The following is a 57671-nucleotide window of genomic DNA, read 5'->3' as shown; positions in this document are numbered from 1 at the left end:
ATGTGCCTGGACCGCCAGCACGGCCACAGCGAACTGTCGGTGACCCAGGAATGGATCGCCAACATGCTGGGCGTGCGTCGGGAGGGCGTGACGGAGAGCGCTCAGCGCCTCCAGGCCGCCGGTCTGATCCGCTACACGCGCGGCCATATCGCCGCACTGGATCGACCGGGGCTGGAGGCCCGAGCCTGCGAGTGCTATGCCCTGCTCAAGCAGGACTTCCAACGGTTGCTGCCTCATCCCGAGACCGACGACACCGACGCGACCACCTCTGCCTACGCGCCGTTCGCCGTTCAGGCCTGAGCCCGAACCGCCGTCACCCACAGCTCTCCCACGTCTTCACCTCGATCGAGCGCCAAACGCCGCGACGCCAATGCGGCGAGGCGCTTGCGCGTCCATCGCCGATCGATCGTTCATCGTCATTCCAGCCTCATCGATGAGGGTGGCGAGAAGGGTCCGTACCGGCACCCACCGTCGCCTCACCAGATCACTCAACCGCGGCGCTGACGCGCCACGATCGGTCATCCAGCCAGGAACGCTGACGCGTTCCCGTTCACTTCAGTTCACTTCTCGCCGCGGTTGCGACGGCGGGCCACGAAGCCGATGGCGGCCAGACCGCACAGCAGCATCGCGTAGCTGGCCGGTTCCGGCACCGGCGTCGCGAAGTTGATCGAACCACCACCTTGACTGATCGAGAAGCCAGTGCCGTCAGCGAACGGCGTGACTTGCGAGGTCGTGTTGGAGAACGAGGTCAGCGCCACGGTGTACGGCACCGACGGATCGGCGAAGAAGCCCGGAGCCAGCCAGTTGGCGGTCAGGCTGGCATTGGCTGACGGATTGAAGGTGGTGCCGTCGCCGGAAGGCACGGTCGCCACATTGCCGAACTTCAGCGTGCCAGAGGCCAGGGCGATTTCGCCGGTGGCGGTTTCAGTCGGCGTCTTGCCGGTCACGCCGAAGGAGGCGGAACCGTTGTAGCCGTACAGGGTGTAGCTCAGCGTGTCCAGCTTGCCCAGCGTGGCGGTGGTGCCAGGGGCGCCGTTGGTGGTCAGCGTACCGGTACCGGTGAACTGGATGTACAGGCCGTAGGTGCTGTTCAGGCCAGTGGGCAGCACGGCGCCGCCGCCGAGCTGGGCCGCGCTGACGGTCAGGTAGCCGGTTTCGGTGAAGGTGTCGCTGGCGCCGAAGGTGACCGTCGAATAGTTCGAGATCAGCAGGTTGTCCGCAGTGAAGGCCGCGCCGTTCAGGCCGGCGGCGGTGGGATCCCAGGTGAACGCGGGCAGCGCCGAAGCGCTGGCGCTGGCGGCCGCGAGGGCCAAGGCCAGCAGAGTTCGTTGCACGCCAGTCGATTGGCGCGAGAGCATAGGCAGAGTCATGGTGGTTGCTCCGATAAGAGAGAAGTCGTCCGCACGTCGCGGACAACGGAGTTCACCATTGACACCTCTTGACGTCTGTTCGCCCACCCACATTAAAAATGGACATGTACCCAGAACCCGCGACGACAAAGGCTCTGGAAGTGTGATGAACCCCGCATTTAAGGGTGTCAATTTGTTGCAGCGCAACAGCAATCAAAGCGCCCTTTCCCCGCCATTGGGTAACGAGTCGTTGCAATGGTGCGCCGCAAAGGACGGAAAACCAGCCGCCGAGAGAGAGAACCCGGCGCCCGATCCGTCTCCGCGAGCCCTCAATGCATTGCCGACATCGCCCATTCAGTGTCGTACTGCACCATTGCACCGGTTTTCGATCTGCTGCACCTGCACATGGCCTCGGACAATGGCCGCTGTTGTCCGATTTCGCCAGGTTGCCCCATGAACAAGTCGTCTTCCGCCACTGCTTCTCTCTCCTCCACCGCGCTGTCCGGTGTGGCGGGATTGATGCTCGGCCAGGTGGTCCTGGCGCTGGCCCTGCACCATGGCCGCAGCATCGAAGGGCTGGGCTTCGCGGTGGTGTTCCTGCTGGCGGGCGCCGCCTCGGTGGCCTGCTTCCTCACCCATCGGCACCAGGCGCAACGCCCCCGTGACGAACCGGCGCCGGTCTCCGTCTGGCTCATCGCACTCGCGCTGGGCGTGATCGCCTCGCTGTGGATCGCCGGTAGCGTCTGAATTGCTGAGAGGCGCTGAAGGCCGCTGAGGGCCGCTGAAAGGCGCTGAGGGCGCTGGACAGCCCCTGGGGCCGGTCAAAAGATGCCGGGGCCCCCAGGGCCGCCTCGGACGGGTTGCAGGATCTCACCAGGCCCGCTCGCAAGGGAACGCGGTGGCAGTGGGTCACGTCGTACGCGGCACAGGCGCTGCCGGGTGGAGCAGCCCCCTCACCGGGACCTCGCGCATCCTCAGAGCGACGGACGAGAAGCGCCGCACTTCGGCGCACCATGGGCTCACAGGTACGGGAGTTGCCCGTTTCCCCTCCATGACCTCCGCTCGCCCCTCCGGTCACGGCCGCACATCGACGGGACGCACGTCCGAAGACAGAGCCGCTCGCCGCAGCGCGGTGACGCGTACGCCGGAGGACGCCTTGCCCGGTTCACGCCGTGTGCTGTTGCTCGTGGACTTCATCAATCCGCTGCAGTTTCACGGCGCCGAGGACCTCGCGCAGGACGCGCTCGAAGCCGCCCGAGCTGCGGCGGCTTTCAAAAAGCGGTTCTGCGCCGACGGATCACGCGCCATCTATGTCAACGACAACTTTGGACAGTGGCGATCGGACTTCCGCACGCTGCTGCGTGAATGCCGGCGCCAGGGCGGCGCGGCCGCGCAACTCGCCAGACGGCTCGCGCCTGCCCAGCAGGATCTGATGGTGCTCAAGCCGCGGCACTCGGGTTTTCACGCCACGCCGCTGGAACTGCTGCTGAAGACCTTGGGCGCTCGCGAACTCGTCGTGACCGGATTGGCCACCGACTACTGTGTGATGTGCACCGCCATGGATGCCTATGTGCGGGGCTACAAGGTCTGGGTGCCCGAGGACTGCACCGCCGCCGAATCGCCACGGCGCAAGCACGAAGCGCTGAGCTGGATGCAGGAGGCGCTCAAGGCCCGGGTGAGCCCGGCGCATCCCTGAAGCCTGAGGTGGGGGTGGCCCGCTGAGTGCGGGGCTTGTCACCGCGGTCGCGAACGCCCCCGCGCCGGTGCGCCGATGGGCTTCATCCCACCGGCTGTCCAGGACTCAGCGTCGGACGCGAGCGTCGGTGGGCTCCGCCTGACCGGCGTCCTCGTCCACCTCGTCGTCATCAAGCGCTTCGAGCTCATCACCGTCATGCTCGGCATCGGGGCCGGCACTGGGGTCGTCTCCGCTGGCAAGTTCTTCGACGTCGATGTCGCTGTCGAAGTCGAGTTGATCGGATGGACCGGTGCGGATGCTGTCGGGCAGGATGTCGCCGTCCTCGCGATCACGGCGTCCCGGCGTGGCCGAGGCCCGCTCGCCGGTGCCGAAACGATCGGTGTCGCTGCTGATGTCGGACGGCACCGCACCCAGGTTATCGGGATCATCCGGGCCGGTGGCCATGGCGCGTTCACCGGAGACATCGCTGCCGCTGTCGGAACTGTCGCTGGGGCCGAGTGCGTCGGTCCCGGTGCCCTTGTGGCGCTCGGGCACGGTGGTGCCGCCGAGAATGCTGCTGGTTGCCATGAAAAACTCCTGGTCATCGTGTGAATCGATGACCTGTACAGGCAAGCCTCGCGCCCGTTCGCTCCTGGCCAAGGCCCTCAGCGCTCAGCGCTCAGCCATCGGCCTTCTACTTTCAGCCGTCAGCCGTCAGCGCATGGTCCTCTGCGCGGCGCCGATTCAGGTCTTCTTCTGGTAGATGCGCTCCCGCGGCGCCAGCTCGCTGAAGTCGCCCGAATGCGCCGAGAAGCGGATCGTCTCCCGCGCGCCGAGTCCCAGAAAGCCCTGGCGGCACAGGGCATCGCGGAACAGCCCGATCGCCCGGTCCTGCAGGCCGCGGTTGAAGTAGATCAGCACATTGCGGCAGGACACCAGTTGCACTTCGGCAAACACGCTGTCGGTCGACAGGCTGTGATCGCTGAACACAATGTGTTCCTTCAGGCTCTTGTCCAGCAGCACATGGTCGTAGGCGGCGGTGTAGTAGTCCGACAGCGACCCCGTGCCGCCCGCGCGGCGGTAGTTCTCGGTGAAGCCGGGCACCAGCTCCATTCGGTAGACGCCCGCTTGGGCATGCATCAAGGCCTCATGGCTGATGTCGGTGGCGTAGATGAGGGTGCGCTCCAGCAAGCCCTCTTCGCGCATCAGGATGGCCAGCGAATAGGCCTCCTCGCCGCTGCTGCAGCCCGCCACCCAGATCTTCAGCGACGGATAGGTGCGCAGCACCGGCACCACCTGTTCCCGCAAGGCCAGGAAGTACTCCGGGTCGCGGAACATCTCGCTGACCTGCACGGTGAGATCGCCCAGCACCGAGCGGAACACCTCCGGCTCGCGCAGCAGACGCCCTTGCAACTGCGACAGGCTCAGACAGTCGAAGCGCTGCATCGCCGCCTTGAGCCGGCGTCGCAGCGAGCTGTCGGCATAGTCGCGGAAATCGTAGTGGTAGCGCAGGTAGATGGCCTCGAGGATCAAGCGGACCTCGATGTCCAGCTCACTGCCCGCCGCCGCTACCCGATCGCCGCGTGCCGCGCCGGCTGCCGATTCACCGCCCAACTCGCTCATGCCGCTGATGCCTCCTGATGTCCGTTCACTGCCTGGGATGGGCGAAGCGGGCCTGCGCGCCGAAGCCGGCGGGCACTGCGCTCATCGCGGCATCCACACCCGCACCAGCGAGAGCAGTTTCTCGATGTCCAGCGGCTTGGCAATGTAGTCGTTGGCGCCGGCGGCCATGCATTTCTCCTGGTCGTCCTTCATCGCCTTGGCGGTCAACGCAATGATGGGCAGGCGCTTGTGCTCGGGCCGCTCGCGGATGGCGCGCATCGCGGTGTAGCCGTCCATCTCCGGCATCATGATGTCCATCAGCACCAGGTCCACCGGCGGCATCGCGCCATCGCCCTGGGACGGCTTGTTGAGGCGCTCCAGCGCCTCGCGACCATTGCGGGCGATGTCCACCTTCACCCCCTTGGGCTCCAGCACCGCGGACAGCGCGAAGATGTTGCGCACATCGTCCTCCACCACCAGCACCCGACGGCCCTCGAGCATGTTGTCGCGGGCGCGGACTTCCTTGAGCATCTTCTGGCGCTCCGGCGGCAACTGCGACTCGACCTGGTGGAGGAACAGCGTGACCTCATCGAGCAGCCGCTCGGGCGACCGGGCGCCCTTGATGATGATGGAGCGGGAATAGCGCCGCAGCTGCTGTTCCTGCAGCGGCGTCAGGCTGTGGCCGGTATAGACGATCACCGGCGGGAAGGCGACATCGTCCTGCAGGGCCATCTGGTCCAGCAGTTCATAGCCGCTCATGTCCGGTAGGTTCAGGTCCATCACCATGCAATCGAAGGTGGAGGTCCGCAAGGCGGCCAGCGCCTCGGTGGCCGTGGCCACGCCCTGGATATGGACCTCGTCGCCTGCAAGCAGATGGCGGATGCTGTCGAGCTGGCGGACATCGTCTTCCACCACCAGCACACGGCGAAGGCGTTGCGAGAACTTGGCCTCCAGCAGATGCAGCGCCACCTCCAGCTCGTCGCGCTTGACCGGCTTGAGCGCATAACCGACGGCACCGCGCTCCATCGCCTCATGGGTGTAGTCGGCCACGGAGATCACGTGCACCGGAATGTGCCTTGTCAGCGGTTCGCGCTTGAGCCGGTCCAGCACGCCGAGACCGGAATGGTCCGGCAGGTTCATGTCGAGCAGGATCGCGCTGGGTGCGTAGCGCTGCGCCACGCCCAGGCCGTGCTCGGCGGTGTGGGCCATCAGACAGAGGAAGCCACGCTCGCGGATCAGGTCCCGCAGGATGGAGGCGAAGCGTTCATCGTCCTCGATCACCAGGATCGCCCGCGCGCCCGGCACCCAGGCCAGGCGGTCGTCATCGAGCTGCGGCAGTCGCGCGTCCGGCGCCATGGGCGCAGGTTGCGCCAGGGCCGACTCGGTCGCCACACCCTGGCTCAGGCTCAAGGTCTCCGGCGCGGGCTTCATGGCGGGGGGCGGCGTCAGCGGCGGCTGCGCCGGGGACAGCGGCCGCGGCTGTTCCGCTTCGGCGGTGACTTCATGGTGTTGCGGCAGCACCAGGCTGAAGGTGCTGCCATGGCCGGCCGCGCTTTGCAGATGGATGTCGCCACCCAGCAGCCGCGCCAGATCGCGCGAGATGGACAAGCCCAGCCCAGTGCCACCGTACTTGCGGTGGGTGCTGCCGTCGGCCTGGCGGAAGGCTTCGAAAATCAGCGCCTGCTGCTCCGGCGCGATGCCGATGCCGCTGTCCTTGACCGCAAACACCAGGCGGCCGTCCTGCGTGCCGCCGACTTCCATCCGCACCGAGCCCTTCTCGGTGAACTTCAAGGCATTCGACAGCAGGTTCTTGAGGATCTGGCTGAGCTTGGCTTCATCGGTCTCCAGCCAATCCGGAGCGCCCGGATTCAGTTGCAGCGCGAAGGCCAGGTTCCGCTGCGCGGCAATGGGCGCGAAGATCTGCGTGAGTTGCTGGAGCAGCCGCGGCACCGGCACGCGCTCGACCTGCAGGTCCACCTTGCCCGATTCGATCTTGGACAGATCGAGGATGTCATTGATCAGCGCCAGCAGGTCATTGCCCGCAGAGCTGATGGTCTGAGCGAAGCGTACCTGCTCCTCGGTCAGGTTGCCGTCCTTGTTGTCCGCCAGCAGCTTGGCCAGGATCAGGGTGGAATTCAACGGGGTGCGCAGCTCATGGCTCATGTTGGCCAGGAACTCGCTCTTGTATTGGTTGGAGCGCTCCAGCGCCTCGGCGCGCTCGGTCATGATCTGCTGCGCCTCGGTCAGATCGGCGCTTTGCAGTTCGAGCTGTCGCGCCTGCTCTTCGAGCTGGGCATTGCTCTGCTCCAACTCGGTCTGCTGGAACTCCAGGCGGATCTGGGATTCACGCAGCGCATTGCCCTGCTCTTCCAGCTCCTCATTGCTGGCGCGCAGCTCCTCTTGCTGCATCTGCAGCTCTTCGGCTTGGCGACGGCTCTCTTCCAGCAACGCTTCCAGGCGGGTGCGGTCCTTGGCCGCGCGCAGGGCCATCGCCACCGGCTCGGCCACGCGCTTGAGCAGCTCCGCACCGGCTTCACCAACCGGGCGCACAAAGCCCAGTTCGATCACGCATTGCACGCCGCCATCAATGCCGGCCGGGCCGATCAGCAGTTCGGTCGAAGCAGTCTTGCCCAGCGTCGACGACACCATCAGGTAGTCCGCCGGCAGTGACTTCAAATGCACCGGCCGGCGATCCCGGGCCGCCTGACCCAACAGGCTCTCGCCGCTGCGCACCACCGTGGGCGCATTCGCGTCCACCGGCAAGGCATGCCCGGCCACGCGCTCGAAGCTGCCGTCCTTCTGTGTCACATAGAAGGCGCCCACCTGCGCGCCGGTGTAGCGGGCCAGGAAGCCGATCACCACTTCGGCCAGCCGCTCGACCTGCGGATCGCCTTGCATTTCCACGCCCAGCGCAGCTTGGCCGGCCTTGAGCCATTCCTCGATCTTGGCGGCGCGATAGGCGCGTGCGGTCAACGCGGCCGAGATCAACACCAAGGTGAGCAACACCAGCGAGCCGCCCCACATCACATACTGGGTCTGGATGACTGCGGCATCCCAGGTGGCGCGGCGATTGGCCGCACTCTCGCGCTCCTCGCGCTCCATCTCACCCAGCAGGGTGCGGATCCGGTCCATCAGGATCCGGCCGCGATCGCCCTGCACCGTGGCCACCGCACTGGCCGCGTCACCCAGCCGGCGCCGTTCGATGGTCTGGTCCATCTCGGCCAGCTTGGCCTTGAACAGTTGCTCCACCGATGTCAGCCGACCGAGTTGAGGCCGGTTGTTCTGCCAGGCCGCGCGCAGCCGGGTCACAGCCGCGGGCAAAGTGACCTGCGCGGTGTTGAAGGGCAACAGATAGGTGTCGGTGCCGGTCAGCAGATAACCGCGCTGGCCGGTTTCAGCATCCTTGATCGCCGAGCCGAGCGCCTGGATCTGCTCCTGCACTTCCATCGTGCGGGTCATCGCATCGGCGGTGGCCGCCTGGGTCTGCTGGGAGCGCCAGGAGAACCAGGCGGTGATCGCAATGGTGAGCACCGCAAGCGCAAAGCCCAGCAGCGTCGGCAACGGCAACCAGCGCAGCCGTTGCAGCGGACGATCCAGTTCAATACCTGAGTTGGAGAATGGCATGGGAGAAAACGTAGCGGGTCGGCACGAGGTGCGCGCATCCTAGCCGCTCCCTCACAGGCGTTCCCTCAAGGTTGATCGGGGTCAGAGGCGTGGTTCGCCCCGCGCGTTGACGGTGATGGCCGTTGAGCCCCACGTGCTGCCAGCACGCGGCGCACAGGAGGGGTGGCGGCGGGCTCCCGCCGGCGACCACATCGGGCGCGGGGCAGCGGGCGGACCATCAGCGTTCCGCCTGGTGGCGCGGCAGCAGCAGCTCGAACATCGTGCCCTGCCGCTGGCGGGACCCGCCGATGAGCGATCCGCCGTGGGCGCGCGCCACACGCTCGGGATCATGCAGCCCGGGGCCGACATGCGGCGACGCCATGCCGGACACCGGCTCATGCCCGCCGAAGAGATGGGTGGACGCTTCGGCAGACAGCACCGTGTCGAAGCTCACCCGCAGCAGCAGCGAGCGGTGGGCATTGCCATCGACCTGGATGCGGATCGCCGCATCGCCGGCATGGGTGGCCGCCTGCATCAGCAGTTGGTCAAGGGCCTGGGCCATCAGGCCCGGGTCGAAATCGCCCACGGTGTCGCCCAGGCGCTCGAATTCCGGCGGCGACCACAGCACCGCCTGGTTGGCTTCGATGTCCAGCCGCTGCGCCGCCAGGGTCGCGAGATCACCGCGCTTGACCTTGACCTGCAGCAGGTCGCACGGACGCTGCGCCAGACTGCCGAGGTGATCCACCTGACGGCCCAGCAGAGACGCCGCGGCCTTCATCCGGGCGCCGGCCTTCTGCATCGCGGGTTGCTCGGTCTGGCGAATCAGCAGTTCCGCATTGAGCATCATCACGGAGAGCGGACCCCGGATGTCGTGAGAGAGCGCGCTGAGCATCAGCGCATTGACCCGTGCCAGGCGCTCTTGCTCGGCAATGCGTTCGGCCAGCAGCATGCGTTGGCGGTGCAGATCCGCAAACACCGCCACCTTGCTGCGCAGCACATGGGCATCCACCGGCTTGTAGATGAAGTCCACCGCGCCCGCTTCGTAGCCCTTGAAGCTGCGCTGGTTTTCCTTGGCGCCAGCCGTCAGGAAGATGATGGGCACATGGCGGGTGCGTTCGGCGCCGCGCATCAGTTCCGCCAGGGTGAAGCCGTCCATGCCCGGCATCTGGACATCCAGCAGCGCGAGCATCACATCGTGGGTGAGCAGCAGTTCCAGCGCCTCGTGGCCGGACTCGGCAGTCAGCACCTGCAGTTCGGGCTGGGTGTCGGCCAGCAAGGCCTGCATCGCCAGCAGGTTCTGCGGCTTGTCGTCCACCACCAGGATGTTCATGGGAGGCGTCGTCGGCTTGCTGTTCATTGTGCTGTCGCTGTCCGGCGCCCGCTCGCGCGCCATCATCATTGCTGCTTCGACCACGTCGTTCTCCCACTCGTTCCTTCGCCTGATGTGTTCAAGGCGTGTCATGTTTGTCTTTCCGAGACACACTCACCAGCGCAACAAACGCCCGGCAGACGCATCTCCGCGGACTAAAGGGCAATCCGCGTGCCCAACCCACCCCTGGGATAAACCCTCGGTGGCACCTCGCGCGAGGCGACACAGGGCCCCAGTTAATATGCGACCGCTTTTCGACTGGCACGCCGTATGCCGGAGGGGGTCGGACGATCGGGATGTCGTGCGACTTCCGTTCACTCGTTCAGCGTCACCGGGTGGTGCCGGCAGCAGCGATTTCCATGCGGAGACCGCTCGGGCCCCATGCGCCCTCTAAGGAACTTATGACACAACACAGCGCCGCGATTGAAGATCTGCTCTCGACCACCCGCGATCAGGTCCTGGCCGAATGGCAAGGCGAACTGCGTACCGGAAACGGTGGACGCGCGCTCAACACCGAGCTGCGCGAAACGGCCGAACTGGCGGACGCCCTGCTCGGCGGTCTTCGCCAAGCCGGTGACACCCAGAACCTCGATCACCCGGCCTGGGCGACGGTGCGCGACGTGCTGGCCGCCCTGTCCGGCTCGCGCGCGGCGCAGGGCTCGACCGCGGCGGAAACCAGCCGCTTCGTGCTGGCGCTGAAAAAACCGCTGTTCGCCGGTGTGCAGCGCCACTTGAGTGCGCAGCCGGAGGCGCTGGTCGCCGCGACCTGGGAGATCTCCACCCTGGTCGACCAGATGGCCCAGTACACCGTCACCACCTACCAACGCAGCCGCGAAGAGGTGATCGCGCGCCAGCAGCAGGAACTGCTGGAGCTCTCGACCCCGGTGGTGAAGCTGTGGGAGGGCGTTCTGGCGGTGCCGATGATCGGCACGCTCGACAGCGGCCGCACCCAGCTCGTCATGGAGGCGCTGTTGCAACGCATCGTCGAGACCGGCTCCGAACTGGCCATCATCGACATCACCGGCGTGCCGACCGTCGACACGCTGGTGGCGCAGCATCTGCTCAAGACCGTCACCGCCATCCGGCTGATGGGCGCGGACTGCATCATCAGCGGCATCCGCCCGCAGATCGCGCAGACCATCGTGCACCTGGGCATCGACCTGGACGGCATCACCACCAAGGCCTCGCTGGCCGATGCGCTGGCGCTGGCGATCAAGCGCGCCGGCTTCGTGGTGTCGCGCCCGCGTGCCGGCGGCTCGGCCCTGTCCCGGGCCGATTGAGATGCAGCGCATCCCGATCCTCCAGATGGGGCGCACCCTGCTGGTGACCATCCAGGTCGACCTGCAGGACCAGACCGCCCTCGCCCTCCAGGACGACCTGGCCAACAAGATCCAGCACACCGGCGCCTCCGGCGTGCTGATCGACATCTCCGCCCTGGAGATCGTCGATTCCTTCATCGGCCGCATGCTGGCCGGCATCTCGAGCATCGCCCGGGTGCTGGGCGCGACCTCGGTGGTGGTCGGCATGCAGCCGGCCGTGGCGATCACGCTGGTCGAGCTGGGCCTGTCTCTGCACGGCGTGCGCACCGCGCTGAATGTGGAACGCGGCATGCGGCTGCTCCAGCAGGCCGATGACCGTCTGCAGCCCGAGGTGAACGAGGTGTCCGACGAGGAGCAGTCCCTTGATGCCGACCCCCGCTGACGCGCCCGGTGATGGCCGCCTGCCCATCCGCAGCGAGCCCGACATCGTGCTGGCACGCCAGCAGGTGCGCCGGCTGACCCAGGCGCTGAAGTTCTCGCTGGTCGACCAGACCAAGATGATCACCGCCGCCAGCGAGCTGTCGCGCAACACGCTGATCTACGGCGGCGGCGGCGACATGGTGTGGAAACTGGTCCACCAGGGCGTGCGTTCGGGCCTGCGTCTGGACTTCATCGACCAGGGCCCCGGCATTCCGGACCTGGACCTGGCGCTCAAGGACGGCTGGACCTCCGGCAACGGCATGGGCATGGGCCTGTCGGGCAGCAAGCGGCTGGTCAACGACTTCGAGATCGACACCGGCCCCGGCCGCGGCACGCGCGTGAGCATCACGCGATGGAAATAGCATGCGACCGCACGTGCGCTTTGCCATCGAGGACATCAGCCAGGTGGGAGAAGCGCGTCGCGCCGCCCATCGGCTGGCACAGGAACTCGCCTTCGACGAGGCCGCCGCAGGCCGCCTGGCGCTGATCGTCACCGAACTCGGTACCAACCTGGTCCGCCATGTGGGTCCCGGCCGGCAGGCCGCGCTGCTGATCGGCGTGGACGAGGCGTGCGACCTCCCCGCCCCTACAGGCGAGGCGCGCCGGGGCGTCAGCGTGCTCTCGCTCGACCAGGGGCCCGGCATGGACCTCGACCGCTGCCTGCGCGACGGCTACAGCACCGGCGGCACCTCCGGCACCGGGCTGGGCGCGGTGCGCCGCATGGCGCGTCGCTTCGGCGCCTATTCGGCGCCCGGCCGCGGCACGGTGATCGCCGCGCAGGCTGCGGCGGACACCGATCGCTCGAGCCAGGGCGCCTCGCCCACGCTCGCGCAAGGCCCTTTCGACATCGCCGGCCTGAGCCTGGCCGCACCCGGTGAAACCGTCTCCGGCGACGCCTGGACACTGCGGCGACTGGACGACCGCTGGCTGCTGATGCTGGCCGATGGCCTGGGCCACGGCATTGCGGCCGCCGAGGCAGCGGACCGGGTGGTGGAGCTGACCCATCAAAGCAGCTGCCACCAGCCCGCAGCCATGCTGGAGGATGCCCATGACCGCATGCGCAGCACCCGTGGCGCGGCGGTCGCCGCGGTGGCCATGGAGATCGAGCTGCCCCGCCTGCATTTCGCCGGCGCAGGCAACATTGCCGGACGCCTGATTTCGGGTGTGTCCGATCGCACCCTGCTGTCGCAGCATGGCACGCTGGGGGTACAGGTGCGCCGATTGCAGGATGTCGCCTACGACTGGCCCGCGCACGCGGTGCTGGTGCTCCATTCAGACGGCATCATCACCCGATGGCATCTGGAGGACACGCCCGGCCTGCTGCAGTCCGATCCTGCGGTCATTGCCGGCTGGATCCTGCGCGATCATCTTCGAGGCCGCGATGACGCCACCGTCGTCGTCGCGCGCCGCCACCTCTCACCCCCCGCCCGCCCGACCGCCACACCATGACCGACGCCATGCCCATCGCCGACGATCCCGCCGCCCTGCGCGCGGCGCTGTCGCAAGCGCAGGCGCAACTGAGCGCCCTCCAACAGGAGCTGGACGAGACCAACCGCGGCGTGCTGGCGCTGTACTCGGAGCTGGACACCCAGGCCCAGCAACTGCGCCAGGCCACCGAACTCAAGAGCCGTTTCCTGGCCTACATGAGCCACGAGTTCCGCACCCCGATCGCCTCCATCCGCAGCCTCACCCGGCTGCTGCTGGACCGGGTGGACGGTCCGCTGACCGAGGAGCAGGAAAAGCAGATCACCTTCATCCGCAGCACATCGGAAGAATTTGCGGAAATGGTGAACGACTTGCTGGATCTGGCCAAGGTCGAGGCGGGTCGCATCGACATCTCGCCCGCCTGGTTCGAGCTGCTCGACCTGTTCGCCGCCCTGCGCGGCATGTTCAAGCCGGTGCTGGTCAATCCGGATGTCCAGCTGATCTTCGAGGAGCCGCAGACCACCGCGCAGCTGTTCACCGACAACGCCAAGCTCTCGCAGATCCTGCGCAACTTCATCTCCAATGCGCTGAAGTTCACCGCGCATGGCGAGGTGCGCGTGAGCGCCGTCTGCGACGAGGACGGCGCGATGACCTTCTCGGTCAGCGACACCGGCATCGGCATTGCGGAGGAATTCCATCAGGCGATCTTCCAGGACTTCGTGCAGATCGACTCGCCGATCCAGAAGCGGCTGCGCGGCACCGGGCTGGGCCTGTCGCTGAGCAAGCGTCTGGCCGAGCTGCTGGGCGGCAGCGTGGCGCTGCGCAGCGAGGCCGGCAAGGGCTCGGTGTTCTCGGTGACGGTGCCCCAGCGGCTGCCCGACAGCGTCCCGGAAGGCCTGGGCGCATGACCGAGCCGCGCGTCATCGACCGCTCGCAGCACCGGCTGCTGGTCGTCAACGACGATCCGATCGGTCGCTACACCACCGTGCGCCTGCTCAATGCGGCGGGCTTTCCGACGCTGGAAGCCGCCACCGGCACCCAGGCGCTGGAAGAGGCCGGGCTGGGCGTGTCTGCGGTGGTGCTGGACATCCACCTGCCCGACATCGACGGCTTCGAACTCTGCCGACGGCTGCGCGCGCAGGCCAGCACCTTCCGGCTGCCGGTCATCCACCTCACCGCCGCCTTCCTCACCGACGAGGACAAGGTCCGCGGCCTGGATGCCGGTGCGGATGCCTACCTCACCCATCCGGTCGAGCCGGCGGTGCTGGTCTCCACCATCCAGGCCTTGGTGCGCACCCGCGCGGCCGAGGAGGCGATGCGCCGCAGCGAGGCCAAGTTCCGTGCGGTCTATGCCCAGGCGCCCAGCGGCATCTGCCTGCTGTCGGCGCAGGACGGCACCGTGCTGGATGCGAATCCGGCCATGCTCGCGCTGCTGGGGCGGGACAGTCTGGCGGTGGTGGGCCGCCCGCTGCGCGAATTCGTCGCACCGGGCGATCTGGCACGGTCCCAGAGCTTCTTCAACGGCCTGGGCGCGGACGGCGTGCAGGCCGAATTCGCCCTGATCTCGCCGCTCGGCCATGCGGTGCAGGTGGAATGGTCGGCCTCGCCCCACATCGAACCGGGGGTGTGCATGGCGATGGCGGTCGACATCTCGCAGCGGGTGCAACTCGCCGAGCAGCGATTGCAGCTGCTGGACCGCGAACGCAGCGCCCGGGGCGAAGCGGAGCGGCTGAGCCGGTTGAAGGACGATCTGATCGCCGTGCTCTCGCATGAACTGCGCACGCCGCTCAACGCCATCATGGGCTGGACCCATGTGCTGCAGCGGCACAGTCCGCCCGATCTGCTGACCAAGGGGCTCGCGGCCATCGACCGCAATGTCAACATCCAGGCACGGATGATCTCCGACATCCTGGACATGTCCCGGCTCAATGTCGGCAAGTTGCCGCTCAGCCTCGAACAGGTCACGGCCGGCGCGGTGCTGCGCAATGCCGTCGCCGCGATCCAGCATTCCATCGAGGAAAGCGGGCATCAGCTGGTGCTGGACCTCCAGGGCGAGGACCTGGTGCTTCATGCCGACAGCGGCCGGCTGCAACAGGTGCTGTGGAACCTGCTCGGCAATGCCGCGAAGTTCTCCCCGCGGGAGACGGCCATCACCCTCACCCTGAGGCCCCAGGACGGCGGCGCCCTGATCGAGGTGCGCGACCAGGGCCAGGGCATTGCGGCCGAGTTCCTGCCGCATGTGTTCGACCGTTTCACCCAGAGCGATGCCGCCAGCAATCGCCACCACGGCGGACTGGGCCTGGGGCTGGCCATCGTGAAGAGCCTGGTGGAAGCCCACGGCGGCTGGGTACGGGTGGACAGCGACGGCACCGGCCAGGGCACCCGCATCGCCTTCTGGCTGCCCGGCGCCGAGCTGGGATCCGTCGATCCGTCGGCCGATGCCGAGACCGGCAGCGGCGCCTTGAGCGGCTATGGCGAACTCAACGACGCGCCGTCGGTCGCGCTGCCCGGCCTGCGGGTGCTGCTGGTGGACGACGATGCCGATGCGGGCGCCATGCTGCGCCTGATCCTTGGCGAACGCGGCGCGCGGGTCACTTCGGTCCAGAGTGTGGATGAAGCGCTGCGCACCCTGACCGAGCGGTCCTTCGATCTGCTGATCAGCGACATCGGCATGCCGGGCCGGGACGGCTATGAACTGATTCGCGACTGGCGTTCACGCGAAGCGGAAGGCCCCCAGCCGCCGCGTCGCCTGCCGGCCATCGCGCTCACCGCGTTTTCACGCGAAGTGGACCGCCAGCAGGCGCTGCATGCGGGCTTTGATGCCCATCTGTCCAAGCCGCTGAAGCCGCAGTTGCTGTTGCGCGTGGTCGAGGAACTGTCTCAACGTCCGGGCTGAGCACGCGCTCGAGGGCGAACCGAATTGAACGCCTGGTTCAGTTGACACACTGAGCGAGCTTCGCCACTGCTGCGACCGCCCAGGTTGGTTCATCGATGTCTCCTACCTTCCGCCCGGCTGCCATCGAAGCCGGGCCGTTCACCGCCCCCATTCAGGCGCAGCGCGCTGCCGGCGAGGACCGTCCGAACGACCCCACGGCCCGACGCCCGACACCCGACGAGTCCCACCCGCCGCAGCCGTCCGCCACTGCAGCCAGATTGGCCGACGCCATCCCGCCGGATCTCCCAACGCTGTGGCGTCCCATGACCCGGCATTGGCGAACCGCGTTGTCCGAGCTGGCCACCCGCGTGCATGCGCGGTGCGAGGAGCAGCCCGATGCGCAGGACATCGACCGCGCGCTGGCCGCACTCACCGCCCTGCTCTGCCAGCACCTCGACGATCTCGACGCGCAGGTCGCGCAGATGACGCAGGTCGCGACGGAGGGCCCCGCGAGATCAATGCCGGTCGCGTCGCCCGGCCCGCGCACCGACCGGACGGTGTGGCAGGAGCTGCAGGCGCTGCGGCAGTCGCCGACGCTGCGGCTGATCGAGCACAACCCCTTCCTCCGACTCGACCTCACGCCCAACCTGGATCAGCTCCTGCGCCGATGCGAGGCCCATGCGCAGGCGCAGGCGCAGGCGCAGACGCAGACAATTCAGCAGGGAGTCGTGCCATGCCGCTGATCCGTTGGGCCAGTGCCGACGTGGTCCCGAAGCACACGCCATCGGCCCCGGTGGCCGCATCCAGCTCCAGCGGCGCGCTGGTCGAGCGCCGCGGGCTTTCCCCGTCGCAGACCCAGTTCGTGGAAGACGTGCTGAGGCGCGGCGGCGCACTGCTTGAGGAGGCTCGCCAACCGCCGCCAGCCGATCTCGGGCTCAAGAGCGACGAACACGCGCGCCTGGACGCATCGGCCGCCGCCGCGCGCCGCCGACGCCGCCCCGCTGCGGGCGATCGCGTGGATGTGGATGCGCATGCGTTCGGCACATTTTTCTCGGGCGACCGACTGGCGCGGATGATGCAGCCCCACGGTCGCGATGTCGAATTCAGGCGTGCCCAACTGCGCGCGGACTGGAGCGCCCTGCACCAGGCCGCCGACGCACTGAAGGACGAGCCCTTGAGCGGCCACTTTCACCCAGCCGCCCGTCAGGTGGAACGGCTGGCCCAGACTTTCCTTCAACACGCCGCCAGCCATCGGGCGCGAGACGGGCAGGACGCCGACCGCCTGGATGTGGCCACCTCCCAGGTCAAGTCGATGCTGGTCCTGGTGCGTCAGTCCATGCAGCAGCATCTGGACGCCGCGCTGAGGGATCAGGTGGCCGCGCAGCCATCCCTGCGCGCAGAGGCCCGTCAACAGCACGCGCTCATGCTCTCGCAGCGCTTCGGGGCCGTCGCCGCGCCAGGCGGCAGCTCCGACGTCGAGCTGATCCGCAATGCAGACAGGCGCATCGCCTACGCCTTCAAGCCGGTCGCCGGGGAGTCCAATCAGACGCTGATCCCTCCAGGCGGGGGCGCCATGCGCGAAGCGCTGTGCGCTGCCGCCGGGCGCGAGGTGCTTCGGCAGACCGGCCTCGACCTCGGCTTTCCGGAGGTGACGCTGGCCGTGATGTCGGGCCATGTCGGCGCGCTGGTGGACGGACTGCCCGGCGAATGCCTGGATCCCGAGGCCTTGATGGCGCGGGTCGACCGTGAGTCGATCTCGCCGCAAACGCATCTGGAACTCAAGGTCCGCGGTGATGAAGTGGCGACCTGTCTGGCCCCGGTGGAACTTCAGAAGGTGCTGCTGGCCAATCTGCTCACCGGCAACCTGGATGTGAAATGGGGCAACGTGATGGTGGACCCGGCCGGCCGCTGTCGGCCCTTCGACGGCGGCACGGCGTTCCCGACCGCCGCACAGATGGCGATGTCCGTCGCCCTGGGCGTGCAGCCGTCGGCCATGGGCTACCTGCCGTTCTCCGTGTCGCCCGCCGCGGCATCGGTGGAGATGAACCGCGGCTTGGTGGAGGCGGTGCTGCGCATCGATCCGCAGGCCTATGCCGCGGCCCTGCAGGACGCGCGGTCCGATCTGTTGAAGTCGATGGACGGACTGGCGCGACGGGACCGATCGGGGACGTCAATCGACACCCCACGCCTGCTGACCGAGGCGGACGTGCAGCGCGGCGTGGCGTCGCTGCGCCTGGTGCAGGACGTTCTTCGCAGCGCTCCGCGGATGACGATGAACGCCTTCGCCCGGCAGTTCAGTCAGCGCGCCGCCACACTGACCTCGGCCACCGAACTGGAAGCCCTCCAGCGCCTGCAGAAGGCCGATCCCAGGCTCGCTCGGAAGGACCGGGCCGCGTTTGTGGCGCGTTTCGAGCAGGCCTGCGCGGCGACTCAGCCGGTCCGGCTGAGCGAACGCCCGACCGAGATCAGGGGCTGACCGGGCCGCGTCCGCGCGCCGGCTGCGCGCTCGCCGACGCGTTGATCGGTCTGACCGTGAACGCCGGAGCACCTGGATCGGCTTTCGTGGGCCCGGCGGCGAACAAGTTCTTCCCTTCGAATGCAAACCCTTTATCCATGTGACACCACCAAGGGGCTTCCACCGCCCGCAGGAGTTCATGGCCTTGTCCACCCATCCCCACGACCATGCCGCGGCCGCCGCATCGCCGGATGCGCGCCCGCCGCTGCCGCAGCCCGGCGTTGCCGCCCGCTTGGCAGACACCCCCTGGCGCGACCGGCTTGATGACGTCGCCCTCGATGACACCCCACCCGCTGCCTCAGCGCCACGTCCTCCGCACGATGACGTCGGCGCCCGCCGCCGGCCCGCCGCGTCCAGGACGGCGGCGGCGCTCACCACACCGCCGTCGACGCCGCGATGGCTTGAGGCCCTGGCGACCTGGCAGCGCGGCCAACACCAGATCACCCAGGCGCTGGAGGAACTGACCCGAACGGTCATGGCACGCTGCAACGGCGAACCGGATGCCGACGAGATCCAGACGGCGTTGTCATCCCTCACCGACCGCCTTCCCACCCGCGACGCGGTGTTGTTGCGACTGCTCGAAGGGGGCGATCCCGCCGTGCCGCCGCTGTCGCCGCAACGTCGCCTGAGCGAGGCACTCGCCACCATCGCTTGCTATCAGGAAGCCCTGGACGACGAGTTGCTGGATGAGCTGGAACACAACGGCTTTCTGCACTGCAGCCTGCGCCAACCCTTGACCCAGGCGTTGGACGACACCCTCGCCCACCTTGTCCCCTCCACCCACGTCCGCCCATGAGAACTCTTCATCACGCCGCTTCATCGGGTCATTCGGCATCGCCGGATCTGCCGCTCAAGGACCGGGCCGGCGCCGGCGCGCCAACCGGACTTCCCCGCCCCCAGCTCAGCGGCCCTCAAAACCGCTTCATCGCCGACATGCTGGCCAAGCATCGCGCCGGTGTACCTCAGATCGCCACGGACGGCCCGCTGAGCTACGCCGCGCCCGGCGCGTCCAGCTTTGACGAGAACTTCTCACCCGCCAAGCTGGAGAAGATCCAGGCGCTGTTGTCCAAGCGCAAAGGTCTGCCCCTGTTTCGCAAGAATTCCACCGGCAGCTTCCAACCGATCCTGGATGCGGCCAAGGCGCTTCACTCCGCCCCTCAGGAACGGTTCTGGGAACAGGCGAGATCGCTGCAGCATCAATTGGTGCGCTACCTCACGCCCGAGCGACGCAAGCGGCTGGACACGCCGTCCGGCCATCTGCTGAATGCGTCGCAAGAGGTCAGCCGCGCGCGCGCCTCCACGGCGCATCGGATGCTCAACGATCTGCGTCATCTGATTCAGCACGGCATCCATGAAGCCCATCCGCAGCGCTACAGCGCGACACCCTCCTCCAGCCAGGCGCCCATGACGTCGTTTGCGAAGGCGATGGCGCGCGAATTCGGGGAGAGCAAGGCCCAATGCGGCGACGGCATGCGGCTCATCCACCAGGCCGACGGGGGCGTTGCCGCCATCTTCAAGCCATTCCCGACCGGGGCGTCGCACGCCGATGTGCCGCCGGTGAACAAGCTGTTGCGCCAGGCCCTGTGCCACAGCGCCAACGAGACCGTCCGCCAGCAGACCGGGTTGGATTTCGGTTTTCCGGCAGTGGCCTTCTCCCGGATGGACGACCAGCCCGGCGCGCTGATCGAAGGCATCAATGGCCGTTGTTTCGATACGCGCGCGCTGGCCGACCGGCGGCGCGCGGGACTGACGGATCACATCGGCATGGAGCGAACCCTCGCCCGCTGGAACCAGGAACTGGGCACCGTGCCCGCAAGGGAACTGCAGCGGGCCATGCTGGGGCATCTCGCCATGGGAAGCACCCAGTTGTCCTGGGACCAGTTGGAGGTGGACCCGTCTGGGCAATGTCGTGCCAAGGGCGGACAGACCGCCTTCCCTGAACCCGGCACCGGCCCCAACAATCCGAACCCGGCCGCCGCCCTGTGCAGGGACCTGGACGGCAAGGCGCTGCCCGCCGCCAGCAAGCCGATCGACAGCCAACTGCGCAAGGCCTTCCTCAAGATCGATCCCGAAGCCCTGCAAGCCCAGTTGACCCGGCACCGCGACGACTGGCTGAGGACGCTGGCGTCCACGCTCGACCGCTCGGCCGACGCGACAGTGAACCAGCCGCCCTGGCGTGAGCTGATCAGCGACGAGGCCATCGCGCACACCTGCGGCCAGATCCGCGCGCTGCAGACGCACCTGGCCAAGCAGCCACAGGCGACCATGGCCTCGCTGGCCGAGCATGCCCCACCCGCCAAGGATGTGTTGGCCAAGCGGGGCGATGTCAGTCTGCGGGCGAGACAGGTCGCCCCCCCCACCGACTTCGAGGCCGCATCGGGGTCGGACCGACCGGCTGTCGCTGGGCATCGACCCTTCGGCAACCGCCTGCCCGCCGGCATCGTGCAGCGGCTGGCCCACTTCGAGCCGTTGAAACGGTCGGAATCCGACGCGACCCCGCAGCCAGGCGAGCTCCCCCCGCCGTCGTCGGCGCAGGCACGCGCCGCTTCCTCTCGACCGAACGGCTCGGGCATTCCGGAAGTGGATCTTGAGGCCTGGAATGAACTCTTCGGCGAGGACGAAGTCCCCGGCAGCCGGCGCTCGGCCTCATCGTCCAGCTCGGCTCCGCTTTCCAGGCAGGATTCCGGGATCGACAGTCCGCCCTCGTCGCTGCCCACCAGTGACTACGCGGAGATCTCGTCGCCCGTGATGGGGCGCCGCAAGGAGAAGGCGGCCCCCCTCCAGTCCTCGGCACGAGACTCCGATCCGGTGTACGCCCAGGTGTTGCCGAAGGCTCAGCGACCCCGTCCGACCGGTGCGCCACCCCAACCTCCCCGGCCGACCTCTTCATCGGGGCCGTCATCGGAGCCGTCGGATGCACCACCACTGCCGCCGTTCTCGCGTCAGTCACTGCGCCCGTCACAGCGCCCGTCACAGCGACCGTCACAGCGACCGTCACAGCGACCGTCGTCGAAGCCCTCCGTTCGGTTCTCGTTGCCGCCCTCCGAAGGCGCTGCGGGCCGCCCTTCAGCGTCGTCCACCACCGTCCGCACGTCCACACCGCCGCGCGTCGGTCGCTCTGCGCCATCGAGCACTGCGCCGACCATCGACGTCGAGCGCAGCAACAGCGTGCTGGTCAAGGCCGCCGCCACCTATATCCGCGAGATGGGCAGCTGGGCGAACCTGGGCGGGGAACTGGCGCCGCTGGCCATCACCAACCTGCCGGGCTGGCCGGCCAACCGGTCGCTGCAATTCCTGAATGCAGGCGACCGCAGCGAACTGATTCGTTACCCGCAGGGCAGTCAGGCGGAACCGGTGCAACTGTTGCGCGATCCCCAGCGAGAGCACTACACGCCCCTGCTCCGCGGCGAGCCGGTGGAGGTGGCCACCGATGGCGACTGCTTCTATCGCGCCATCCTGAAGGGTCTGGGCGATGACGCCCCGCTGTTCCGCAAGACACTGGGCCTGCCGGAGAACGCCACCGAGCAGCAGGCGGTGCAGCGTCTTCGTGAACGCCTGGCCACCCACATCGAACAGCAGGCCGAACACTACAAGCCGATCGTTGCGCTGTTGGCGGTCGTCGGCACGCCCAACGAGATGACCATCTAGCTCACCCGCTGTCACCTACGGCCCGCCCGTCCCCGATCACGCCGGCAGTCGCCGCGTGTACCGGGGGCCCGGGCGCGGTTCCAACCGGGCGCTTCAGGCGCCCGGTTTCATCTCGAACTTCAAGCCCAGCCAGAACGAGCGTCCCGGCGCGGGTTCGTAGAAGCGGCCATTGCCGTCGTTGACGATCACGCTGCCGACGTAGCGGCGATCCGCCAGATTGTCGATCCGGGCCGTCAGCGACCACTGGCCATGGCCCACTCGCCAAGCCTGGCTCAGCCGGAGATTCACCAGGCCATAGCCGGCCGCCCATTCGCTGTTGATGTCGTTGACTGCGGTGCGTTTCACGCCGCGCCACTCCATGGCGCCTTCGGTGTCGCTCGCCCACGCCGGCTTCCAGGCCAGTTCCGCAAAAGCACTGCCGCCCTGCGTGCCCGCGATCCGGTTGCCCGACGCCACCGGCACATTCGCTGCCGCACAGGGTGTGCCGGTGCAGGTGAGGAAGGCATCGCGGTAACGGGCCTTGAGGGTGGACACCGCCCACTGGGTGCGCCAGGCCGGCGCCGGCTGCCAGGCGGCCGACAGCTCCGCCCCGCTGCGCCGGGTGCGGCCCACGTTCTGAAAGCTGGACCGGCCTCCGCTGTTGGTGAGCACCCCGATCTCGTCGCGGGTGGTGACATGGAAGGCGGTGGCGTCCAGCGCCAGGGTGCCGCGTCGCCATTTGAGGCCCAGCTCCTGCTGAAGGCTCTTCTGGGGCTTGAGCGCGGTGTTGAAGCCCCCCAGCCCGTCGGCGCGGTAGGCCAGCTCATTGAGCGTGGGCGATTCAAAACCGCGGCCGATCGACGTATGCAGCAACAGCGCCGGCGACAGCCGCCAGCCCAGCCCCAAGGCGGGGTTCGCATAGCTGAAGCGCAGTGCGCCCGAGTCGTCGCCGTTGGCCAGGTACCGATCCCGCGCGCTCATGCGCACCTGCCCGGCGCGCACGCCGGCACTGGCGGACACCGCTTCGCTCACCGCCATTTCCAGCTGCGCATAGGCCTCGCGGGTGGTCGCCCGATTGTCCTCATCCCGACGCAGCGCGCCGGTGACGCCAAGCTGCTGAGACGCCCCGATGCCGATGAAGTTCTCGTAGCCCTGCCGGTCGTCGCGTTGCCGCTCCAGATTCAGCCCGGTGGCCAGCGTCGCGTCGCCCAGGCGCCAGCGCAGTCGCGCATCGATCCCGTCCTGCCGCCGATCGAAGTCCACCACCCCGCCGCCACTGCCCGGCGCCGCCTGCGCGCCGGTGGTGATCGACTGCCACTGCGTCACCGACCGGCGACCGACATAGGCGGTCAGGCCACTGTCGACCAAGGGCCCCAGGCCATCGAACTGATGCACCCATCGCCCTCCGAGCTGCGTCTGGCTGGCGTTCTTGCGGGTATTGAACTGCAGGGCCTGCGGCGTCGTCTGGTCTGGATCGGCCGCGAACTGGGCGGCCGTCAGCCCCAGCGGATCCTGGGCACGCTGGTCGATGTCGCTGAACAGCAGCAACACGCGATCGCGCGTGCCCTGCCAGCCCAATCGTCCATTGACCAGCGTGCGCCGGGCCTCGCTCTGCGGTCGAAACCCATCCACCTCCAGACCTGAGACGCTGGCCTGCGCCTCCCATCCCTGTCCGAAGGGCGTGCCGGCCGTCAGCCGCGCTTGTCGCAGGCCGGCGCTGCCGGCGTCCAGATCCAGGCCGAGCTGTGGCGCCTTCACTGGTGCGCTGACCAGCGCGATCACGCCACCCGAGCTGTTGCCATACAGCGCGGAGAACGGTCCCCGCAGCACCTCGATGCGTTGTGCCGACGCCAAATCGAAATGCGTGACCTGACCCTGCCCATCGGGCATGGTCGCCGGAATCCCATCGGTGTAGAGCCGCAATCCGCGCACACCGAAAGCGGCGCGAGCGCCGAAGCCACGCGACGACAGCTGCAGGTCCTGGGCATAGTTCTGGCGGTGGTTGGCGGTAATGCCGGGCACCCGCGTCAGCGCTTCGGACAGGTTGATCATCGGCCCCGCCTCCCGCAGCGTTTGCGACTCCACCACCGACACCGCATACGGTGCATTGGCCAGCGCGCGCTCGGACACACTGCCGGACACCACGACCACCGGGAGCGTGACGCCGGCCTGCGGAGCGGCATCTACCTGCTGCTGTTGCTGTTGCTGTTGCTGTTGCTGGCCATCTTGCGCGCGAGCGGGCACGGCTGCGGCAGCACAAGCCAAGGCCCATGCGGCGGCGGATGCGGTCACCGTGCGCCCGACGCGCAACGACGAAATCGACACCACGGTCCCCGTGGCCCAGGGCGCTCGCATGCGGGCGAAAGCACGCGATCGCTCCGACGTGATACGCGTCGCGCCTGCATCGTGCAGGACCGAGCTCCGGGCCGTGGCCATCTGCCGCGCCCGCTCAGCGCGCGGCCGCTTCGCGCGGGCATGTTCCTCTTCGCGGCCACCAGTCTGGCAGCCTGGGCCCAACGGGCGCTTCGTCATCTGTGTCCTTCCAAATCAATCCGGCATTGCTGGCCCTGGACCGGTCCACCACGGTCCCGAGGCGCGCGAATGGTATCGCCCTGCACCTGAAAGCGATGACCGCATCAGCCCCACGCCATGCCAGGCATCTCGCTTGCCATGGAAGTTGCGAATCACCTTCACCCCTGCTTTTTTCAGGAGACCGGAATGGCCAAGCAGAGCGGTCCGACCGCCCCGTCCGAACCCCGCGCCGATCGTCGCGCACGCCGTGCCCGAGGCGCCCGTCGTCAGCCCAGCCTCACCTTGATCGGTGCGATGACGCTGACCCTGGCCGTGGTGCTGATCGGCGACATCGGCATGAATGTCGCCCGCGCCCTGGAGGCGCAGCCGGCCACGCCGCCGGGCTTCGGACCCAATCCCGCCTTGCCGGAGCCCGCCAAGGCGCTGGTGCCCACGATCAACGTGGCCAAGGCCATCGGCTGGCCCACTGGCGTTCAGCCGCAACCGGCCGCTGGCCTGAGCGTGGTGCGCTTCGCGGAGAAGCTGGATCACCCGCGTTGGATCTATGTGCTGCCCAATGGCGACGTGCTGGTGGCTGAAACCAATGCACCGGTGCGCCCAGACGACGGCAAGGGCCCGAAGGCCTGGGTCGCCAAGCAATTCCAGAAGCGCGCCGGGGCGACGGTGAAGAGCGCCAACCGCATCACGCTGCTGCGCGACACCAACGGCGACGGCGTGGCCGATCAACGCTTCGTCTTTGCCGAGGGCCTGAACTCGCCCTTCGGCATGGCCCTGATCGGCAACCAGTTCTACGTGGCCAACACCGATGCGGTGGTGCGCTTCCCCTACAACGAGGGCCAGACGCGACTGGCGGGCTCGCCCACCAAGCTGGCCGACCTGCCCGGCGGCACCATCAACCACCATTGGACCAAGAGCCTGATCGCCAGCGCGGATGGCAGCAAGCTCTACGCCGGCATCGGCTCCAACAGCAACGTGGCCGAGAACGGCATGGCCGCGGAACAGCGCCGTGCCGCGATCCTGGAGATCGACGTCAAGACCGGCGCGACCCGCGTCTTCGCCAGCGGGCTGCGCAATCCGGTCGGCATGACTTGGGAGCCGACCAGCAAGGCGCTGTGGGTGGCGGTCAATGAACGCGATGAACTCGGCGACGACCTGGTCCCCGACTACATCACCTCGGTGCAGGACGGCGGTTTCTACGGCTGGCCCTACAGCTATTACGGCAAGCATGTCGATGTGCGGGTCAAGCCGCCGCGGCCCGATCTGGTGGACACCGCCCTGGTGCCCGACTATGCCGTCGGTGCGCACACCGCCTCGCTGGGCCTGACCGCCTCGGACGGCAATCGGCTGTCGCAGACCTATGCGCACGGCATGTTCATCGGCCAGCATGGCTCCTGGAACCGTAAGGAACCGTCGGGCTACAAGGTGGTCTTCGTGCCCTTCGTCGGTGCCAAGCCGAGCGGACTGCCGATGGATGTGCTGACCGGCTTCCTCAATGGGAAGGGCGAAGCCATGGGGCGTCCCGTCGGCGTGGCGCTCGACAAGCAAGGCGCCTTGCTGGTGGCCGACGACGTCGGCAATGTGATCTGGCGGGTCACCGGATCGGGCAGCTCAACGGATCCGGCGTCCGGCACCACCGTGCCCGCCACCACACCGCCGCCCGCAGACGCAGCTTCGCGCTGAGCTCGAGGTCACGCGTCGACACCGAGCGCGCCAACACGCGCTGCAAACACAACGAGGCCCCGGCAAACACCGGGGCCTTTTGTATTTGCGGGCGGGATCGCCATCCCTGATCACGCCCTCCACCGAGGGGTCAGATGTCAGGGCAGCGGCGGGTGCGGTGTGGCCGCTGCCGCCGTGCGCCTGGCGCCGGTGTCGCTCCAGTCAACCGCCGACGCTCAGGGCGGCGCCACGCACCAACAGGCTGTTCGACGATTCCCAGTACTCGCTGCGATCCGGCGTCACCTTGAGCGCGGCCAGCCGCTCGGACTCCGGCCCTTCGGGAAAGAACGGACGGGCCTGCTGGGTCCACAGTTCGCGCAGCCGTGCCTTGTCGTGCAGCAGCTCGCCGCGGCCGGCGATGGAGACATACACCGAGCGCACCTCATCACTGAAGCTCAGGTTGACGCGTCGATAGCGCTCATGCGCTGCGTCGTCGTCCGGGTGATGCTCGCAGAAGAACCACAGGGCGCCGTCAGCATCGAGTTCCAGCAGCGTCATCGGCTTGCTGTCGATCGAGCCGTCCGCCAGCACGGTGGCCAGCATCGCGATCCGCTGTCCGGCAACCAACTGGGACAGGCGCGATCCGCCGGAGATCGCTGGCTGCTCGGCCTGGGGATGGGTCGGTGTCAGCGGATCGGTGCCGGTGGCGGAGGGGCGGTTCTGGGCGAGTTCGCTCATGGGCGTTCCTTGGGATTCAGGGGATTCAGGGGAATTCAATGACCGGTGTCGGCGCGCTTCGCCGGCACCTTGGCACCGGCCTCTCGCGCCTTGGACAAGCCGATCGCCACCGCCTGCTTGCGGCTGGTCACCGTCTTGCCGTCCTTCCCGCTCTTGAGCTGGCCACGCTTTTCCTCGTGCAACGCCTGCGCGACGGCCTGCTGCGCCTTCTTGCCGTACTGGCTGGTCATGGTGGTCCTCCTGATTTGAATGGAATGCCGAAGATCGGCAACCCGCATGCCGAGCATCCGGCCTCGATGGCGTGCGATTCCGATGCCCCCGAGGCATGCGGGTTGCCGAACAAGATCGACCCATGCCCGCACAGCCGCGGACGATCTTGCACCGCACACCCCCACACACCGAGGACACGACATGGCCAACCGCAAATCCGATGCTCCCGCCCCGACCGGCACATCGGCCAAGACAGCAGGCGCTGCTGCAGCGCCCAAGACCGCGAAGACAGGAAAGACCGCCCCCGCCACCGAGGCGCCTTCGAATGGCGCGAAGGCCGGCAAGACCGCGCCCAGTGCCAAGGCGGCCAAGGCACCTGGCGCTAGCGTCGCCACCGCCAAGCCCGGCGCGTCGTCCGTGCTGGGCGACGGCATCGGCTCCGCGCTGAGCACCGTCGCCGGCCCGGCCCAGGGCGAGGTGACCGCGCCTGAGGGCGCCACCGAAGCGCAGGTGCGCCTGGTCCGCAAGATGGCCGGCACCGACACCTTGGCGCGCGGCACGCCCTCCAATCCGCTGAAGGCGGCCGAGCATGGTCGCGACAACGCCGTGCATCCGCAGGCCGGCGTGCCGGTCGACGCCCCGGATGAGGAGGTCGGCGCCAGCACGCTGAGCGAGGACTTTGCCTCCGACAAGGTCGGCGACGGCATCCCCGAAGCGGGTGAGAACCCGACCAACGATTCGCTGGATCGGGTGCGGGTGGATTCGACCGGCCGGGTGCTGACGACCAATCAGGGTGTGCCCGTCGGCGACAACCAGAATTCGTTGAAGGCCGGGCTGCGCGGTCCGACGTTGATGGAAGACTTCATCCTGCGGGAGAAGATCACCCACTTCGACCATGAGCGCATTCCCGAACGCGTGGTGCATGCCCGCGGCTCGGCGGCGCATGGCTACTTCGAGTCGTATGGCGCGTTGGATGACCTCACCATCGCCGCACCGTTCGAAGCCGCCGGCAAGCGCACGCCGGTCTTCGTGCGCTTCTCCACCGTGGCCGGCGAGCGCGGTTCGGCCGACACCGCCCGCGATGTGCGCGGCTTTGCGGTGAAGTTCTACACCGAGCAAGGCAACTGGGACCTGGTGGGCAACAACATGCCGGTGTTCTTCATCCAGGATGCGATGAAGTTCCCGGACCTGATCCATGCGGTCAAGCCCGAGCCGCACAACGGCATGCCGCAGGCCGCCAGCGCGCACGACACCTTCTGGGACTTCGTCTCGCTGATGCCGGAATCCACCCACATGCTGATGTGGGTGATGTCCGACCGCGCCATTCCGCGCAGCTACCGGATGATGCAGGGCTTCGGCGTGCACACCTTCCGGCTGGTGAATGCGCAGGGCGAAGCCCATTTCGTGAAGTTCCACTGGACGCCACGCGCCGGCACCCATTCGCTGGTGTGGGACGAAGCGGTGAAGCTGGCCGGCGCGGATCCCGACTTCCATCGCCGCGATCTCTGGGAGGCGATCGAAGCCGGCCAGTATCCGGAATGGGAGCTGGGCCTGCAGGTCTTCACCGAGGAACAATCGGAACAATGGTCCTTCGACATCCTCGATCCGACCAAGATCGTGCCGGAGGAACTGGTGCCGATTCGTCCGGTGGGCCGCATGGTGCTGACCCGCAACCCGGACAACTTCTTCGCCGAGACCGAGCAGGTGGCCTTCTGCACCGCCCACATCATTCCCGGCATCGACTTCAGCAACGATCCGCTGCTGGCGGGCCGCATCCACTCCTACCTGGACACCCAGATCACCCGACTGGGCGGCGCCAACTTCCACGAGATCCCCATCAACGCGCCGATCGCGCAGGTCCACAACAACCAGCGTGACGGCCTGCACCGCCAGGCCATTCCGCGCGGCCGTGTCGCCTATGAGCCGAACTCGCTGGCGGGGGGCTGTCCGTTCCAGGCCGGCAAGTCGGGCTTTGTGTCCTACCCCAAGGCGATCCAGGGTGAGGCCCTGCGAGGCAAGCCGGAGCGCTTTGCCGAGCACTATGCCCAGGCCACGCTGTTCTGGCAGAGCCAGAGCGAGGCGGAGCAGGACCACATCGTGGGCGCCTTCCGTTTCGAGCTGACCCGTGTCCAGACGCCGGCCATCCGCCAACGCGTGCTGGCCATGCTCCGGCATGTGGACGAGACACTGGCCACACGCCTGGCGGACGACCTGGGCATGGACCTGCCCGCCCCGCTGCCGGACCTGTTGGGAGACAGCGGCGTGGGCGCCCCGGTGGCGGGCGCCGTGCAACCGCCGGAGGTGACGCGCTCGGACTCGCTGTCCTTGCTCGACCGTCCCGGCGATGGCGGACTGTGGGGGCGCCGCGTGGCCTTGCTGGTGCATGAGGGCATCGACGGCGCGCGGGTGCGCGAGGTGCATGAGGCGGTGCTGTCGGCCGGCGGCGTGCCGCGTTACATCGGCCACCGACTCGGCGATGTGAGCACGGCCGAGGGCGATGTGATCCCGGTCGAGATCACGCTGGAGACCGCGCCGGGCGCGCTGTGGGATGCGGTGGTGCTGCCCGAGGAAACCGACGATGCGCCGCATCTGTCGCGCTCCGCCCAGGCGGTGGCCTTCGTGCAGGACCAGTATCTGCACTGCAAGCCGCTGCTGGTGCTGGGGCATGACAGCGCCTTGCTGGCGGCAGTGGGTGCGCCAGGGTCAGTGGATGAGGCCGACGGCGATCCGGCCCTGTTCTTCATGGATCCGCCCGCCACGCCGGAAGACGGCACCGATCTGGCCACGGTGACCGCCTTCCTGACCAGCCTGGCCGGTCATCGCCGCTTCGAGCGGGAGATGGATCCGCCGCAGCGCTGAGGCCGACACCCCAGCCATGAAAGACGGCCCGGCCGGGCCACCTCATGCGGCGATGTCCGCATGGGGTGGCCCGGCCGGCCTCATTGGGCGAGCCAATGGCCGGCCGCCACCGCAGCGCCTCCGACCGAACCGCTGGACGATCGGCCGACAGGCAACCGACTCGCGTCAGGCCGTCCCGTGCGCGGCTTCGGTGGCGGCCTCGGCGGGCGCTGGCGGCGACGTTGTGCGGGTGCTGGTCCTGGTGCTGGTCCTGGTGCTGGGCGTCGGCCTCGGTCGCCCGCAGCGCCATGTCCATGCGGTCCAGCCTGGCCAGCGACACACGGGCCGCGCCCATTGCCTCGACCCAGCTCTGCAGCCGTCCCAACGCCTGAACGCCCACCCGCCCCCGGGCCTGCTGCGCGGTCCGTTCGGCGCGGTCGATGAGGGTCCAGACCGCGGGCGACGCGCCTTCGTCCACGTCCGCGTCCGATGCCATGTCCTACGGGGCGTCGGTGCGCTGGAACCGTTGTCCCGCCTGAGCAATCTCCGCTTGCAAGGCGGAGTAGCGACGCCACATGTCGGGATGGCAGTCGGGATCGAAACGCGCCCGCTGAAGCAGCCAACGGGCCGAATGATGCAGCGGCGAGCCTTCCTGCGGCGAGCCGTCCACCAGACCCTGGCGGAGGGTGGCGATGTCCTCACGCAGTTGATCGGCCGCATGACCACGCACCGTGTCCACGCAATGGGCCGCCTGGCTGAGGTAGTACGCCGTCAGGACCGCGAGGGTCTGATGGGCCACCTCGGAAGGGCCCGATGGGTCTGACGCGGCTGATGAGGCCGATGCGGCTGAGGGGCCGTTCGGGCAGCCATGCCTGCATGAAACCTGGGCGTGCCACGCCCGAGGCGCTCGACGTTCGTGAGGTTCCGATCGCTGTTGTGGTTGTTGTTGCGGTCGCGGTCGCCGTTGCGGTCAACCGGTCGTCCGGTCATCCCATCAACGCACTCATCGAGTCTCCGCGCCGCCCGGCGGCACGTTGGACGTCATGGCCTTCAGCTCATCACTCCACTGCTGCTCCAGCTCAGCCCGCCGACGGCGCCAGGCGGTGGACAGCGACGACCAATCCATGCCGGACGAATGCGTGAGTTGCGGCAGCAGTCCCTGCTCCACATCCTTCACATGGTGCTCGACATAACGGCCCAGGACGCCCACCAGCGGCACGAACTGCGGATCCTGCGCGGTCATGCGGCGCAGCTGGGAAAGGAGGATGCGCACCACCAGTTGCTCCACCTCCGCTTCATGAATCAGTCGGTGTTCCGTCGGCCCGGTGGCTGGGCAACGGCGCACCGCCGGATAGAACAGCTCTTCTTCCAGCGTCGCATGAAGCCGGATCAGCGCGCAGGTGCGCCGCACCAGCACCTCGCAGGCCTGGACATCCTGCTGAGCCCACAGCCGGTCGAACTGGTGAAACGCATGCAGCGCCCGCTGGTGGTCGTCGACCAGCAGCGCCACCACTTCGTCGCGCGCGGCCAGGTCGGCCCGAACATCGCCTTGCAGAAATGCATGACTCATGCTGCGGCTCCTTCCCCGATCCCGAGGGCTCGATGCTGCATGCGCGCCGGGGCGGCGTGATCGTCGTGATAGCGCTTGGGGCCGTCCGGATGCACGCCCGGATCGTCGCCATGCTCATGCGGCAAACGGTCCGGTGCCGGTGACGCCGGGCCGGGGGTCGGTGCCGGGCTGGGAGCCGCGGGCCGCTCCTCCTTCGGTCGCGGCGCCGGCGCTGCCGCCCTCAGCGTCGAGACCGGAAGCAGAGGCGAAGTGGCGGTGGGCGTGGGCGTGGGCGTGACGCTCGGTGTGGCCCACAGGTATTCCCAGGACGGCTCGATCTCGGCATCCGCATCAGGTCGGAGTTCGCGCACCGCTTCCACGACACCGAAGCACTGGAAGCGCGCGCTCTCGGCATCCCAGCGGCGGAATCTCCGGTCGCGGACCTGATAGAGATGGAGGTCGGCACCCAGCATGCGGTATTCACGCAGATGCCCGTCGCCATGGGGCAGATCCTCGGAGAAGAAGGGCCGCGGTACTGCGGCGGCATCCGCCGGCAGGACCGCATGATTCCACTGCAGCGGATCGTCCAGCAATGCTTGCGCACGCAGGCCCAGCAGCGCCTCGACCGAGGCACTCACATGCAGCAGACGCTGATTCGCCACATCGGCGCACCAGAACACCTGCCACGGGGTCTCGAAAGCCTTGTCGTTCATGTGATGGATCTCCTTGAACCGATCGAGGCAATCCGGATGCCGCCCGTTCGGCGGCCTCCTCTTCCGACACGTGTTCCGTCTCGTTTTTCGTCTCGTTTTCCGACTCGTTTTCCGACACGTTTCCCAACCCGCTTCCCGACCCATCCCCGCGGCCATGCGGGCCGACCTCCCCGCGATCGAATGCCAAGCGGGCGCGCCAATTGCAGTGACCTTGCCGCAAAGGCGCCATTCATGCAACGCCGCACTGTCGCGGCGACATCGGCGCTGTCGCAGGAATGATGCGTCAATGGCGCGTCATCCGGCGACCTGGCCCATGAGGATTCCCATGATCGAGCACCCTGCCCCCCGCTGTTCGGCGGCCATGAGCGCCGTATCGACGGCCCTGTCGTGGATCGCTCACCTGCCCCCGCCACGATCGGACGCGCGTCCCAGCCGCGCACACAGCATTCCGCCCTCACCTCCGCATCCCGACGAGGTGCCCAGCGTGCCGCCTCCGCCGCACGGCCCGCCCACCGAGCCCGAACCCGGCCCGCCCGAGGTGATTGATCCCCCGTTGCCGGAGAACCCGGTGCCCGTGCGCGAACCGCCGGTCATGCCGACGCCGATGGCGATTCAGTAAGGCAGCCGCGGCCGGCCCCTTCCGTCGGTCGTGTCGCTCGAGACGGGTACATCGGCGGCTGGCGCCCGCCGTGCGGCGCTCGCCTGTGCTGGAGAACTTGAATTTCCGCCTTTTCGCAGGAGCGTGACGGGCCTTGGCCGTTCGCATCACGCGCGCCTGAAGAACAGGTCGGCACGGCAATTGCCAACGGTGGCGGGTAGTTGATTTTCTCTGTCACAGGAGTCGCCATTGAATGCTTTGCTGCTGCCGGCCTTGCGCCGGGTGCTTGCCGACGGTGTGTTGGCCAGTCTGTTCTCCGGACTGGCGGTGTTGCGCAGCAGCCGGACCGACCTCGCCCACCAGGTGGGCATGGCCGAATTGCGCGTGGGCAAGCCCCCGCTGAGTTCCCGCGCCGCCACCTTGGCTATGCACACCGCCACGTCGGTGATGTGGGGCGCGCTGTATGACCGCATGCGCGCCCTCCGCCGTCGGCCCGGCCGACTGGATGCCTGCACCGATGCGCTGCTGCTGGCCGCCGTGGCGGCAGGCATTGATCGGGTGGTGGGGCCGCGTCGGCTCACGCCGGGTGCGGACAAGCCGGCCTCGTCGCCACGGCCGTGGACCCTCTACGGCGGCTTTGCGGCTGGACTGGCGGTCGGCGGCCTGCTCGCCCTGCGGCATTCGCGGCCGGCGTGTGACGACGATGACGATGAAGCCCGCGATCAATGGGTGGACGATGCACCCCGCCGCGTCGGCACCGATCGCGACGCCAATGACGACCGGTACGGTGAATTCGGTGACGCGCTCGATGCGGTCGGCCAGCACCTCGGCGCGCCCCGCCCCGTGGGCGCCTGGGCGTCGGACAGCGGCTTGGCCACGCTGAAGGCTCGCGCTTCGGCGCTGCACGATCGACTGCTGCATCTGCAGCGCGATGCGGCGCAGGACGAGGCCGGGCCAACGCCCCGTCGCTTTGGGGGCCGCGCATGAAATCACTGCATCTGCAGATTCGCTTCCTGGTGCCGCTGCTGGCCACGTTGACCGTGGCCGCCTTGCTGGCGCTGCCGCTGCTGGACCAGATGACGCTGCGCTGGTTCTCGCGCGACCTGAGTGCACGCGGCGCCATGGTGGCCAAGACGCTCTCCTTGGCCATTTCCGACATCGAACCGGGCGCCAAGCGCGAGCGCCTGCGCGCCCTGCTGGAACGCGGGGTACTGGACGAGCGCCTGGTGGGCATTGCCTTCTGCAGCGCCGACGACCGCCAGGTGCTCAGCACCAAAGGTTTCCCGGACACGCTGAGCTGCAAGGAAGCGCGTGACGTGGCGGGTCAGAAGGACCCGCGCCTGGACCTGGCCAGCGGGGCGGTGCACATCGGCGTGTTCCCGGTCAGTCCGCAGCAGGCTGATTCCGATCGCCTGGTGCTGCTGCACGACCTGAGCCTGCCCGACCGGCGCAGCGTGGACACGCGGCGCTACATGATCATCTTCATCACCATCCTGGGACTGGCGATCGCCGGCATCACGATGATCGTGGCGCAGATCAGCTGGCGCGGCTGGGTCTCGGGCATGCGGGCCATCATGCGGGGCGAAGGTCTGGTGCGGCCGCTGCTGCAAAACGGCGGCGGCCCGGCGCCCGACAGTGCCCCGCCCGAACTCCAGCCGCTGGAGGTGGAGATCCGCCGCCATCTGCGGGAGCTGGAGGACAACTTCTACCGCGAGCACGGCCCGCTCACACCATGGGATCCGGAGCGCCTGCGCGGCCTGCTGCGCACCGAGCTGCGGGGCGACCAGGTGATCGTGGTGTCGAACCGCGAGCCCTACATCCACCTGCGCGGGCCCGACGGCATCAGCGTGAGTCGTCCGGCCAGTGGCTTGGTGACGGCCGTGGAGCCGGTGATGCGGGCCTGCTCCGGCACCTGGATCGCCCATGGCAGCGGCAATGCCGACCAGGAGGTGGTGGATGCCAACGACCGGGTGGCCGTGCCGCCGGACACCCAGGACTATGTGCTGCGCCGCATCTGGCTGACCGCCGAAGAAGAGGAAGGCTACTACCAGGGCTTCGCCAACGAAGGCCTGTGGCCGTTGTGTCACGTGGCCCATGTGCGGCCGGTGTTCCGGGAATCGGACTGGGCGCAATACCGTGCCGTGAACCAGCGATTCGCCGATGCGGTGGTCGCCGAAGCCCGCAGCGACGATCCGGTCGTGCTGGTGCAGGACTATCACTTCGCCCTGCTGCCGGCGATGGTGCGGGAGAAGCTGCCCAAGGCCACCATCATCACCTTCTGGCACATCCCATGGCCCAACCCGGAGTCCTTCGGCATCTGCCCTTGGCGGCGCGAATTGCTGCAGGGCATGCTGGGCAGCACCATCCTGGGCTTCCACACCCGGTTCCATTGCAAGAACTTCACCGAAACGGTCGACCGCTACCTGGAGGCCCGCATCGAGCACGAGCACTCCACCATCAGCTATCAGGGCGAACCGACGCTGGTGCAGAGCTATCCGATTTCGATTGCCTGGCCCACCGACGACGAGCGGGCCCAATGGCCGACCCCGGCCGCGGCCCGCGAAGCCGTCTTCGCGCGACTGGGCCTGGCGCCGGACACCATGCTGGCGGTGGGCGTGGACCGGTTCGACTACACCAAGGGCATCCTGGAACGGCTGCATGCGGTGGAACGCCTGCTGGAAAAGCACCCCGAATGGCAAGGCCGCTTCGTGATCGTTCAGGTCGCGGCACCGACCCGCAGCGCGCTGGATGAATACCGTGAATTCCAGGATCGGATCCAGCGGGTGACGGAGCGCATCAACCTGCGCTTCGGCCAGAGCGGCTACAAGCCGGTGCATCTGCTGGCGGAACATCACGACCATGCCGCGTTGATGGCGCTCTACCGCGCCGCCGACATGTGCGTGGTGACCAGCCTGCATGACGGCATGAACCTCGTCTGCAAGGAGTTCATCGCCGCCCGCGACGATGAACAGGGCGTGCTCATCCTCAGCCGTTTCGCCGGCGCCGCCCGCGAGCTGCCGGAAGCGCTGGTGATCAATCCCTACCATGTCGAGGAAACGACCGACGCCCTGCACCGCGCTGCCACCATGCCCCCGCAGGAGCAGCGTGAACGCATGGCCAGCCTGCGCATGACGGTGCGGGAGTTCAACGTCTACCGCTGGGCCGGCCGCATGCTGGCCGACGCGGGCCAATGGCGGCTGCGCGAACGCATCACCCGGCGTGTGCAACGGCGCTCCCGCGAGGGCGCGGAGGCGATGATCCCGTGATGCCGGTCCGACACCTTTTGGGACGCGACGGGACGCAAGCCCTGACCCAACTGATGCAGCAGCAGCCGCTGCTGGCGTTCGACTTCGACGGGACCCTTGCCCCGATCGTGATGCACCCGGACGAGGCCCGGGTGCCGGTGGAGGTGGCCCGGCAGCTGGAGCATCTGGCTCGGCGGGTGCCGGTGGCGGTGATCACCGGTCGGCAGGTGCTGGATGTCCGGCATCGGCTCGGCTTCGCCCCCACCCACATCGTCGGCAACCACGGGGCGGAGGATGAGTTCGACGGACCGGATCCCGGCGTGGTCCTGACCCTCAAGCCGTTTCGCGAGCGCGCCGATCGCTTCGAGCCGCTGCTCAGCCGCGTGGGGGCCAGCATCGAGGACAAGGGCGCCTCCATCGCCATCCACTATCGCCTGGCGGCGAATCCGGTCGAGGCGCGCGCCGCGATCGACGAGCTGCTGAGCGACTTGCCGGCCGGCGTGATCACCGAGCCCGGCAAGCGGGTCGTGAATGTGCTGGTGGCCGGCGCGCCGGACAAGGGCGATGCACTGGCCCGGCTGTGTGCCCGGTACGGCACCTCGGCGGCGTTCTATGCCGGCGACGACACCAACGACGAGCCGGCCTTCCGGCGCGCGGCCCCTGGCTGGGTGACCGCCCGGGTGGGCCCGCGGCTGGACCACAGCCACGCCGGCTTCTTCCTGCAGGAGCAGGCGGAGATGGACGAAGCCTTGCGGGTGATGCGGCAGGCCCTGGGCGACTGAGTCGCCCGGTCCGACACGTCCAGTGGAAGAGGACCGCGCGGCGTGACGCCGGCGCCAGGATCGGCGAGCCCGCATCCGCATCGCGCCGGCGCCAACTCGGGCGCCAACTCGGGCGCCAACTGGGTCGTGAACGCTGCCGTCAACCCGGGCGTCAACTCGGGCGTCAACCCGGACGTCAATGCGGAGTCGGGGGCTGCGGCGCGGCCGGGGCACGCGGCGACGGGCGTCGCGCCTGGCCGTTCCGGGGAAGGTCCGGCGCGTCGGTCGATCGGTTCAGTTGCCTGGCTGTCCGCACCAACTCGTCCATTTCGTAGAGGGCGCAGCGCATCTGGTCGCTGTTGAGGGCGTACTCGAACTCTGCTTCGAATCTGTCGAATCGCTCCGCCAGTCGGCCCAACGCCACCCCACCGGATTGACGCAGCTGCGACATGCCCGCCCGCAGTTCCTGATGCAGCTTGCACTGGTTGACCACCTCTTCCCACGCACGGTCGTTGACCATGAGCTGAAGGGTCGCGGCACACAGTCCACGGACCTGTTCCGTCGTCCGCATCGACGACTCCATCATGCCTTTGCCGAAGCAACGTCTCGCTTCGTCATGGAGGGCATGGGCCTTGTCGGCGCGCGGCTGCAAGGCCTCACGAACCCTGGCATCACAGCTTTCAATGAAACTGTCCAGGCGCCTCAGGTCGGTCCGCTCAGCCTTCTCCAGCGCCAGCAGCACGACACCGGTGCTGGTGGCCAGCTCCTCAGTCAGCCGCTTCGCCTCCGCCATGACCTCGGCGGTCACCATCGGTTCCCGAGCGCAATGTTGCAGCCGTTGGCAGCGTTGCCGCAGTTCCGCGCCATACGGCGTGCCGGTGGGCAACCGGCGCAGACGCGATTCGATCTTCTGCAACTCGTCGCGCAGATAACGGCTGGACACGGGCATCAACCCGGTCGGTGACGACCTTCCCGCGCCGGACCCCGGACCGTTCGGCATGCCGGGCAGCGACCGCCCATCCAGACGGTCTCGCAAGGTCGGGTCGATATCGAACGCCTCGAGGGTCGGGCGACGCTCAGCAAGACGAGACGGTCCGGTCAACGCCGGCCCGGCGCCCTGCACAGCGGGGCCCGCCTGCGCCAGCTTGCAGCCAGGGTTGTGCACCGGCGGGGTGGCCGCAGGCGCTGGGACGTCAGGCTGCGGGTCCTGGACGCGGAGGACGTCCATGGCGCGCCACATGGCCTCGCTGGGCGTGAGGAAGAACACCGTCAGTTCGCGTCGTCGTGGTCAGTTGGCGCGACCCTCGCCCATCGCCCAATCGTAGGGCGGTGGAAGATCTAACTCGCCGAGTTGGACGAGCTCCGGTGAAACGTATGTCGGTGGAAGTATCAAGCGGCGCCGTTGGACGAGCTCCAGTGCATTGCCCATGTCAATCAGCGCACTCTCAGCCTCCGAATGGCTTTCAGCCGTCTCGAAGCGGATCACTGACGCCTCGAATTGTTCGACGCCAAGCCGCCCCTCGCGTGAGGCGAGCAACCCGGTCTCTCGGGTCTTGAAGTCGTGGAAGAGGCCCTTCAGGGTGTGGCTCCTCCGAATCTGCTGCTCCGGATCCGGCCACTGAGTCGATGACCCCTCGAGCATCAGAAGTCCACCCGAGGTGGCCTTCTCGGCCACATCGGCCAACCCGGCGGCATACTCCAGGTGACCGCGGCCAAAGGCATCATGCGCTTGCTTCAACAGGCCACTGGCACTGCCCTCGCGTCGATGGCCCGCGTCGCGGAGTGTGCCCTGGGGAAAGCCCTTCGCGCGAGCCGACAGCTGACACCGCATTTCCTCGGTGCGATTCAACGCGTTCAGCACCATGTGCGCATACGCCACCTGGGACTGCAAGATCTGGACATTGGCGAGCCAGGTTTCGGTCCCGGTGCGACGCGATGGCGGCGAGTCGTTCAGCCGGCGACACTCGTTCGAGAGTGTCGAAGACAGGTGGGAGGGTTGAGGCAGTTTGTCGATCCGGCTCAAGATCGTCGCCAGCTTCTTCTTGACCTCCTGCGTCGAGGGCCGCTCAGCGGTCCCGGCTGCGCCCATCTGCAGATCCGTGGAGGGTTCTTGGGAGTTCAAGCGAGTAAACGGATAGCGAGCCGGCACGCTCGTATCGGGCGGAGCACCCGAAGCCCATTGGCTCCCGCCTGGTGCTTGCCCTGCTCGCCCGTGCGCGGCCTGCGCACCTGATGCCGCCTCGCCGCCGCGGACACTGGGTTGCCGCAGGGGCGTCGGGTCCGGCGTCTCCTGCGCGCTGAGACACCAGGAGCCGAGGGGAAAGCAGGAACTGAGATTGGGCATGAAGACATCCTCTGAACGATGGGGGCGACGGCCGGACAGGCGCCGGCCATCATTGGCGCGTCAGTAGGCGTGTCCTCGCCAATCGGTTCTGTCCAAGCAGGGGCCGGTGCAGCGACGCCGATCTGCCTCATTCACCGACGACCGGCAGTGAGCCGCGACGCGCTCAAGGCGCCGGCGACGGTGGCAACGACGGTGAGACCGCCGGCGCCGTGGGCGCCGCCCCGGCCTCCACCAGTCCTCGCAGGCGCGGCAATGACTGCGGGAACTCCTTCTGGATGAAGGCAATCAGCCCCTCTCGCAATTCGCATCGCAGGTCGAACGCCTTGCCGGAGTCTCGCGCGCTGACCAGGATGCGAAGCTGCATGGTGCGCTCGGTGGCTTCCACCACCTGCACCCCGCAGACTCGCCCATCCCAGTGGGCGGAGGCCTTGCACATCGCCTGCGCCTGCTGCCGGATCTGTGCCACCGGCAGCGTGTAGTCCACCCACAGCATCACCGAGCCCAGAATGCTGCTGCTGGTGCGGGTCCAGTTCTGGAACGGGTGCTCGATGAACCACTGCAGCGGAATGATCAACCGCCGCTCGTCCCAGATCTTCAGCACCACGTAGGTGGCCGTGATCTCCTCCACACGACCCCACTCGCCTTCGATGATCAGCACATCATCCAGCCGGATCGGCTGAGCCATGGCGATCTGCAGGCCGGCGAGCAGGTTGCCGAACACCGACTTGGCGGCCAGACCGATCACCAGCCCCGCGATGCCGGCGGAGGCCAGCAGGCTGGTGCCGAGTTGGCGCGCCTTGGGAAACGTCATCAGCACGAAGGCCAGCGCCGCCAGCAGCACCGCGCTGCTGGCGATGCGCGACAGCACCTTGGTCTGGGTCTGGATGCGGCGCGCGTTGAGGTTGTCCTCGACATCCGCCGGATGCAGGGCCGCGATGCCGGCCGCCGCGCCGCGAATCGCGGACATGCCCACCCAGGCCACCGCCAGGATGGTCAGCACGCCCAGCAGATGCTGCAGGCCCGCATTGCCCGGCACCGTCTCCGGAATGCCCTGCGCCGCGATCAGCAATCCGATGAGCGGCATCGCCCAACGGGTCGGTCGATCGATGCGTTTGACCACCGCGGTCAGCAGCACCGAAAAGCGTGCCAGCCGCAGCGCCAGCGGACGAAGCAGCCGGTGCAGCACCAGGGCGCCCAGCACGATGATCAGCGCGCCCAGCAACAACTGGCCCCACAACATGAGGTCCAGCGGCAGTGTCGTGAGTTGTTCTCGCCATGTGTCCATGCGGCGCTGGGCGGCAAGGGACGTTCCAACCTGCGCCACCAACAGGCATGGACGTTGCCGATCGCCGGTATCGCGTCATCCCGTTACCGACGCCAGGAGATTTCATGAAGACATCGCTTCGTTTCACATCGATCGGCCGCCGGCTGCCCGCCACCGCCGCCACGCTGCTGATGGGCGCGTGCCTGGCCGTGATGGCGCCGGCACACGCACAAGCACAGACCGCCGCGCCTGACACACCCACCGCCGCCCCGCCGCAGGCCTCGGTCACTCGTGACGCGCGGGCGAGCAAGCTGATCGGCAAGGAAGTGCGCAATCCGCAGCACCAGAAACTGGGCGAGATCCGGGACCTGATCCTGGACGTCAACAACGACGCGATCCATTACGCGATCCTGTCCTTCGGCGGCGCGATGGGCGTGGGCGACAAGCTGTTCGCCTTCCCGCTGACGGCCTTCCAATACCAGGGCGCCAATGAAGACCTGGTGCTGGACGTGACCAAGGAGCGACTGCGCAGCGCACCCGGCTTCGAGAAACGCAACTGGCCCAACTGGGCCCAGCCCGACTACGCCATGGAGCTGGAACGCTACTTCGGTGCCACCGGCAAGATCCCGGCGCGCCCGAATGCGCGCCTGCTGCGCGCGAGCGATCTGCTGGGCAAGAACGTGGACGACCAGAACGGCAAGGATGCCGGCCGCGTCGAGGACCTGGTCGTGTCCCTGCGCACCGCCCACGTGCGTTATGTCGTGCTGGAGTTCGACCGTGCCTGGAGCCTGAATGACAAGCTGCTGGCCCTGCCGATGAAGGCGCTGAAAGTGCCCGACGACAAGAAGAACGATCTGGTGCTGACCCTCACCCGCAACGACCTCGATGCCCAGCAGGCCTTTGACCGCAAGCAATGGCCCGACCTGAACGAGCCGGGTTACCGCAGCTCGGTGGACAACTGGCTGGCCAAGCTGCGCCAGCACTGACGCCGACCGGGGGCGCGGATCGCAGGCCCGCGACCGCGCCCTGCGCCGCACAGGGTGGGCGGCCGGTTTGCCGAGGCAAGACATCACCAGGCGCCGACCGAGCCCGACAGGCCCACCGCCGCCATGGACCGACCGATCCATCACGCAAAGAGATTGCCATGACCACCAAGACCCCCTCCCCGACCACCCATCGCCCGGATGCCGACGCCCCTGGGCGCGCCGTCGACCCCGCACTGCATGCCAAGGTGGATCAGTTGCTGTCCCAAGCCCCGCTGGCCCAAGGCGTGGAACCGCTGGGCGGTGCCCACATCGGCGGGAACGATGTGCAGCTGCCGCATGAGCGCGACCAATCCACCGGTGCCGATTCCACCGGCGCCATGGGCACCGGCGCAGCAGGCGCCGAGCAGCGCGACCAGATGGGACAGGCCCATGAGGACCTTCGCCAGGGCCAGGTCGACACCGACATGCGCGCCACGCCGGGCCTGGATGCACAGCGCCGTGAGGGGCTGGTGCCGGAATCGACCGCCAAGGACTCGCCCACCGAGCGCACCGACCGGACGCCGGTCCGCCGCTGACCGCCAGGGACCGCCGATGACCGCCGATCACTGACTCTGCGCGGTCCGAAAATGACGACGGGGCCCATCGGGCCCCGCGTTGTCTCCTCGGCTGTTCCGCCTCTTCGTTGTTCAGCTGTGCTGTCGGCGCCGATCCACTGCTTCGATGCGCAGCATCTGGCGGTACTTGGTCACCGTGCGCCGCGCCACCACCAGACCCTGGCGGGCCAGTTGGCGGGTGATCTCGGCGTCGGACAGCGGGGTCTCGGGCTTTTCGGCCTCGATGATGTCCTTGATCAGGCCGCGGATCGCGGTGCCCGAGCAGGCGCTGCCGTTGCTGCTCACGATGGCGCGGGAGAAGAAATACTTCAGCTCGTAGACGCCGGTCGGCGTGGCCAGGAACTTGTTGTTCGTGACCCGCGACACCGTGGATTCATGGATGCCCACCTCGTCGGCGATTTCCTTGAGGCCGAGCGGCTTCATGGCCATCGCACCGAACTCCAGGAAGTGGCGCTGCCGCTTCACGATGGCATCGGCCACGTCCAGGATGGTGGAGAAGCGCTGTTCGATGTTGCGCATCGTCCAGCGGGCTTCCTGCAGATGATTGGCCATCTCTGCATGTCCCTGGTTGCGATGACGCTGGAACAGCTCGGCATAGACCTGGTTCATCCGCACCTTCGGAATGACCGCCGGATTGAGCTGCACCCGCCATTGGCCGCGCACCTTGGTCGTCAGCACGTCCGGCACGATGTAGGCCGCCTGCGAGGTCTCGTAACGCCAGCCCGGCCGTGGGTCGAAACGACGCAGCTTCAGGCAGACCGTTTCCGCCTCGGCCACGGTGATGTCGAGCAGTTGCGCCAAGCCGGGAATGTCACGCGAGGCCAGCAGATTCAAATGCTGGGTGATGATGCGCTCCGCCAACGACCGGCTGCGCATGCAGTCGATCTTGGGCAGTTGCAGAAGCAGGCACTCGGCCACATTGCGTGCGCCCACGCCGAGCGGGTCCAGTGCCTGCACCCGCTTGAGCGCAATCTGCATTTCGCCGATCTCGACCGGCGGATGCATCTGCACCACGGCGGCCAGCTCTTCCAGCGAACTGCGCAGATAGCCGTCGTCATCGACCGATTCGGCGATCACCGAGGCCAGCAGCAGATCCCGCGACGACAGCCGCAGCACATTCAGCTGACTGCGCAGATGTTCCCGCAGCGAAGTCTGCGCCGCAGTCATCTCCAAGGCGCTGAGTTCGCCGTCTTCCGCCCGGCGCAGCGAGCCGGAGCTTTCGGCGCGCCAGATCTCGCGGTCATCGGGCAGGGGTTCCGGGGAATCCGCCATCACCGGTTGGGCGGCGACCGCCATCTCCGATTCCAGCGAACCGCCGTCGTCCTGACCCTCGGTCACTTCGAGGAAGGGGTTGCGCCCCAGCATGTCGGTGACCATGGTCGAAAAGTCCAATGAGGACATCTGCAGCAGCCGGACAGCGTGCTGCAGGCGCGGCGACAGCGTCTGCGACTGCCTGTGCTCGTGCCGTAGTTCCATTGCTCCCACTGTTGCCACTCCTGTCTGGTAGGTAATGCGATCACTGCCGATCGGCGATCGGCGGGTGATCCATGAACGGCCTGGACCGTTCCGAATCGACCTAGACGCAAGACCCATGCCGCCCGTCGAAAAATCACGTTTTCGACTGCGCTCGCATCGATGACTGATGTCGCAAAAGCAGTGAAGACCATCCCCATCACGCGCTCCGACGCGGCGCCCGATTCCCCGCAAACCCCCTAGGCACGGGGCCTGCCGGTCAATGCACGCGGCAGACCGCTACAAACCGCGCTCCCGGCGCCGCGCCGAGTAAAGCGCCTTCCCACTCATCCGACGCACCCCTGCGGCGCGGAAAGGGTTGCGGCAGCATTTACCGAATCGGTCTGTACCCGCGCTGTGATCGGCAAGCCGGCGGAGGATTCTTCAGTCGTTCCTGCCGACCCTGCGGGCAGCTGGTCGCGGTGACGCGCATCGAGCCGCCAGCTTGGTGGACGTCGACACCGACCGACACAACTTCGACTGCGGGACGCGTCGCCACCTCGTTTCCTCAGGGTGGCGGCCACGCCGCTGCGCCGCTGCCACGAGGTCTGAGAGGTCTGTCGATCCCGAACTGGCTGACAGCGGCTGTGACTTCCTCACGAATGTCACCGTCACCGCGCTCGCATGGCCCGCAGTTTGCTTTGACAAGCCTGGACGAGGGTCGACCGGCGTGTCTTGCAGCATCCTCACCCGACGCACTGCACACACGAGAAATCGAACAATGTTGAGGAGCCCCACCATGACCTGCGCCATCCCCAGCGCCCGCCCTGGCGACCGCCCCTGCGCTGACGCCAGGGCCCTGTCCGGCTCCCGCCTGCTGCGCCTCTGCACGCTGCCGACGCGGGCAGCGCGGTGCGACGCGCGCGTCACCCGCTGACTGCTGAACCGGGACCGCCATCTTGCGCGCCATCATCCTCCCCGGTCCTGCGGCACGCCGCTGGGCGTCCCGTGGTCTGCTGCTCATCGCGTTGCTGTTCCTGCTGCGGGCGGCGAGTGCGATCGTGCTGCCGATCCTCGCCGCGCTGATCCTCACCTTCGTGCTGGCCCCGGCCGTCCGCACCTTCCGCCACCACCGCATTCCTGAAGCCATCAGCGCGGCGATGCTGGTGACCACGCTGGTCGGCACCTCGGTGCTGGCGCTGGCGCTGCTGGCGGAGCCGGCGGCGCAATGGTGGCAGCGCGCGCCGCAGGCGGTGTCCGAAGCACTGGCCCGGGTGGATCGCTGGCGCGCCACCGTGCCGGGATTCGGGCCACCGGCCGAGCGCCGGGTGGCCGGGCGTGCGGCGCAGCCGGCCAATGATCCGGTGCGCGAGCGCCTGGCCAGCGAAAGCATCGCGCTCACCGCGCAGGTGCTGGGTCAGGGGGTGCGTTTCGTGGTGTCGGCCGCAGCGACCACCATCCTGTTGTACTTCCTCCTGGCGTCCGAGCACTGGGTGCTGTCGCGATGCATCGAACTGCTGCCCCCCCGACCGCGATTGCGGGCGATGGTGCTGGGCGGGCTGCGCGCGGCACAGCGGGACATCTCGCGCTATGTGGTCTCGGTCGGCCTGATCAATGCGGGTGTGGGCCTGGCCACGGCCTCGGTGATGTGGTGGGTGGACCTGCCCAATCCGGGCCTGTGGGGAGCCATGGCGGCGCTGATGAACTTCATCCCCTACCTGGGGCCGCTGATCATGGCCGGCCTGGTGCTGTGCGCTTCACTGGCCTCGTCCCTGGGCGACGGGGGCGCCTTGGCGCTCCTGGGGCCGACACTGGCCTATCTGCTTATTCACGGGGTGGAGGCCAATGTGATCACGCCCTTCGTGGTGGGCAAGCGGCTGGCAATGAATCCGCTGTCGGTGCTGCTGTCGGTCATGTTCTGGGGATGGCTGTGGGGCGTGGCCGGTGCGGTGATGGCCGTGCCCTTGCTGATCTGCCTGCGCAGCATCAGCCAGCGCAACCGCCGCATGCGGCCGGTGGCTGTCTACCTGCAAGGCAGTGACCGCCCCTGTCCCAGCCTTCGGTCGCTGCTTCAGCCCACGACCATTGCCACCACCACCATCGAGACCACGACCTACTCGGCGTCGGAGACCCGGGGCGCGCCGGTGGCCGGCCTGTCGGTGCCGCCCGAGCCCGCGCGCAGCGATGTCGACCTGGCGGGTGTGGATATCGGCCCGCCGACCGCAGCCGCACCCGGCAGTGCCGAACTGTTCCCGCCGGACGTCGCTCCGGTGACCACCCGGAGCGAAACCCTGACCGAGACCCGTACCGAGATCCAGACGATCGTGCCGCCGACACCGGCGCGCGTCGCCCCCTAGTCGCCCTTAGACTGCCACACCCGAATTGAACAGCACCGCCCACCCTCTGCCGCGCCGTCGCGGCGCCAGAGCCCTGCCGCTCTGGCGCGCCCGTACGGCCTTGTCTGCTCAGCCCATGCCCTTGTCGATCCGTACCCGTCTGCTGTTGTTGGTTGTTTCCGTGATGCTGCCGGGCGTACTGGCGGCGCTGTGGGTCAGTTGGCAGACCTGGAACGACGAGCGCGATGCCCTGGTGCGACGCATGCGGGACAACACCCGCGCGCTGTCGATGGTGGTGGACCGGGAACTGACGCAGCGTGCCGGCATTGCACGGGTGCTGTCCCTGTCCCAGATGCTGGACAACGCACCGCAGCTGTCGCCCGAAGAACTGGCCACGCTGGAGCTGCAGTCGCGTCGCGCCATGCAGGGCCTGGGCGGCTGGGTCGAGCTGACGGCCGGCGACCGCACCCTGTTCACCACCCGCGTCCCGGCAGGCGGCTCGCGCGGTCTCGGACCGGCTGAAGGCGCCCCCGGTCAGTCGCTCTCCCCGAACCTCGCGACCAATTCGAACGAAGCCGCCCTGTCATCCCCCCCATCGACACTGTCTGCAGCAGCGACATCGCCCGCCGCGTCCCCGGCCAACCATGCGGCATCGGCCATGGGTCGCGGCACGCCGGCCCCGCTGGTGGACCGTCCGGTCTTTGGCGCGCTTCAACCGGATCCGACGACCGGCGAGTTGCGCGCCGCCATCGTCCAGCCGGTGGAGCGCAACGGCCGGGTGCTGCTCAACCTGGCGGTGACGCTGATGCCGCAGGAGTTGCAGCAGGTCATCGACAAGCAGCAGCTGCCGCCGGAATGGACGGCCACCATCATGGACGCCAGCGGCACCGTGGTGGCACGCCATCCGGGCGGGGTGAGTTATGCGGGCCGAGGCGCCACCGACGACATCCGTCGGATGCTGGCCTCCCGCAGCGAATCGGTGTTCGAGTCGACCAACCTCGATGGGCAGCCGGTGATCGGCTACTACAGCACCTCGCCGCAGGGCTGGACCTTCCTCACCGCGATCCCGCGGCAGACCTTGCTCGGGGGGCGCGCGCGGGCCCTGCAGCCGATCGTGATCGGCGCACTGATCCTGTTGCTGAGCGGTTTCATCGCCGCGCGCTGGATTGCCCGTCGCATCTCGATGCCGATCCAGGAGCTCAATGAGATCGCGAACAAGCTGCGCGCGGGCGAGCCCGTCACCGCGCCGCCGACCGGCGTGGCCGAATGCGATGCGGTGGCGCTGGCGCTGGAGGATGCGAGCGCGGCGATCCGCCAGGGCCGCAGCGAGCTGCAGCACCGGGTGAATGAAGCGATCGAGCGCACCCGTGAGGCCGAACAGCGCAGTTCGAACACGCAACGCACGGCGGCGCTGGGGCGCCTCACTGGCGGCGTGGCCCACGACTTCAACAACCTGCTGGGCGTGATCAGCAACAGCGCACACCTGCTGCAACGCAGTCCGCATGCGGACACCCTGGCCATGCCGATCGGCGCAATCATGCGGTCGGTCGAGGTCGGCAGCCGGCTGACGCAGCATCTGCTGCGGGTGGCGGGTCGACAGCCGGTGCATCCGCAGGTGGTGGACTTGAACTCCACGCTGAGCGAGATGCGTGAGCTGCTGGTCACGGTGCTGGGCAAGCGGATGCAGTTCGCGATGACGGTCGCGCCGGACACGCAGAGCGTGCTGGTCGATCCGTCGGAGCTGGAGCTGGCGCTGATCAACATCGCGCTCAATGCCCGCGATGCCACCAACGGCGTGGGCGAGATCGTGCTGGAGGCGCGCAATGCGGAGTCCTTTGATCAGCACGACCTGGCCCCGGGCGACTATGTCGTCATCACCTTCACCGACCATGGCGACGGCATCCCTGAAGACGTCCAACCACGGGTGTTCGAGCCCTTCTTCACCACCAAGGCCGTCGGCAAGGGCACCGGGCTGGGGCTGAGCCAGGTGATGGGCTTTTGCGTGCAGGCCGGAGGCACCGCGCGGGTGGCCAGCCAACCGGGCCATGGCACCACCGTCACCCTGCTGCTGCCGGCTCGCACCAGCGCGCCGGCGGTGCGGCCCGAAAAGACGGCGGAGCCGGGCAGCCTCTCGGGCGTGCGCGTGCTGCTGGTCGAAGACAACGATGAATTGAACCGCGTCACCGCCAGCCTGCTGCGCAGCTTCTCCTGCCAGGTGGTCACGGCGCACGATGCGGAGGAAGCCCTGCGCCAATACGGCAGCGGTGCGGCGATCGACGTCGTGCTGTCGGATGTGGTGATGCCGGGCGCGATGGACGGCCAGGCGCTGGCGCGGGAGCTGCGTCGCCGCCGACCGGGATTGCCGATCGTGCTGATCAGCGGCTACAGCACGGCGCTGACGGCGGAATCGTCCTTCCCGGTGCTGCGCAAGCCGGCCTCCCCGGCACAGGTGCTGGATGCGCTGGCCCGGGCGATGGGACGGCCGGTGGTGGCGGGATGACAGCCGCAGCAAGAAGCCGCTGACCGTCATGTCAAATGGGTCGGGCATCGCTGTGAAGCGATGCCCGATTTGCTTGATGACCAGGAACGCGGCCGGGTATGCGCCTTGCTGAATCAGCCTCATCCCCACCACTTCCTGAAAGGCCTTCCCCATGGACAACAAGGACATCAACGACGAGCTCAATACGCTCATCGAGACCTGCAAAGACGGCGAGTACGGTTTCCTGAGCTGCGCCGAGCATGTGCGCAGCACCAGCCTGCGCGAAGTCTTCGCGCAGCGCGCTGCCGAATGCCGCCAAGCCAGTTCGGAGCTTCAGCAACTGGTGCGTCAGCACGGCGGCAAGCCGGAAGAAGATGGCAGCACCTCCGGCGCCATGCACCGCGGCTGGGTCGCCGTGAAGGGCACCCTCACCGGCTACAGCGACGTGGCCATGCTGGAAGAATGCGAACGCGGCGAGGATGTCGCGGTGGCACGCTACCGCAAGGCGGCCCAGAAGGATCTGCCCGCCGGCGTGATGGACGTGGTTCAGCGCCAGATGGCCGGCGTGCTTCGCAATCACGATCAGATCCGATTGCTGCGCGATCAAGCGCGTCAAGCCGCCTGATTGCAGCCCTCACGCATCACGCATCACGCGCCACGCGCCACGGCGATTCCCGCGACCAGCGTCGCCGGCGACGTCTGACCGCCTTGCATCGGTACGGTCAGCCCGGCGTGTGACGAGACCCTCAGGGCCCGCGATGCGGGCCCTTCTTACGTGCAACAACTGCCGGCGTGGGTCCAGCCTTGCATGGGCGCCCCCATGAAAAACGCCCACGATCTCCAGCACTGGACATCGTGGGCAATTCGCGAGTGAGGAACCGGGCGTTCAGCCGTTGGACTTCAACGCCGGCGCTCGACTGATCAGTCGCCGCTGCTGCGCGCAGCCGCGCCGGGAGCCTCAGCGGACGGCTCTCCCGCCTTCGGCCTTTGACGGCGACGACCTTCGATGAAGCCGGCCACCACCCCCAACACCAGTTGCGTCGTTTCGGGTCCGAGCTTCTGACGCATGTGCGCCGGCATCAGTCCCCACAGCAAGGTCAGGGTCTGGAGCAAGCCGACCTCCGGCCGCTTGGCATCATGACCAGGCGATTCGGTCGCATGGGCATGTCGCGCGTGGGCGGTCGGATGCGCCGCATGCACCGGCGCGTCATGACGTCCGTGTCGACCTCGCGGCGGCTTGCGGCGGAACAAGCGCATGAACAGCCAGCTGGAACCGACGCCGGCCAGCGGCAACAGCCAGCGCGTCGGCGCCAGGGCCGCCTTGCCCCGGTGCTGGAGCGACTGCCAATGCCGATGGAAGGCCATGTCGCGCTGAACCACACGCAGCTCGATCAGATCGATGTGGGCGGACAGCTCGTCCAGGGACTCAGGGGGTGGTAGCGGTGCGGCCATCGTCGGGAGGTGCCGGAGCATCCTGTGGGTCGTTGAACAGCCAGTGGAACTGGCGACGGGAAGCCGGGAGCGACAGCAAGGGCATCAACGATTTCATCGCAGCCACCATCCACAGCAACAGCAGCAGATTGGCACCCAGCACCGCCGCACAGGCCCAGGGCCAGGACAGCCCCAGTTGCACCGCCAACGCCGCCAGGCCGGCCCACAGCGCCAGCCAGGCGGTGGCGCCCGCAATCGCCGCCACGACCAGCAGCACGACCAGGCTCATCAGGCCCTGCTGCGCCCGCTGCAGCTCCAGGGACAGCAACAGCAGCCGCCCTTGAACCATGCCCCGCAGCGAGCCGGTCAGGCCTTTCAGGTCACCCATCCAGCCGATGTCGGGCGGCGCGGACGACGTGCCGTCCGCTGCACCCGGACTCGCACCCGTGCCGGGGTGCGCCTGATAGCCGTCGCCAGCGCCCGGGATCGGCCCTGCATCGGCAGGTCGATCCTGGTGGACGCCGGCCTCGGGCGTGGGTCGGACGCCGCCCCAGCCATCGGCGGCGCCGTCACCGGGGAACGGTGGAGGCGCCGCCGGCGGACGCGGCGGTACAGGCACCTGGGAGGACGCGCCCGACAAGGCGCCCGCATCGGTCGAAGCGGCAGGAGGCAGAGAGTCGCGACGCGGATCGCTCATGGGCGCGCCGCGGTCAGCGCGTCAGGCGAGCGATGAGCAGGCCCACCGCCAGGGCCGTGCCGACGGCCGCCAGCGGATGCTGACGCACGCTGCCGCGCAGGCTCTCGCACCACTCGTTGCCCACGTTGCGGGCCTGGTCGGCGCGCTGATGCAGCAGATCACCGGTGTCCTCCAGGCTTTTCTGCAAATGCTGCACCGCCGGGGTGGCCTGGTTGGCCAGCTTGTCGATGGTGGCATGGGCAGTCTGCGCCACGCGATTCACCAGGTCCACACCGGTGGTGCTGGACGGCGTCGCGCCGTTCTTCACCGCAGCCGAAGCCGACGAAGCAGCTTGGGCGACGGAGGCCTTGGCAGCATCCTCCGAGGTGGTGAACGGAACCGTCTTGTCGGTCTTTTCGTTGCTGGGCGTCGTGGACATGGAGAAATCCTTTCGGGTTGATGGTCAGGACCGAACAATTTCGGTCGGTGGTGCGCTTGTTTGGCAAGCCGCATGCCGGGCGACCTCATCAGGGGTCATGGCCGGTGTGGCGGCCCCCGGTTCATCGGGGCAGCGGCGGCTTGGGATGCGTGTCGAGCCCGCGGTCCGGCGACTCCGCCACCTGCGGACGTCCGACCTCACGCTCGATCATTTCCTCGATGATGAAATGGCCGTAGTACTGGGCCCGTTCGGCCTCATGGCGCTGGGCGAGGTCGGCAATCTGACGGGCCTGTTCGTCGTTTTCGGCCTTCACTGCCAGGAAGTGATAGCCCCGCTCAGCCAACTCGCCATGGCTACGCAACAGGTTGATCTCCTGGCCGATGGCGGCCAGGGGACTGGCCTGTCGCAGGTCGTCGGCCACCTGCGCCACCATCTCGCGATCGGTGTAGGCATGGATGTCCTCGGGCGCGATCGGCAAATCGCCGAGCGCCTGCCGCGCGGCATCGGCATGTTCTGCGGAGGGGAAGCTGATCACCAGGTGGCCCACCGGCTTGTAGACACCGAAACTGGTGGGGCGATCCTCCCGTGCGCCCGGCGAGCCGGGCGAGGCCGGCGTGCCGCGATCAATGCTGGCGGGGTCGCTGGAGTCGATGGAGTCGATGGGGGTGGCCATGGGGACCTCCGGCACGAAGCCGAGTGGAGATAGCCGAATCCAGGCAAGGCGCAAGCCCGCCAAGTCCCCTCTTTTTCGTAACACGCTGTCGACGAAACCATGGACACATGCGGTAATGACTGCATCGGGCGAAGTCCAGAGGGAACGAAAGACGCGCCGGTGGCGAATGCGATGACCGTGCTCCCAATCACGTGGGATTGAAACGGGCACGACACTTGCCCCTGATCGCGATCACCTTTTCGCAGGGAAGGAGCGAACAAGATGAACGACGGTCTCACCTCAGTGCTGTACGTGGAGGACAGCCCGCTCAACGTCATCGTCATGGAAGCGATGTTTGAGCAACGACGTGATCTGCGATTGCATGTCGCAGAAGCCGGCATGCCCGCCTGGCGACTGAGTGCACGCCTGCAGCCGCAACTGCTGCTGGTCGACCTCAACCTGCCGGACTGCCATGGCGCGGAGCTGCTCAAGCTGCTGCGCATGCGTCGCGGCTGGGCACAGGTGCCGGCGATTGCGGTGACCGCCGATTCCGATTTCGACGCCCTCGGCGCCGGCTTCCAGGAGCTGTGGGCCAAGCCGCTGGACGTGCGCCGCACGCTGGCCCGGCTGGCCGAATTGCTGCCCCCGCCACGCGGCATCCATGGCTCGGTCGGCGGGTTGGAGGGCGGCACCGCCGGTGACCCCACGCTGGGCAATGGCCCACAGCAAGGTCGTCCGGGTGAGCCCACCTTCCCGCCGCCGGGCCGCCTCGCCTCCGCCAGGGCCTTGCGCCCGGCATGCGAGCCCATCAGTCCCTGGATGGAAGCCCGCTGAGCGGCACCGTCGACTGCCGTCACGACGCACCACCCCGATCACCCGTCTGATCCCTTCCCTCAGCGGTGACCGCAGTCACCCCACGATCGGGTGTGCGCTTAACACCGATGCCCCTCTCTCTGCGAGCGCTGTAGCTTCGGCGAAGGTTCTCGTCAGGCCAGGGGAAGCGTTCCCGCCCGCCCCGCCTTGCCCCCACCTCGACCTGACGCGCGATCCGGCACATCTCTGCAGGCCAACCGCCTTGCCAGCACGCAATCGCCGAGCGTCAGCCGCCGAGCGTCAGCCACCGAGCGACGACGGCCTCATCGAGCAGCTTCGATCAACTGGGCGAACAGCGACCACAAACACCTCCAAAGACGACGTCCGGCACGCCGCCTGCCATGGCTCCTCGTTGGAGCCACGCGTGCGCGTTGCTGACAGAGAGGGGTGGCGAATCAAGGTGTATCTGCCGCCCTCACATCACCTGTAGTTGTAGGTCTTGCTTTTTCTTGTCCGTACCGTGAGGCGACGTCAGGCGTGCCTCGAAGAATCGCGCTCATTCGTTCCACAAGCCTTCACGTTTTCAAGTACAGGATCTTCGCCATCATGGATGCCCAACCCCAAGCCGCTGACCCCTTCTCGACGTCCAGCCTGACCCACGTCGCTGCCGACCCCTTCCCAGACACCGAGCCCGCTGCGCTGATCGCCTTGCGCGCACCGATCGCGAGTGGCTCGCTGCAAGGCGGCGTCGCGCTGATCGCCGGCGGCAGTCGTGGACTGGGTGCCGCGATTGCGCAGGTGCTGGGCGAGACCGGAATGCGGGTGGTGTTGACCGACACTGACCTCCAACGCGCCCAGGACTGCGCCGCCGTGCTGGGTGAGCGCGGCATCCAGGTGCTGCCGCTGGCACTGGATGGCGGGGATGCCAGCCAATGCGCCACCGTGGTCGACGCCGTGGTGCGGCAGTTCGGCCGGCTCGACGCGCTGATCCAGCATGCCTCGGTCGATGCCAGCGCACCGCTGGCCATGACCCGACCGGCCAGCGCCCAAATGCTGCGCCAGGGCACCGGCGGTCACATCGTCAACATCTCCTACACCACCACGCCGGGCTGGCCGGAAGCGGGTGCCGGGGGATCGGTCGGCTGGGGCCGCATCGGCCGCGCGCATGCGCTGCACGCCACGGTGGGTGACCCGAAACCCCTGCGCTTCAGCCACATCGACGACAGCCGCCTGCGCAATCCGCTGCAGGTGGCCCGCGCGGTGCGGGAAGCGCTGATGCCGATGGCGCCGACCCTGGCCTTCAGCGGCACCGCCCCGGCTGCGATCCCGACGACGGTCGACCGCTTCCTGACGGCCGAGCCGCGACGGGATGACGTGTTGGCGGCGCCACTGGTCGCAGCGGCCTCCGCAGCGACCGCCGCGAGCAGCACCACCGCCCTCTCCGCCTTCTCTGCCCATTCTTCCATCAGTCCGTGAGGCCCCCCTTGAGCACCACCCTCAACGATTTCCTGATGGCCAAGCTGGTCGGTTCGCCGGCCTCGGCCCGGCCGTTGCGACCGGGCGTGTTCGTGGACCTGGATGGCACCTTGATCGAGCCCCTGCCGGCCGACCTCGCTGATCCCAACCCGGTGCGCTTCATGCCCGGCGCAGGCGCAGCGATCGCCCGGTTGCGTGAAGCGGGACTGGCGGTGGTGATCGTGACCAACCAAAGCGGCATCGCGCGCGGCTATTTCTCGCGCGCCCAGTTCGCCCGACTGCAGGATGTGCTGGAGCGTCGCCTCCAGGAGGAGTTCGGTGTCCAGATCGAGGACGTGGCCGTCTGCCCGCACAGCCCGGACGCCCGCGGCCGCCCCGCCTGTCTGTGTCGCAAGCCGGCGCCGGGCATGCTGACGCGCGCCGCGCGCGCCCATGGGCTGGACCTGGCGCGCTCTTGGATGATTGGCGACACGCTGGATGATGTCGAAGCCGGTCACCGTGCCGGCGCACGCAGCGTGCTGCTAGACAGCGGCGGCGAAACCGAATGGCGTCTGTCGCCGCTGCGCGAGCCGGACGGCCGCTTCAACGCGTGGGAGCCGCTGGTCGATCAGTTGCTCACTGCGGTGTCGCCACTGCCGTCGCCCGATCCGCTGCGGGCGGCGAGCCCGGCTCAGATGCTGGATGAGCCCGATCGCACAACAGGCGTGGGCTCGGCGCTGTCGGTCAGGTTGCGGCCATCGCTGTTTGCTTCGTCGATCCCTTCGGCGCTTTGACGGCGGTCGTCGGCTGATTGGGCGCCCTCGCCCCGGATGCCCGACCCCGCTGGGCGGCATCGCGACCCGCCGCTGAACGGCGCCGGGTGTCGCGTTTGGCATGACTGGGCGACGGAGCGGGTGAGGCCGTCACCGTGACCACGGCCGCAGAGGCTGCCGCGCCGACCTGCGCCGAAGCCGTCGCACGCAGCAAACCGATCAGCCGACGCTCAGGTACGCTCAAACCGGCCACCGACGGCGGTTCGCGCATCCACGGTTGAACGGGCAACTGATCGAACTGATCGGCGCTGGCCCAGTCGATGACGGCCGGATGCACATACGACTTGCGGCACACCGCCACGGTGTTGCCCAAACGCCCGGCCACCTGGGTCAGCACGTCCTTCAGTGCGGCCGCAGGCGCCCGACCTGCACGCGCCTGCGCCTGCAACAGATCCAGCGCCAACACACTGGCATGCCAGGTGCGAAACACCTTGGCGCTGCAGGTCGGACTGCCGACCCGCGCCAACCAGTCATTCACATCGGACGCATCGATGCGGTGCGGTTCGCCCTGCTCATCTTCATAGCCGAAGAGCTCCTGACCCGGCAGGTCGCGGCAATGGCGGACCAAGGCGGCCACCCGCTCATCCTTCACCGCCAGTTGATGGCGGACCCCACTCTTGCCGACGAAGCTCAGCAGCAGCGCATCGCCGCTGACCTTCACATGCCGGCACAGCAGCGTGCTCAGGCCGTAGGACCCATTGGTGCGGGCATATTCCCGGTGGCCGATGCGCATCCAGGTGCGGTCCAGCAGCCGCACCAATGCGGCAATCACCCGGTCTCGACCCAGGCCGCGATCGCCCAGGCGCCGCTGCACCTGACGACGCAGGCGCGGCAGGCCGGCGGCGAAGTCGGTCAGCGAGCCGAACTTGTTGTCACCGCGCAGGGCCATCCAGTCGGCGTGGTAGCGGTACTGCTTGCGGCCCTTCGCATCACGCGCGGTGGCCTGGATATGACCGTCCTCGCGCGCACAGATCCAGACCTGCTCATACGCCGGCGGAATGGCCAGCGCGCGGATGCGGCGAAGCACCTCCGGGTCGCGCACCGAGCGACCTGACGCATCGATATAGCGAAATCCCTTGCCGGCGCGCTGGCGGCGCAAGCCGGGCTCGCAGTCGGACACCCATCGCAAACTCATCGGAGCTCCTGCGCATTCAGATGCCGATGCTCAGGCAGTCCGCATGCCCATGCGAGTCGGGCGGCCAAGCGGCCAAGCGGCCAAGGGGCCGAACGGGCCAAACGGCCGAGCAGGCCTGAAAAGAACTCAGGGCCCTTGTGGGACCCTGGTTCTTTGTCACCTCGGTCTCGGAGAGCCGGCTGCTTGGATCCGCTGTCTGTCGCCCGGAGATCCGGGCGCGGTGCGACGGCCCGCTGCGAGCCCTCGCCCCGGGGCCGGCTCACGCCAGCCCCTTCGTCGTCATCTCACATCACACGCCAGCACAGGCCTGGCGTCCTGAAACTCAGGCGTTGTCGGCCGCTGCGGCATCTTCGGCCGCATATTCCTTCAAGCGGTTGTAGAGCGTCTTGAGGCTGATGCCCAGCACCGCCGCCGTCTGTTCCTTGTGGTGCTTGTAGTGCTGCAAGGTGGCCAGGATGAAGGCCTTTTCCACCTGAGCCATCGAGCTGCCCAGCGGCATCACCACGGACGGCCCAGACACCTCGGCCTGGGCCGCAGGCATTGCGGCGCTGCCCGATGAGGAGACACCGCTCCCCCCGGCCGGCACGCCAGCTCCGCCCTGCGGCGATCCCGAATCGGCGGGATTGAGTTCACCGCGAGGCAGCCATTGCTCGTCGACCGTGTCGCCGGTGGCCATGACATAGGCGCGCTGCACCGCATTGCGGAGTTCACGCACATTGCCGGGCCAGCGGTAGGTCTGCAGCTGCTGCAGCGCCCGCGGCGTGAAGCGCTTGGACTTGCCTTCCTTCGATCCGATGCCGATCAGGAAGTGCTCGGCCAGCAGCGGCACGTCGTCCAGACGGTCGCGCAGCGGCGGCATCTCGATCGGGAACACATTCAGGCGATAGAGCAAATCCTCGCGCAGCTTGCCGGCCTGCACCGCCTGCAGCAGCGGGCGGTTGGATGCGGCAATCACCCGCACATCGGCATCGATGCTCACCGTGGAGCCCACGCGCATGAAACGGCCCGTCTCCAGCACGCGCAGCAGCTTGACCTGCAGCTCCAGCGGCATTTCGGTGAGCTCGTCCAGGAACAGGGTGCCGCCACTGGCGCGCTCGAAGAAGCCTTCGTGCTGCTTGTCCGCGCCGGTGAATGCGCCCTTCTCATGACCGAAGATTTCGCTCTCGATCAAATTGGGCGAGATCGCACCGCAGTTCACCGCCAGGAACGGCTTCTTGCGACGGCGGCTCAGGTCATGCACCGTCTGCGCCACCAGCTCCTTGCCGGTCCCGCTTTCGCCGTTGATGAACACCGACACACTGGTGCCCGCCACCCGCGAGATCTGCTCGTAGATGCGCTGCATCGGTGGGGTGCGTCCCCACAGCAGACCGAAGTGGCCGCTGTTGGCCAGGTTGGAGCGCAGGTCCGCCACTTCCGCCTGCAGCGCCGCCGGCTTCATCACCCGCGACAGCACACCTTGGAGCTGACGGATGTTGATCGGCTTGACCAGGTAGTCCGCCGCGCCCAGGCGCAGCGCCTGGATCGAGGTGTCGAGACTGGCATGGCCGGTGATCAACACGACTTCCGAATTGGCCACCAGCTGCGGATCGGAAAACAGCTCCATGCCGTTGCCGTCCGGCAGTTGAAGATCCAGCAGCACCACGTCGGGCTGCTGCAGGGCGATGTGCCGCCGCGCATCACGCAAGGTGTGCGCCACCGAAACGGTGAACTTCTCGCTCGCAATCAGTTCTTGCAAGGTGGCGACGGAATCGACATCGTCATCCACGATCAAGGCATGGGTCACCGGTTCATCCTTGGTAGTTGAGGACACCACGGCACGATTGCCGGGCATCCGGTGACGACGATCGGATCAACGAACGCGTCACCTGTTGGGTTTCATGGCGGGGCGGCCGGCAGTCCTGTGCCTGCAACGCCGCGGAAGGCCCGCCACATCGGCGATTCAATCGCTTTTCAAATCACGCGCTTGAATCACCATAACTCATTCTTGCAGCAACGCGCCCTGATGAAAGTAGTTTGCGCGACCGCGTTTGAAAAATTTTCTAGTGACAACGTTCGACTCCGCCGAACCCTCGCGTCATCGAGCTGAATGCCGCACGCGACAGGCTCTCTCCGAACATTCATGGCGAAGCTCGATAGGCGA

Annotated in this window: 47 protein-coding genes (1 of these 47 only partly in view); 26 read left to right on the top strand and 21 right to left on the bottom strand. The window is 67.9% G+C overall.

All coding sequences use genetic code 11. From position 1 onward, the window contains the following. On the top strand, positions 1–300 hold the 3' end of the coding sequence (locus N4261_RS12130) for a Crp/Fnr family transcriptional regulator (protein WP_261760390.1). The gene continues 492 nt to the left of window position 1, outside the view; only the last 300 of its 792 coding nucleotides appear in the window; its start codon lies off the left edge, out of view; the stop codon is at positions 298–300. Between the two features lie 260 nt (positions 301–560). Here the strand turns inward: N4261_RS12130 and pepA are convergent, their stop codons facing one another. Beyond that, the gene (gene pepA / locus N4261_RS12125; RefSeq protein ID WP_261760389.1) at positions 561–1370 is read right to left on the bottom strand and encodes a flocculation-associated PEP-CTERM protein PepA; all 810 of its coding nucleotides are present in this window, start codon (positions 1368–1370) and stop codon (positions 561–563) included. A gap of 432 nt (positions 1371–1802) precedes the next feature. Here pepA and N4261_RS12120 point away from each other — a divergent pair, with 432 nt between their 5' ends. Further along, entirely contained in the window at positions 1803–2096 is a 294-nt protein-coding gene (locus tag N4261_RS12120) for a hypothetical protein (RefSeq protein ID WP_261760388.1), read from the top strand. Positions 2097–2400: 304 nt separating this feature from the next. Continuing rightward, complete coding sequence (locus N4261_RS12115) at positions 2401–3045, top strand: cysteine hydrolase family protein (RefSeq protein WP_261760387.1); 645 nt, start codon at positions 2401–2403, stop codon at positions 3043–3045. Positions 3046–3150: 105 nt separating this feature from the next. Here the strand turns inward: N4261_RS12115 and N4261_RS12110 are convergent, their stop codons facing one another. The 4 genes from N4261_RS12110 to N4261_RS12095 all read right to left on the bottom strand — a co-directional run bounded on the left by N4261_RS12110 (position 3151) and on the right by N4261_RS12095 (position 9691). Further along, positions 3151–3612, bottom strand: a complete 462-nt coding sequence (locus N4261_RS12110) for a hypothetical protein (RefSeq protein ID WP_261760386.1) — start codon at positions 3610–3612, stop codon at positions 3151–3153. Between the two features lie 156 nt (positions 3613–3768). After that, positions 3769–4647 (bottom strand): CheR family methyltransferase, encoded by an 879-nt coding sequence (locus N4261_RS12105; RefSeq protein ID WP_261760385.1) that lies wholly within the window; start codon positions 4645–4647, stop codon positions 3769–3771. 81 nt (positions 4648–4728) lie between these two features. Beyond that, positions 4729–8250, bottom strand: a complete 3522-nt coding sequence (locus N4261_RS12100) for a response regulator (RefSeq protein WP_261760384.1) — start codon at positions 8248–8250, stop codon at positions 4729–4731. A 217-nt stretch (positions 8251–8467) separates the two neighbouring features. After that, positions 8468–9691, bottom strand: a complete 1224-nt coding sequence (locus tag N4261_RS12095; protein ID WP_261760383.1) for a hybrid sensor histidine kinase/response regulator — start codon at positions 9689–9691, stop codon at positions 8468–8470. Positions 9692–9999: 308 nt separating this feature from the next. Between N4261_RS12095 and N4261_RS12090 the strand changes: the two genes are divergently transcribed. The 10 genes from N4261_RS12090 (at position 10000) to N4261_RS12045 (ending at position 21800) form a co-directional block, all read left to right on the top strand. Next, positions 10000–10878 carry an STAS domain-containing protein gene (locus N4261_RS12090; protein ID WP_261760382.1) on the top strand — a complete coding sequence of 293 codons (879 nt, stop codon included), beginning with the start codon at positions 10000–10002 and terminating at the stop codon, positions 10876–10878. Between the two features lies 1 nt (position 10879). Then, positions 10880–11299 carry an STAS domain-containing protein gene (locus tag N4261_RS12085; protein WP_261760381.1) on the top strand — a complete coding sequence of 140 codons (420 nt, stop codon included), beginning with the start codon at positions 10880–10882 and terminating at the stop codon, positions 11297–11299. Beyond that, complete coding sequence (locus N4261_RS12080) at positions 11283–11699, top strand: anti-sigma regulatory factor (RefSeq protein WP_261760380.1); 417 nt, start codon at positions 11283–11285, stop codon at positions 11697–11699. The genes N4261_RS12085 and N4261_RS12080 overlap by 17 nt, the downstream gene beginning before the upstream one ends. Before the next feature lies 1 nt (position 11700). Continuing rightward, positions 11701–12786, top strand: coding sequence for a SpoIIE family protein phosphatase (locus tag N4261_RS12075; protein ID WP_261760379.1), 1086 nt, complete (start codon positions 11701–11703; stop codon positions 12784–12786). Further along, complete coding sequence (locus tag N4261_RS12070) at positions 12783–13670, top strand: sensor histidine kinase (protein ID WP_261760378.1); 888 nt, start codon at positions 12783–12785, stop codon at positions 13668–13670. Before N4261_RS12075 ends, N4261_RS12070 begins: the two co-directional genes overlap by 4 nt. Beyond that, positions 13667–15658: a hybrid sensor histidine kinase/response regulator gene (locus N4261_RS12065; RefSeq protein ID WP_261760377.1), complete on the top strand. Its 1992-nt coding sequence runs from the start codon at positions 13667–13669 to the stop codon at positions 15656–15658. The genes N4261_RS12070 and N4261_RS12065 overlap by 4 nt, the downstream gene beginning before the upstream one ends. Positions 15659–15915: 257 nt before the next feature. Beyond that, entirely contained in the window at positions 15916–16380 is a 465-nt protein-coding gene (locus tag N4261_RS12060) for a hypothetical protein (protein ID WP_261760376.1), read from the top strand. Beyond that, a complete protein-coding gene (locus tag N4261_RS12055; protein WP_261760375.1) occupies positions 16371–18113 on the top strand; it encodes a hypothetical protein in 1743 nt (580 codons plus the stop codon). Before N4261_RS12060 ends, N4261_RS12055 begins: the two co-directional genes overlap by 10 nt. 178 nt (positions 18114–18291) lie before the next feature. Beyond that, positions 18292–18948, top strand: coding sequence for a hypothetical protein (locus N4261_RS12050; RefSeq protein ID WP_261760374.1), 657 nt, complete (start codon positions 18292–18294; stop codon positions 18946–18948). Beyond that, a complete protein-coding gene (locus N4261_RS12045) occupies positions 18945–21800 on the top strand; it encodes an OTU domain-containing protein (RefSeq protein ID WP_261760373.1) in 2856 nt (951 codons plus the stop codon). The genes N4261_RS12050 and N4261_RS12045 overlap by 4 nt, the downstream gene beginning before the upstream one ends. A gap of 93 nt (positions 21801–21893) precedes the next feature. On the opposite strand, the gene N4261_RS12040 is transcribed toward N4261_RS12045, so the two are convergent. Beyond that, complete coding sequence (locus N4261_RS12040; protein ID WP_261760372.1) at positions 21894–24134, bottom strand: TonB-dependent receptor family protein; 2241 nt, start codon at positions 24132–24134, stop codon at positions 21894–21896. Positions 24135–24647: 513 nt separating this feature from the next. Between N4261_RS12040 and N4261_RS12035 the strand changes: the two genes are divergently transcribed. Next, complete coding sequence (locus tag N4261_RS12035) at positions 24648–25991, top strand: PQQ-dependent sugar dehydrogenase (protein ID WP_261760693.1); 1344 nt, start codon at positions 24648–24650, stop codon at positions 25989–25991. A 201-nt stretch (positions 25992–26192) separates the two neighbouring features. On the opposite strand, the gene N4261_RS12030 is transcribed toward N4261_RS12035, so the two are convergent. Together N4261_RS12030 and N4261_RS12025 are read right to left on the bottom strand one after the other, a co-directional pair. Then, on the bottom strand, positions 26193–26708 hold the full coding sequence (locus N4261_RS12030; protein WP_261760371.1) for a pyridoxamine 5'-phosphate oxidase family protein: 516 nt from the start codon (positions 26706–26708) through the stop codon (positions 26193–26195). Positions 26709–26743: 35 nt separating this feature from the next. Further along, on the bottom strand, positions 26744–26938 hold the full coding sequence (locus N4261_RS12025; RefSeq protein ID WP_261760370.1) for a DUF6496 domain-containing protein: 195 nt from the start codon (positions 26936–26938) through the stop codon (positions 26744–26746). A gap of 181 nt (positions 26939–27119) precedes the next feature. On the opposite strand from N4261_RS12025, the gene N4261_RS12020 reads away from it, so the two are divergent. Continuing rightward, complete coding sequence (locus tag N4261_RS12020; protein WP_261760369.1) at positions 27120–29777, top strand: catalase; 2658 nt, start codon at positions 27120–27122, stop codon at positions 29775–29777. A gap of 478 nt (positions 29778–30255) precedes the next feature. On the opposite strand, the gene N4261_RS12015 is transcribed toward N4261_RS12020, so the two are convergent. The 3 genes from N4261_RS12015 to N4261_RS12005 form a co-directional block, all read right to left on the bottom strand. Continuing rightward, complete coding sequence (locus N4261_RS12015; RefSeq protein ID WP_261760368.1) at positions 30256–30555, bottom strand: hypothetical protein; 300 nt, start codon at positions 30553–30555, stop codon at positions 30256–30258. A 204-nt stretch (positions 30556–30759) separates the two neighbouring features. Further along, a complete protein-coding gene (locus N4261_RS12010; protein ID WP_261760367.1) occupies positions 30760–31326 on the bottom strand; it encodes a hemerythrin domain-containing protein in 567 nt (188 codons plus the stop codon). Beyond that, positions 31323–32018 carry a PAS domain-containing protein gene (locus N4261_RS12005; RefSeq protein WP_261760366.1) on the bottom strand — a complete coding sequence of 232 codons (696 nt, stop codon included), beginning with the start codon at positions 32016–32018 and terminating at the stop codon, positions 31323–31325. Before N4261_RS12005 ends, N4261_RS12010 begins: the two co-directional genes overlap by 4 nt. An 847-nt stretch (positions 32019–32865) precedes the next feature. On the opposite strand from N4261_RS12005, the gene N4261_RS12000 reads away from it, so the two are divergent. The 3 genes from N4261_RS12000 to otsB are packed head-to-tail and all read left to right on the top strand — an operon-like array spanning position 32866 to position 36643. Next, positions 32866–33603 carry a hypothetical protein gene (locus N4261_RS12000; protein WP_261760365.1) on the top strand — a complete coding sequence of 246 codons (738 nt, stop codon included), beginning with the start codon at positions 32866–32868 and terminating at the stop codon, positions 33601–33603. Next, positions 33600–35882, top strand: a complete 2283-nt coding sequence (locus tag N4261_RS11995; RefSeq protein WP_261760364.1) for an alpha,alpha-trehalose-phosphate synthase (UDP-forming) — start codon at positions 33600–33602, stop codon at positions 35880–35882. The genes N4261_RS12000 and N4261_RS11995 overlap by 4 nt, the downstream gene beginning before the upstream one ends. Then, positions 35882–36643, top strand: a complete 762-nt coding sequence (otsB, locus tag N4261_RS11990) for a trehalose-phosphatase (RefSeq protein ID WP_261760363.1) — start codon at positions 35882–35884, stop codon at positions 36641–36643. The genes N4261_RS11995 and otsB overlap by 1 nt, the downstream gene beginning before the upstream one ends. A gap of 175 nt (positions 36644–36818) precedes the next feature. Here otsB and N4261_RS11985 read toward each other — a convergent pair whose 3' ends face one another. The 3 genes from N4261_RS11985 to N4261_RS11975 all read right to left on the bottom strand — a co-directional run bounded on the left by N4261_RS11985 (position 36819) and on the right by N4261_RS11975 (position 40251). Then, entirely contained in the window at positions 36819–37850 is a 1032-nt protein-coding gene (locus tag N4261_RS11985) for a hypothetical protein (protein WP_261760362.1), read from the bottom strand. A 60-nt stretch (positions 37851–37910) separates the two neighbouring features. Then, entirely contained in the window at positions 37911–38744 is an 834-nt protein-coding gene (locus tag N4261_RS11980) for a hypothetical protein (RefSeq protein ID WP_261760361.1), read from the bottom strand. Between the two features lie 385 nt (positions 38745–39129). Continuing rightward, a complete protein-coding gene (locus N4261_RS11975) occupies positions 39130–40251 on the bottom strand; it encodes a mechanosensitive ion channel family protein (RefSeq protein WP_261760360.1) in 1122 nt (373 codons plus the stop codon). Positions 40252–40355: 104 nt separating this feature from the next. Here N4261_RS11975 and N4261_RS11970 point away from each other — a divergent pair, with 104 nt between their 5' ends. Continuing rightward, positions 40356–41216 (top strand): PRC-barrel domain-containing protein, encoded by an 861-nt coding sequence (locus tag N4261_RS11970; protein ID WP_261760359.1) that lies wholly within the window; start codon positions 40356–40358, stop codon positions 41214–41216. Positions 41217–41374: 158 nt separating this feature from the next. Next, positions 41375–41791, top strand: a complete 417-nt coding sequence (locus N4261_RS11965) for a hypothetical protein (RefSeq protein WP_261760358.1) — start codon at positions 41375–41377, stop codon at positions 41789–41791. Between the two features lie 111 nt (positions 41792–41902). Here the strand turns inward: N4261_RS11965 and rpoN are convergent, their stop codons facing one another. Continuing rightward, positions 41903–43306: an RNA polymerase factor sigma-54 gene (gene rpoN / locus N4261_RS11960; RefSeq protein ID WP_261760357.1), complete on the bottom strand. Its 1404-nt coding sequence runs from the start codon at positions 43304–43306 to the stop codon at positions 41903–41905. 935 nt (positions 43307–44241) lie between these two features. On the opposite strand from rpoN, the gene N4261_RS11955 reads away from it, so the two are divergent. From N4261_RS11955 to N4261_RS11945, 3 genes are all read left to right on the top strand, one after another. Beyond that, on the top strand, positions 44242–45639 hold the full coding sequence (locus N4261_RS11955) for an AI-2E family transporter (protein WP_261760356.1): 1398 nt from the start codon (positions 44242–44244) through the stop codon (positions 45637–45639). Between the two features lie 25 nt (positions 45640–45664). Then, a complete protein-coding gene (locus N4261_RS11950) occupies positions 45665–48118 on the top strand; it encodes an ATP-binding protein (protein ID WP_261760355.1) in 2454 nt (817 codons plus the stop codon). Between the two features lie 151 nt (positions 48119–48269). Continuing rightward, positions 48270–48722, top strand: coding sequence for a ferritin-like domain-containing protein (locus N4261_RS11945; RefSeq protein WP_261760354.1), 453 nt, complete (start codon positions 48270–48272; stop codon positions 48720–48722). Between the two features lie 296 nt (positions 48723–49018). Here the strand turns inward: N4261_RS11945 and N4261_RS11940 are convergent, their stop codons facing one another. The 4 genes from N4261_RS11940 to N4261_RS11925 form a co-directional block, all read right to left on the bottom strand. Beyond that, positions 49019–49549, bottom strand: coding sequence for a hypothetical protein (locus tag N4261_RS11940; protein WP_261760353.1), 531 nt, complete (start codon positions 49547–49549; stop codon positions 49019–49021). Then, a complete protein-coding gene (locus N4261_RS11935) occupies positions 49524–50225 on the bottom strand; it encodes a hypothetical protein (RefSeq protein ID WP_261760352.1) in 702 nt (233 codons plus the stop codon). The genes N4261_RS11940 and N4261_RS11935 overlap by 26 nt, the downstream gene beginning before the upstream one ends. Positions 50226–50238: 13 nt before the next feature. Further along, a complete protein-coding gene (locus N4261_RS11930; RefSeq protein WP_261760351.1) occupies positions 50239–50643 on the bottom strand; it encodes an ElaB/YgaM/YqjD family protein in 405 nt (134 codons plus the stop codon). Positions 50644–50764: 121 nt separating this feature from the next. Next, the gene (locus N4261_RS11925; protein WP_261760350.1) at positions 50765–51316 is read right to left on the bottom strand and encodes a hypothetical protein; all 552 of its coding nucleotides are present in this window, start codon (positions 51314–51316) and stop codon (positions 50765–50767) included. Between the two features lie 261 nt (positions 51317–51577). Here N4261_RS11925 and N4261_RS11920 point away from each other — a divergent pair, with 261 nt between their 5' ends. From N4261_RS11920 to N4261_RS11910, 3 genes are all read left to right on the top strand, one after another. Next, positions 51578–52129 carry a response regulator gene (locus N4261_RS11920; protein ID WP_261760349.1) on the top strand — a complete coding sequence of 184 codons (552 nt, stop codon included), beginning with the start codon at positions 51578–51580 and terminating at the stop codon, positions 52127–52129. Between the two features lie 585 nt (positions 52130–52714). Then, positions 52715–53584, top strand: coding sequence for an SDR family NAD(P)-dependent oxidoreductase (locus N4261_RS11915; protein ID WP_261760348.1), 870 nt, complete (start codon positions 52715–52717; stop codon positions 53582–53584). An 8-nt stretch (positions 53585–53592) separates the two neighbouring features. Then, positions 53593–54357: a D-glycero-alpha-D-manno-heptose-1,7-bisphosphate 7-phosphatase gene (locus tag N4261_RS11910; protein ID WP_261760347.1), complete on the top strand. Its 765-nt coding sequence runs from the start codon at positions 53593–53595 to the stop codon at positions 54355–54357. Here N4261_RS11910 and N4261_RS11905 read toward each other — a convergent pair. Together N4261_RS11905 and N4261_RS11900 are read right to left on the bottom strand one after the other, a co-directional pair. Continuing rightward, positions 54308–55531 (bottom strand): DNA topoisomerase IB, encoded by a 1224-nt coding sequence (locus N4261_RS11905; RefSeq protein WP_261760346.1) that lies wholly within the window; start codon positions 55529–55531, stop codon positions 54308–54310. The two genes, N4261_RS11910 and N4261_RS11905, sit on opposite strands and share 50 nt — an antisense overlap. 322 nt (positions 55532–55853) lie before the next feature. Then, on the bottom strand, positions 55854–57314 hold the full coding sequence (locus N4261_RS11900) for a sigma-54-dependent transcriptional regulator (protein WP_261760345.1): 1461 nt from the start codon (positions 57312–57314) through the stop codon (positions 55854–55856). Between the last annotated feature and the right edge of the window lie 357 nt (positions 57315–57671).

The organism is Roseateles amylovorans, assembly GCF_025398155.2.
Lineage (GTDB): Bacteria > Pseudomonadota > Gammaproteobacteria > Burkholderiales > Burkholderiaceae_C > Roseateles > Roseateles amylovorans.
This window is presented reverse-complemented; position numbering and strand designations above follow the sequence as displayed.

Excerpts from the sequence above, each read along its gene's own strand:
- pepA (WP_261760389.1), bottom strand. The coding sequence starts at position 1,370 with ATGACTCTGCCTATGCTCTCGCGCCAATCGACTGGCGTGCAACGAACT.
- N4261_RS12120 (WP_261760388.1), top strand. The coding sequence starts at position 1,803 with ATGAACAAGTCGTCTTCCGCCACTGCTTCTCTCTCCTCCACCGCGCTG.
- N4261_RS12115 (WP_261760387.1), top strand. The coding sequence starts at position 2,401 with ATGACCTCCGCTCGCCCCTCCGGTCACGGCCGCACATCGACGGGACGC.
- N4261_RS12110 (WP_261760386.1), bottom strand. The coding sequence starts at position 3,612 with ATGGCAACCAGCAGCATTCTCGGCGGCACCACCGTGCCCGAGCGCCAC.
- N4261_RS12105 (WP_261760385.1), bottom strand. The coding sequence starts at position 4,647 with ATGAGCGAGTTGGGCGGTGAATCGGCAGCCGGCGCGGCACGCGGCGAT.
- N4261_RS12100 (WP_261760384.1), bottom strand. The coding sequence starts at position 8,250 with ATGCCATTCTCCAACTCAGGTATTGAACTGGATCGTCCGCTGCAACGG.
- N4261_RS12095 (WP_261760383.1), bottom strand. The coding sequence starts at position 9,691 with ATGACACGCCTTGAACACATCAGGCGAAGGAACGAGTGGGAGAACGAC.
- N4261_RS12090 (WP_261760382.1), top strand. The coding sequence starts at position 10,000 with ATGACACAACACAGCGCCGCGATTGAAGATCTGCTCTCGACCACCCGC.
- N4261_RS12085 (WP_261760381.1), top strand. The coding sequence starts at position 10,880 with ATGCAGCGCATCCCGATCCTCCAGATGGGGCGCACCCTGCTGGTGACC.
- N4261_RS12080 (WP_261760380.1), top strand. The coding sequence starts at position 11,283 with ATGCCGACCCCCGCTGACGCGCCCGGTGATGGCCGCCTGCCCATCCGC.
- N4261_RS12075 (WP_261760379.1), top strand. The coding sequence starts at position 11,701 with ATGCGACCGCACGTGCGCTTTGCCATCGAGGACATCAGCCAGGTGGGA.
- N4261_RS12070 (WP_261760378.1), top strand. The coding sequence starts at position 12,783 with ATGACCGACGCCATGCCCATCGCCGACGATCCCGCCGCCCTGCGCGCG.
- N4261_RS12065 (WP_261760377.1), top strand. The coding sequence starts at position 13,667 with ATGACCGAGCCGCGCGTCATCGACCGCTCGCAGCACCGGCTGCTGGTC.
- N4261_RS12055 (WP_261760375.1), top strand. The coding sequence starts at position 16,371 with ATGCCGCTGATCCGTTGGGCCAGTGCCGACGTGGTCCCGAAGCACACG.
- N4261_RS12050 (WP_261760374.1), top strand. The coding sequence starts at position 18,292 with ATGGCCTTGTCCACCCATCCCCACGACCATGCCGCGGCCGCCGCATCG.
- N4261_RS12045 (WP_261760373.1), top strand. The coding sequence starts at position 18,945 with ATGAGAACTCTTCATCACGCCGCTTCATCGGGTCATTCGGCATCGCCG.
- N4261_RS12040 (WP_261760372.1), bottom strand. The coding sequence starts at position 24,134 with ATGCGAGCGCCCTGGGCCACGGGGACCGTGGTGTCGATTTCGTCGTTG.
- N4261_RS12035 (WP_261760693.1), top strand. The coding sequence starts at position 24,648 with ATGAATGTCGCCCGCGCCCTGGAGGCGCAGCCGGCCACGCCGCCGGGC.
- N4261_RS12030 (WP_261760371.1), bottom strand. The coding sequence starts at position 26,708 with ATGAGCGAACTCGCCCAGAACCGCCCCTCCGCCACCGGCACCGATCCG.
- N4261_RS12025 (WP_261760370.1), bottom strand. The coding sequence starts at position 26,938 with ATGACCAGCCAGTACGGCAAGAAGGCGCAGCAGGCCGTCGCGCAGGCG.
- N4261_RS12020 (WP_261760369.1), top strand. The coding sequence starts at position 27,120 with ATGGCCAACCGCAAATCCGATGCTCCCGCCCCGACCGGCACATCGGCC.
- N4261_RS12010 (WP_261760367.1), bottom strand. The coding sequence starts at position 31,326 with ATGAGTCATGCATTTCTGCAAGGCGATGTTCGGGCCGACCTGGCCGCG.
- N4261_RS12005 (WP_261760366.1), bottom strand. The coding sequence starts at position 32,018 with ATGAACGACAAGGCTTTCGAGACCCCGTGGCAGGTGTTCTGGTGCGCC.
- N4261_RS11995 (WP_261760364.1), top strand. The coding sequence starts at position 33,600 with ATGAAATCACTGCATCTGCAGATTCGCTTCCTGGTGCCGCTGCTGGCC.
- otsB (WP_261760363.1), top strand. The coding sequence starts at position 35,882 with ATGCCGGTCCGACACCTTTTGGGACGCGACGGGACGCAAGCCCTGACC.
- N4261_RS11985 (WP_261760362.1), bottom strand. The coding sequence starts at position 37,850 with ATGGACGTCCTCCGCGTCCAGGACCCGCAGCCTGACGTCCCAGCGCCT.
- N4261_RS11975 (WP_261760360.1), bottom strand. The coding sequence starts at position 40,251 with ATGGACACATGGCGAGAACAACTCACGACACTGCCGCTGGACCTCATG.
- N4261_RS11970 (WP_261760359.1), top strand. The coding sequence starts at position 40,356 with ATGAAGACATCGCTTCGTTTCACATCGATCGGCCGCCGGCTGCCCGCC.
- N4261_RS11965 (WP_261760358.1), top strand. The coding sequence starts at position 41,375 with ATGACCACCAAGACCCCCTCCCCGACCACCCATCGCCCGGATGCCGAC.
- rpoN (WP_261760357.1), bottom strand. The coding sequence starts at position 43,306 with ATGGAACTACGGCACGAGCACAGGCAGTCGCAGACGCTGTCGCCGCGC.
- N4261_RS11945 (WP_261760354.1), top strand. The coding sequence starts at position 48,270 with ATGGACAACAAGGACATCAACGACGAGCTCAATACGCTCATCGAGACC.
- N4261_RS11940 (WP_261760353.1), bottom strand. The coding sequence starts at position 49,549 with ATGGCCGCACCGCTACCACCCCCTGAGTCCCTGGACGAGCTGTCCGCC.
- N4261_RS11935 (WP_261760352.1), bottom strand. The coding sequence starts at position 50,225 with ATGAGCGATCCGCGTCGCGACTCTCTGCCTCCTGCCGCTTCGACCGAT.
- N4261_RS11930 (WP_261760351.1), bottom strand. The coding sequence starts at position 50,643 with ATGTCCACGACGCCCAGCAACGAAAAGACCGACAAGACGGTTCCGTTC.
- N4261_RS11925 (WP_261760350.1), bottom strand. The coding sequence starts at position 51,316 with ATGGCCACCCCCATCGACTCCATCGACTCCAGCGACCCCGCCAGCATT.
- N4261_RS11920 (WP_261760349.1), top strand. The coding sequence starts at position 51,578 with ATGAACGACGGTCTCACCTCAGTGCTGTACGTGGAGGACAGCCCGCTC.
- N4261_RS11915 (WP_261760348.1), top strand. The coding sequence starts at position 52,715 with ATGGATGCCCAACCCCAAGCCGCTGACCCCTTCTCGACGTCCAGCCTG.
- N4261_RS11905 (WP_261760346.1), bottom strand. The coding sequence starts at position 55,531 with ATGAGTTTGCGATGGGTGTCCGACTGCGAGCCCGGCTTGCGCCGCCAG.